Below are 56,187 nucleotides of genomic sequence, written 5' to 3'. Positions count from 1 at the left end.
ATCCATTGGGTGAAAGGAGCGGTTCATGGGGGAACCAACATGGGCGGGTGTGTGGCCGGGTCAGGCCACCGACCCGTACCCGACGCGTCAGGGAGGACCGTCGCGCGAGATCCCGCGCACGGGCCAGGTCGTCTTCGGCAAGCCCGAGGACGGTCCGCTCACCGAGGAGGAGCTCGACGCCTTCGACCGGGACGGGTTCCTCGTCCTGCCGAACGCGCTGGACCAGAACGAGGTCACGACGCTGCTCACCGAGCTGCGGCGGCTCACCAGGTCGGGCGACGACGTCGGCACGGACCGGATGATCGAGGAGCCGGACGGCCGTTCGGTCAAGTCGATCTACCAGGTCCAGGCGGTCAGCGAGATCCTGCGCGGCCTGACCGAGCACAGCACGTTCGTCGACAGGGCCCGCCAGATCCTGGGCTCGGACGTGTACCTGCACCAGACCCGTGCCAACGTGAAGCCCGGCTTCACCGGTACCGACTTCTTCTGGCACTCCGACTTCGAGACGTGGCACAGCGAAGACGGACTGCCGACCATGCGCGCGTTGAGCGTGTCGGTCTCGCTGACCGACAACTACGACTTCAACGGCCCGCTCATGGTCATGCCGGGGTCGCACAAGACGTTCGTCACCGGCATGGGGGAGACGCGACCGATCAACTGGAAGAGGTCGTTGCGAGACCAGGACGTCGGCGTGCCCGACCACGCGATCCTCACCGAACTGGCGGACCGCCACGGGATCCGGCAGTTCACGGGCAAGGCCGGGGACGCGGTGATGTTCGACTGCAACATCATGCACGGGTCGAACGCCAACATCACGCCGTTCGCCCGGTCGAACATCTTCATCGTCTACAACAGCATGGAGAACACGCTGCAGGCGCCGTTCGGCACGCAGTCGCAGCGACCGGAGTACCTGGGGTCGCGCAACTTCGCGCCGGTGGGCCGATGACGATCGGCTGAAACAGGGGAGCAGGCCGGGGTTCGCCCCGGCCTGCTCCTGCTCCAACGCGTTCAGCGCGTTTCCGGATCCGGCCTCCGCGTGCCGCGCCTGGCCGTCCACCGAGCCGGCGTCACGGCACCACCAGCACCGGCCAGTGCCCGGACCGGATCAGCCGGGTGGCCACCGACCCGGTGAACCGGTGTCCGGCCTGCTGCGAAGCCCCGACCACCACCATGTCCGCCTGGCACTGGTCGGCCGACTCCCGCAGCACCGTGTACGGATCCCCGAACGCCTTGACGAACGTCACCGGCACGTCCAGCTCGTCGGCGAAAGCACGGACCTGCTCCACCAGTTCCGCGTACAACGTGGCCGCGGCCTCGTGCTCGAACACCGAAGCCACCGCGGGACTGAGTGCGGCAAGTGAGGAGTGGCAGGCCACGAACGTGACCACCAGCCGCGCTCCCTGCCGCCGGGCGAACCCGAACGCCGACGCGGTGGCCCGCATCGCGGTGTCCGACCCGTCCAGCCCGACCAGGACGGTGCGGGCGGACGGCAGGGGAGCGGGACCGAATCGATCCACAGTGGACTCGAAGGCGTTGAAGGCGCCGGCGCTCATGGTTCCCCCTCAAGAGATCAGCGAGCGACCGCTGAGTCTGCTTCCTTCTTCTCGAGATCGATCGTGGTGCGCAACGTGATCGGCTTGAGCAGCAGTGCCGCGATGATGCCGATCACGCCGACTGCGGCGGAGATCAGGAAGATGTGCGCCGTGGCGTCGCCGTACACCGTGTGCACGACGGTCTGGACCTGCGGCGGCAACGCCGAGAGGTTCAGCGCGCTAGTGGAACCCGTCGACTGCCCGGCCGGCACGTGCAGCGCGGCCGACAGGTCGGCGGTGACCCGGTTGGCCAGCACGGCGCCCAGCACCGAGACACCGATCGTGCCGCCCAGCGAGCGGAAGAACGTCACGGTCGCCGAAGCGGCGCCGAGCTCGCTCAGCGGCACGCTGTTCTGCACGGCCAGCACGAGGTTCTGCATCGTCATGCCGACACCGATGCCCACCACGGCCATCGCGATGCCGACGATCCACAACGCCGTCGCGTGGTCGACGAAACCGAGCCCCAGGAACCCGAGCACCAGGATCACCGTGCCGGCCACGATGTACGGCTTGATCCGGCCGGTGCGGCTGATCAGGCGGCCGGAGACCGTGGACGACACCAGCACGCCCGCCATCAGCGGGATCGTCAGCAGGCCCGCCTCGGTCGGCGAGTAGCCGCGGCCGATCTGGAAGTACTGGCCGAGGAACACCGCGCCACCGAACATGGCCATGCCCACGGAGAGCGAGGCGATGATCGCCAACGCCGGGGTGCGCTGGACCACGATGTGCAGCGGCACGACGGGTTCGGCGACCCGCGTCTCCACCGCGATGGCGGCGCCCAGCAGCACGAGGCCGGCCGCGACCATGGCCCCGGTCTGCCACGAGACCCAGTCGAACGAGTTGCCGACGAACGACACCCAGATCAGCAGCACGCTCACGCCCGCGGCGATCAGGGCGGCCCCGAGGTAGTCGATCTTCACGTTCTCGCGGCGCACGGTTTCGAGCTTCAGCGTGGCCTGGAGGACGACGAACGCGATCGCGGCGATCGGCACGGCGACCCAGAAGCACCAGCGCCAGCCGAGCCACGACACGTCGACGATGAGGCCGCCGAGCAGCGGGCCGCCGACGGTCGCCACGGCCATGACCGCGCCGAGGTAGCCGTTGTAACGGCCGCGTTCGCGGGGCGGGATGATCGCGGCGATCACGACCTGGACCAGTGCCTGGAGGCCGCCGACGCCGAGGCCCTGGAACGCGCGGGCCGCGATCAGCTGGCCGGTGTCCTGGGCGAAGCCGGAGAGCAGCGAGCCGATCACGAAGATCACGATCGCGGCCTGGACCAGCGTCTTCTTGTTGAAAAGGTCGGCGAGCTTGCCCCAGATCGGGGTCGTGGCCGTCGCCGTGAGCAGGGTGGCCGTGACCACCCACGTGTACTGGGTCTGCGTGCCGTTCAGCGAGCCGATGATCCGCGGCAGCGCGGTGGACACCACCGTGGAGCTGACCATGGCCACGAACAGCGCGAGCAGCAGTCCGGACAGCGACTCCAGCACCTGCCGGTGCCCCATCGCCCGAGTCTCGATCTTCACATCCGCCCCTTCGTCGCCTTAATTCTTGCGCGTTGTGCAAATTTGCGCAATGGGCAACGTACACCCGCTAGGCTGGACGGCATGGAGACCCTCACCACTCGCCGCGAGCACAAGAAGGCGGTGACCAGGCGGTCGCTGGCCGGAGCGGCGTTGCGGCTCGCGATGGAGCACGGCCTGGACGGGGTGACGGTCGAGGACATCGCGGACGCGGCGGGCGTGTCGCGCCGGACGTTCTCCAACTACTTCACCAGCAAGGAGGACGCGGTCCTCGACGCCGACCGCCAGCGCACGCAGGCCCTGGTGTCGCTGGTCCAGGACCGGCCGGAGCACGAAACCGCCTGGCAGGCGCTGCGCGCGTCGACCGCGGAGCTCTACGAGGCGTGGCCCGTCCCCGACGTCGAGTGGATGGCCCAGCTCCGGCTGCTGCGCCGGCACCCGTCACTGCTCGCACGACAAGCAGGCGACCAGGTCGCGCTCGAACGCGACCTGACCGCCGTTCTCGTCCTCCGCGAACCGGACGAGGAGATCTCCCGCCTGATGGCCGCGACCTTCCTCGCCACGATCCGCACCGCCATCGCCCTCTGGCTCGAAGGCGCGGGCAGGCAGCACCTGCCCGCGCTGGTCGACCGCCTGCTCGGCCGCGTCGCGGTTCAGGGCACGTAGACCTGCCCGGTCTGCCGTCCCTCGATCGACCGCACGTACGCCCGCGTGACCTCGGCCAGCGGCACCGGCTTCAGGCCGGGGAAGAAGTCGCCGTACGCGTCGAGCGACTCGGTGAAGACCGTGGGGCTGATGGCGTTCACCCGCTTCGGTGCGATCTCGACGGCCGCCGTGCGCACCCACCCCTCCAGCGCGCCGTTGGCCAGCGCCGCCGCCGCGCCACCGGGCACGGCCTCCCGCGCGAGCATGCCGGTGATCAGCGTGAACGAGTCCGTGACGTGCGCGAGCCCTTCGCGCACGAGCAGGATCTGGGGGAGCACCTTGCCGGTCATCGCGGCCTGGTAGTCGTCTGTCGTCAGCTCGCTCACCGGCCCGAACGGGATGTGGCCGGCGGCCGACGCGACGGCGTCGAACGGACCCGCCGTCCGGTACATCTCGGCGACCTGGGCCGGGTCGGACACGTCGTACCGCAGGTCGCCCGACGTGCGGGAGACGGTGACGACGTCGTGCTTGCGTTCGACGAGCTCCGAGTGCAGTGCGGTGCCCAGCGTGCCTGAAGCTCCAACGAGCAAAATCCTCATGGACACGACGCTAGGCGCGTTTCCAGCGCGTGAGAAATGCCGATCGTGCAGCACTTATACTCGGCGGTTATGAATGTCGAGCTGCGTCACCTGCGGGCACTCGCCGCGATCGGCGACCACCTGTCGATCACCGCGGCGGCCGAGGCGCTGCACGTCACGCAGCCCGCCCTGTCCCGCACACTAGGACAACTCGAACGACGGGTCGGCGTCAAGCTCGTCGAGCGCACCACCCGCCACGTGGCGCTGACCGACTCCGGCCGCCGCCTCTGGGAGCACAGCCACCGCATCCTCACCTCGCTCGACACCGCCCTCGCGGAAACCGCCGCGCCGCAACCACTCCGGCTCACGTTCGCCTGGGCCGCGCTGGGCAGCCGCACCACCCCGTTCCTGCGCGAATGGCGTGCCGAACACCCCTCGGTCGACGTCCGCATCCACCAGTCCGAGGACCCCGTGGGCGCGCTGCGGCGCGGCGAGGCGGACGTGGCGATCCTGCGCACGCTGCCCGAGCAACCCGGCGTCGACCACGTCGCGGTGGCCGAGGAACCCCGCGTCGCGGCCCTCGCGAACGACCATCCACTCGCGACACGAGACGCGCTCGTGCTCGGCGACCTCGTGGGCGAGAGCGTCGCGGTGTGCGAGCTGTCGGCGACGAGCTCCGCCGAGCTCTGGCCCACCGGCGACCGGCCGCACACCATCGACGTGCCGGGCGCGGTCGAGTGGATCACCGCGATCGCGGCCGGCACCACGGTCGGCGTGACGACGGCCGGGTCGAGCCACGACTACCCGCACCCCGGCGTGACCTACCTGCCGCTCACCGACGCGGGCCTGATCACCGTCCACCTGGCGTGGCCGAAGCCGGCGGCTCACCCGGCGACGGAGGCGTTCGTCGCCCTGGCACGGCGCCACCTGGCCGCCACAGCCGCAGCTGCAGCATCGCCGCGAACCGCGCGTCCGGGTCGCTGAGGTCGATCTCCCCGACCTCGGCCAGCCGCCGCAGCCGGTAGCGGAAGGTGTTGGGGTGCACGAAGACCGCGGCCGACGCGGCGGTGACGTCCCCGAACGCGTCGAGCCACGCGGCGAGCGTCTCGACCAGGCACGCGCCGTGCCTGCGGTCGTACGCCACGAGCCGCGCGACGGGACCGGTCAGCTCGTCACCGCGTTCGGCAATGAGATCCGCCAGCTCCAGCAACAACCCCTCACCGTGCACATCGGACACCCGCGCGACCTGCAAGGCGGACCGCCCTGCTCGCAGCACGCGCAGCACCAGGTCGGCGCCCGCCCGCGACCGCGCCAACGCCAACCCGTCCGCCTCCTGGCCGACCCCGACCAGCACCTGGTGCCCGATACGAGCCCGGAAGTCGCCGGCGATGCCGAACGCCCGGTCCTCGGAAACGGGCAGGATCGCGTAGGCGACATCCCCGACCAGCGCCGCCGCCGCGCGCGGATGCACGGCCGTGAGGTGCATCGCCAGCGCATCGGCCACCTGACGGCGTTCGGCCAGCAACCGGGCGTGCGCGGCGGGATCATCGCCGTGCGAGTGGGCCAGCGCCAACGCCAGCACCACGCACGACTGGTCCGACAACCCCAGCCGCCGCACCGCCTCCGCCGCACCCTGACCACCCTCGACGGCCGTGGACACCAGGTCCGCGCGCAGCCGCCGTTCGACGTCCGCGCCTGCCCGCTGCCGCATCAGGTGCAACGCCACCAACTTGGCCGCGTCCCGGAACGTCTCGGTGCTCTCCGCCGACAACGGCTCCCGCACGGCAGCCCAGATCGACCCGAGCAACTCGTCACCCGCCCGCACCGCGACGGCGACCCGAGGCAGGCAGAACGTGCCGTCCTCCTCAGGCAGCCCCTCGACGTGCACGGGCTGGTCGCTGCGGTGCAGGTGCTGGAAGACCCCGCGCTCGGCCAGCATCCGCGAGTACCGCTCCGGCACCTGCCGCCCCAGGATCGTCCGCACCCGCGACGGGTCCGCCTCGTCCTGACGCCCGGAGAACGCGAGCACCCGCGAGCTGCGGTCCTCGATCGTCACCGGTGCGTCGATCAACGACGCCACCGCGTTGGCCAGCGCGAACAGATCCCCGGCCGGCACCCCGCCGAGCGTCTCGGACGGGTCGGGCTCCAGCAACGACCGCAGCATCGCGGCGAGCTGCGTCCACGACGCGCCGGGCGCAAGACCGAGCAGCACGACACCGGAGCGGTCGACGGCGTCCGCGAGGTCGTCGGTGAGCACGACCGGCCCGCGCACGACGAGCGCCGCCGCGCCGGCCAGCCTGCCGAGCAGCTCCGCCGGCTCGCGGACACCGACGCCGAGCACCAGGGCGGACGGCGGCACCTGGTCGTCGTCGGGGTCGTGGATGACGACGCCGCCCACGGTCCGGCCCGGATCGCCGCGCACGAGGTCGATCAGCGTGGTGCCGAGGTCGTCCAGCACGCGGGTCAGGCCTGTCATGCCCCCACCCTGCCACTCCGCAACCAGACGAACCGCGACTGCCGGCGGGCTTGTGGGCGTGTTCGAGCAACGCGGCCACCACGAGAACGCGCGAGTACGCCGCGTCATTCAGGTATTCCCCCGCCTCGAGTAACGGGCGAAATAGATGAAAGCGGGCGTTGCGCGATTGCTCCCAGATCAGCGCGCGACTGCGAGGTAGGCGTTTGTCCGGCCTCGGCAGTGGTGCCGCACATCTGTTGTTCGGTCAAGTGCGACCGGATATCGGGAATCTGCTCCTCCAGAGCGAATTGATTGAGCTTTCCGCAGGTGAAGAGTCGGTTCGCCCGAGTCGTCCCGATGTTCAACACGGTTGACAGTCCAACGCGCACCAGTATGGTCGGAAGTGAGCGCCTGTGACCGGGGGAGAACCGGTCGCAGGACCGTGCAACCTGGGGGGTGCCGCGTGAACGCGCGCTCGTTCGAATCTGTTCACTCCGTTGAATCTTCGGCAATCGGTCAGGAATCGCGCGATCCGGACACCGGATTCGTGCTGGTCACACTGCTCGTTGAGGAACTGCTGCCCGCCGACTCTCCCCGCTCCGCCGGGGAAAATGAGGAGCACGTCAGGGTTCTCGCGGAATCGGAGGACGAGCTTCCGCCGATCGTCGTACATCGGAAGACCATGAAGGTGATCGACGGAGCGCATCGCCTCCGCGCGGCCGAGATGCGCGGGGAACGCACGATTCGGGCGCGGCTGTTCGACGGCTCCGAGGTCGACGCGTTCGTATTCGCGGTCGAGGCGAACACCACGCACGGTCTGCCGTTGTCCCGCGCCGACCGCGCCGCGGCCGCCGCGCGGATCATCGGGTCGCACCCGGAGTGGTCGGACCGGGCCATCGCGCGGGTCGCCGGCATCGCCGCGCGCACGGTCGGCGTGATCCGGCGGCGAGCAACCGGCGGACATCGCCAGTTGCGCACGCGGATCGGCCAGGACGGGCGGGCGCGCCCGCTCAGCACCGCGGACGGGCGCAGGCTCGCGGCCGACCTCATCGAGTCGGACCCCGGCAGGTCGTTGCGGCAGATCGCCGCCGCCACAGGCATTTCCGCCGGAACCGTGCGCGACGTCCGCGACCGGGTCGAGCGCGGTGAAGATCCGGTGCCCGGCCGGGTGCGGCGCGGTGAGGAACTGGCGATCGGCGTCGCGCTCACCGCGGGTGACCCGAAGTCGATCGTGCGGGATCTGAAGAAGGACCCGGCGCTGCGGTTCAGCGAGACCGGCAGGTCGTTGCTGCGGCTGCTCGACGCCCACGCGCCGATGGTGGAGGACCGGGAGGGCCTCGCGACGAACGTGCCGGCGCACGCCGCGGGCATGGTCGCGGAGCTCGCCCGCGGTTACGCCGGAATTTGGCAGAAGTTCGCGCGAGAGCTCGAACAGGGCGGTAAATGATTTGGCCTGGTCGGCTGCGATAGACTGTGCACATGCCGTTCGTTCGCAGGGTTTTGTCCGTTTTGCCGGCGCCGGTGCGGGCGAATGCGCTCAAGCATCGTGAAGCGCTGAAGTTCCTCTTCGTCGGTGGTACGTGCTTCCTCGTCACGTCCGCGCTGAATTACACGCTGAAGTTCACCGTGTTGAAGGCGAAGCCCGTCACCGCGCTCGTCGTCGCCACCATCGTGGCGACGATCGTGTCGTACGTGCTCAACCGCGAGTGGTCCTTCAGTTCCCGCGGCGGCCGCGAACGGCACCACGAAGCCGCGTTGTTCTTTCTGATCAGCGGCATCGGCGTGGCTCTGAACTCGCTGCCGTACGTGATCTCGCGTTACGTCCTGCACCTGCGGGTGCCGGAGGTGAGCCTGCTCGTTCAGGAGATCGCGGACTTCGTGAGCGGAATGATCATCGGCACGCTGATCGCGATGGTGTTCCGGTTCTGGGCGTTCCGCCGCTGGGTCTTCCCGACCGAGGGCGAGCGCAAGCCGAAAGCGTCCAAAAAGCGGGACGATCCCGGTTTTGAACAGGCCGCCTGAATTGGTTCGTGCAATTTAGTTGCAATCCGTTGGCGCTCTCGAAGTCGCTTGCTAGGTTCGATTCTGCCGGGGACAACCGTTTCCCGGAATTGTCGAAGCTGGTGGGAGAAACGCCATGGAGGAGATCAAGCCGGGTGGGTACGAGCAGCCGCTGATGGTCGAGATCGGTGACTTCGCCGACCTCACCAACGGCATCGGCAGCCAGAACCCGTGGGACACCGCTTGGCTGTGGGACTGAGGATCCGTTAGTGCCTCAGCCTCACGCTGACGGCGGCGAGAGCGCGTTCGTCGTCCTTGCGGACGACGACGGCGTTCTCGCCGCTCGTACCCATCGTCCCGGGGCGGAGGTGCTGGTCACCCATCCGTCCGGTCGCCCGCTGATCGTGGGCGTCCTCCGCGACGACGACCTCCGGACGTTCCGGAGCCGGCACGGTGTCGTCGCGCTGATCGGCTTCTGCCCAATCGCCGAAGCACGGCTCGAAGCGTTGCTGCGCGACGTCACGGACGTGCGGCAGCTCGACCGCGTCGTCCCGGCGTTGCCCGGCAGTCACCACGTGGTGGCCTCGCTGGGAGCCCGGATCCGGGCGCAGGGCACGATCTCCAACACCCGGCGGATGTTCGTCGGTGGCGGTGTCGCCGCGAACCGGGCGGACCTCGTCGCCGAGATCGCCGGCGCGGAACTGGACGAGGAGTCCGCCGCCCTGCGGTTGCTGTTCCCGTCGATCCCGCATCCCCTCACCTCCTCCACGATGTGGCGCGGGGTCACCGCGGTCGCACCCGGCCACTACGCCGCGCCGGGAGCCACACCAGACGTCGTGCGCTGGTGGACGCCGCCGACCCCGAGCCTCACCCTGGCCGAGGGAGCTGACCGGTTGCGGGACGCGCTCGTCGAGGCGGTCGGCGACAGTGCCCGATCGCGGCCGACGATCAGCTGCGACCTGTCCGGGGGCATGGACTCCACGCCCGTGGGGTTCCTCGCCTGGCAGCACAACCCGGAGTTGCTCGCGGTCACCATGACGGGGCTGACGAGCGAGGACGACGACACCGCGATCGCCGTCGACGCCGCGGCACGAATGCCGCGGGCGGAACACCTGCTCATGCCCGCGAGCGACCTGCCGTTGCCGTTCGAGGGACTCTTCGACCCGGTGCAGCCGCACGACGAACCGTTCCTCGGCCTGCAGGGAGCGCGGTTCGCGGAGATCGCCCGGCGGGTGCGGGCCCGCGGCTCCACACTCCACTTCACCGGCCACGGCGGGGACGAGGTGCTGTCCGCGCCGCCGAACTACGTGCACGGCCTCGCACGGCGCGACCCGTTGCTCGCTCTCGACCACGTGCGCGGCCACCGCGGGTTGAAGCGGTGGTCGGTGAGCCAGACCTGGCAGGCGTTGCGGGACAGGCAGTCCTACCGGGACTGGCTCGCGCAGAGCGCACGGCAGGTCGCGTCGCCGTTGCCCGGTGCCCGGCTGCCCCCTGCGAGCTGGAACCACCCGCTGCGGTTGCCGCCGTGGCTCACCGAGGCGGGCGCTCACCTCGTCGTCGACGCGCTCGACAGGGCCGCCGCGGACGCCGAGCCGCTGGCGGACGACAGGAGTGAGCACCTGGCCCTGGAGCAGATCCGGGCGTCCGGGCGGATCGCGCGGCTCATCGGGCAGCTCACCGCGACTCAGGGCGTGCGGACGGCGGCACCGTTCCTGGACGACCGGGTCGTCGAGGCCTGCCTGTCCGTGCTCCCGCACGAGCGCACCACTCCCTGGGCGTTCAAACCGCTGCTGACCGCCGCGCTGCGCGACGTCGTGCCCGCCGGGATCGTGCGGCGCTCGACCAAGAACGACATGTCCGAGGACGTGCACGCGGGGCTGCGCGCGCAACGGCCGAGGCTCGCCGCGTTGTGCGACGACCTGCTGCTCGCCGACCTCGGCCTGGTCGACGCGGAGGCACTGCGCCTCGCCGTCCTCGGGCCGCCCCCGCCTGGACCGGCGCTGCCGATCATGGTGATGACGTTCAACTGCGAGACCTGGCTGCGCGGCGCGTCCGACGTCGCGATGAGGAGTGCGAGCTGATGAAAGCCAAAGCGACGGCCCTCACCCGCCCCGCGGCCGGCCCGTTCCGAGGTGTTCCCGCGTCGGCCGTGGTCCTCGTGGCACGAGTGCTCGGGACCAGGTCACCGCAGCGAATCCGCCGGGTCCTCACCGCCGTGTCCAAAGGTGCCCGGCCCGCGACGTACGAGGAGGCGGCGGCGGCCAGCCGGGCGGTCCTCGCCAGCAGCGTGATGGTCGCGGGTGACGGGTGCCTGCCGAGGTCCATTGCGGTCGCGTTGCTGTGCCGGCTGCGGGGCCGGTGGCCGACGTGGCACGTGGGCGCGCAGATCCACCCGTTCCGCGCGCACGCCTGGGTGGAGGCCGAGGGCAGGGCGGTGGGGGAGACCGGCGACATGAGCCGGTGGAGGTCTTTGATCACGGTTGGACCAAGGGGAGGTTCGCGATGACGTTGCGCCCACGCACACAGGTGTCGATGACGCGCGCGGAGGACGGCATGGTCGTGCTGGACGAACGGACCGGCCGCTACTGGCAGCTCAACCCGACCGCCGCGTACGTCCTGGAACGACTGGCGGCCGGGGACACCGCGGACCAGGTGGCGGAACGCATCGCGGCGAGCGCGGGCGTCGACGTCGCCGACGTGCGGTCCGACGTCGACGTGTTCGTCGGCCGCCTGCGTTCCGCTGATCTCATTTCCGGCTGACGAGGTTCTGGGGGAACCACTCATGAAGATGAACGCTGGACGGCCATCGGCACTCGACGAGCTGGTGCGGACCTTCTCCGACACCGAGTCGGCGGCGGTGCGCGAGTGGCTCGGCGGCGCCGCCGACGCGCCGCGGTTGCCGGGAATCTCCTTGCGCAGCAACCACGAACCGCTGGTGGAGATGCTGCCGCGGCCCGCGGCGGACGACCGGCAGGCGATCCGCAGGGTCGCCGTCGTCGGCGGCGGCACAGCCGGGTACCTGACGGCCATCGCGTTGCGCACCAAGAGGCCGTGGCTCGAGGTGTCGCTGATCGAGTCCCCGTCGATCCCGATCATCGGTGTCGGCGAGGCCACCGTTCCCGGCATCGTGATCTTCCTGCACCACTACCTCGGCATCGACGTCGAGGACTTCTACCGGCAGGTGCGACCGACCTGGAAGCAGGGCATCCGCTTCGAGTGGGGCCCGCGGCCGGACGGGTTCATGGCGCCGTTCGACTGGGACAGCAACTCGATCGGCACGGCGGGCGCGGTCGACGCCGGCGGGGGCATCGACGGGTACACGCTGCAGTCGTTGCTGATGAGCGCGGAGCGCGCACCGGTGTTCGACGCGGGCGACCGGCACCTGTCGCTGATGAAGTACCTGCCGTTCGCCTACCACCTCGACAACGCCCGATTCGTGAGCTACCTCGCCGACATCGCCAAGCAGCGCGGCGTCCAGCACGTCGAGGCGAAGATCGAGGACGTGGCGCTCAGCCAGGACGACTGGGTGGACCACCTGCAGACCACCGACGGTCGCAAGCTCTCCTACGACTTCTACGCCGACTGCTCGGGATTCCGGTCGATGCTGCTGGGCAAGGCGTTCCGCACGCCGTTCCACAGCTACGCGAGCAGCCTCTTCACCGACTCCGCCGTGACGGGCAACGTCGGCCACGGAGGGAACCTGAAGCCGTACACCAGCGCCATCACGATGAACTCCGGCTGGTGCTGGGACATCCCCACGCCGCAGGACGACCACCTCGGCTACGTCTACTCGTCGAACGCGATCTCCGACGACCAGGCAGCCGCAGAGCTCGCCGCGCGCTTCCCCGGTGTCAGCGAACCGCGGTTCGTCCGGTTCCGCGTCGGCCGGCACGAGAAAGCGTGGCGGGGCAACGTGATGGCGATCGGCAACTCCTACGCGTTCGTCGAACCGCTGGAGTCGACCGGCATCCTGATGATCACGTCGAGCGTCCAGGCGCTGGTGGCCTCGCTGCCCGGCTCGTGGGCGGACCCGCAGTGCCGCGACATGGTCAACGTGGGCCTCGCGAACAGGTGGGACGCGTTGCGGTGGTTCCTGTCCATCCACTACCGGTTCAACACCAGGCGCGACACGCCGTTCTGGCGGGAGGCGCGCGCGAACACCGACATCTCCGGCGCACAGCCGATGCTGGACATGTACGCGACCGGCGCGCCGCTGCGCTACCGCAACCCGCTGCTGCGGACTTTCGTGCAGGGCAACGCGCCCACGTTCTACGGGCTCGCCGGAGTGGAGACGATCCTGCTGGGACAGCAGGTTCCGACGAGGCTGCTGCACCGGGCCGAGCCTCCGGCGCGGTGGCAGGCCCGCCGGAACGCGGCCGACGCGTTCGTCCGGCGCGCGCTGCCACAGCACGAGGCGCTCGCGCGGTTCCACGACGACCCGGCGCTGAACCAGCAACTGCTCTTCGACGACGACAGCTGGGCGAGCCCGCTGCGCGCCGAGCCGATCGGGATGCTGTGACGACCGACGCGCTCCGGTCGGGATTCCGGTCGTTCATGGCCGGCTTCCCGACCGGGGTCGCGATCATCACCGCCGTCGACGCCGACGGCACGCCGCGCGGGATGACGTGCTCGTCGCTGTGCAGCGTCACGCTCGCCCCACCGACGCTGCTGGCCTGCCTGCGCACCGGCAGCCCGACGCTGGCGGCGGTCCTGCGCCGAGGCGTCTTCGCCGTCAACCTGGTGCACGGCGAGGCGAGGGCCACCGCGGAACTGTTCGCGTCCGGTGCGCAGGACCGCTTCGACCGCGTGCGCTGGCGGGCAGGAACGGGCGGCCCGCACCTGCCGGACGACGCGCACGCGGTCGCGGACTGCGCGGTGCGCCGAGCCGAACCCGTGGGGGACCACCACGTCGTGTTCGGCGAGGTGCTGCGGATCGCGGAGGGCGACGCGACCGACCCGTTGCTCTACGGGATGCGCCGGTACGCCAGACTGCCGACCGAGGTCGCCTCGTGACAGCGGCACAGCTCACCGTCCTGCTGGCCGACCTGGCCCTGATCGTCGTGCTGGCACGGCTCTTCGGCCGCCTGGCCCGGTGCTGCGGCCAGCCACCGGTGATCGGCGAGATGGTCGCGGGCGTGCTGCTGGGCCCCTCGTTGTTCGGCGGCGCCATCTCGGACACCGTGTTCCCCGCCGACGTGCGCCCTTCCCTGAGCGCGCTCGCGAACGTCGGTCTCGCCGTGTTCATGTTCGTCGTGGGCCTGGAGCTCCCGCGAAACCTGCTGCGCGGCAGAGGATCCCTGGCGGTCACGGTCTCCTTCTCCTCGATCGCACTGCCGTTCGGCCTCGGCACGGTGCTCGCGCTGCACCTCCTGACCACCCACCCCACCGAGAACCGGCTGGGGTTCGTGCTGTTCCTGGGCGCGGCGATGGCGGTGACCGCGTTCCCGGTGCTGGCGCGGCTGCTCGCCGACCTCCGCCTGACCGGCACACCGCTGGGAGGGCTGGTGCTCACGTGCGCCGCGGTGGACGACGTGGCGGCGTGGTCGCTGCTGGCCGTGGTCGCCGCCGTGAGCGACGCGGGCGGCCCGGACCAGTGGCGCCTGCTCTTCGTGCTGCCCTACCTGGCGGTGATGCGGTGGATCGTCACCCCGGTGCTGCGCCGCCTCACCGGCGACCTGACCGTGCCGGGCCTGGCCGGCCTGCTGATGTCCGCCGCGGCGACCGAGTGGATGGGCCTGCACTTCTTCTTCGGCGCGTTCCTGTTCGGCGTGGTGATGCCCAGGGAGGGCACGGCCGCGCTGCTGAACCGCCTGGGAGGACTGGGCTCTGTCCTGCTGCTCCCGGTGTTCTTCGTGGTAGCGGGCCTGCAGGTGAACCTGACGTCCATCGGGTGGTCCGGCTTCGGCGAGCTGGGCCTGGTCCTGGTGGTGGCCATCGGCGGCAAGTTCGCGGGCGGCTACCTCGCTGCCCGCGCCGGAGGCGTGCCTCCCAGGTCGTCGGCCGCGCTGGGACTGCTGCTCAACACCCGAGGGCTCACCGAGCTCGTCATCCTCTCCGTCGGCCTGAGCCTCGGGGTGCTCGACCAGAGCCTGTACTCGTCGATGGTGGTGATGGCGCTGGTGACGACGGCGATGGCCGGTCCACTGCTGAGGCTGCTGGTGCGTGGCGACACCGCGGAGCTGCCGGAGGTCCGGCGCGCCGCGGTGTAGGACCACGCGGTGAACGCGGGTCAGCGCACCGGGATCCACTCCGTCTTCACCGTGACCGAGTCGAGCGCGTCCGGCAGCGGCGTCACGCCCAGTCCCGGCCCCGTCGGCACGGTCAGGTGGCCGTCTTCCAGCACGAACGGCTCGGTGACGTCCATCCGGTAGTAGCGGTCGGACGCCGAGGTGTCGCCGGGCAGCGTGCAGCCGGGCAACGCCGCGAGGGCCACGTTCGCCGCGCGGCCGATGCCCGTTTCGAGCATGCCGCCGCACCACACCGGGACGTTGTGCGCCGCGCACACGTCGTGGATGCGGCGGGCCTCCAGGTAGCCGCCGACGCGGCCCGGTTTGATGTTGACGATCTGGCAGGCGCCGAGCTTGATCGCGTCCGCCGCCGACGACGCAGAGGTGATGGACTCGTCCAGGCAGATCGGGGTCTGCACGACCTTGGCCAGTTCGGCGTGGGCGAGGAGTTCTTCCTCGTCCAGCGGCTGTTCGATGAGCAGCAGGTCGAACGGGTCGAGCCTCGCGAGGTGCCGGGCGTCGCCGAGGGTGTAGGCGGTGTTGGCGTCCACCTGGAGCTGGATGTCGCCGAACCGTTCGCGGACGGCGCGGACCGGGTCGACGTCCCAGCCCGGTTCGATCTTCAGCTTGATGCGCTGGTAGCCCTCGGCGAGGTAGCCGTCGACGGCGTCGAGGAGTTCGGGGATCGAGTTCATGATCCCTACGGAGACTCCGCACGGCACGCGGTCGCGGACGGCGCCCAGCTCACGGCCGAACGACACGCCACGCGCGCGCAGTTCGGCGTCCAGGACGGCCATCTCCAGTGCTGCCTTGGCCATGCGGTGGCCGCGGAACCTCCGCAGCGCCGGTGCCACCGAGATGCCGTCGATCGGGCCGGTCAAAGCCGGGACCAGGAAGCGGCGCAGTACGTCGGCGCTGCCTTCCAGGTACTCCGACGAGTACACCGGGTCGGCCATCGTGACGCACTCGCCCCAGCCCTCGCCCTCGTCCGTGACGGCGCGCAGCAGCAGTAGCTGGCGCACGGTCTGCGTGCCGAACGAGGTGCGGAACGGCGACCTCAGCGGCATCTCGACCCAGCGGATCTCCACCCCGGACAGCTTCACCACGTGCTCCTCTCCACGACGTACCAGCCGGTCTTGTCGAACCCGGTGACGCGGGCGCCCTCGGCCAGCAGGCCGCCCAGCACCTCGCGGACGGCGTGCCGCCACTCGCGCGCCGCAGCCGGGTTCGTGGCCCGCAGCGTCTCGATGTCTGGTGGCACGGCGACCAGAACCGTTGGGCCGGACGCATTTCCTCGCACGGGCAGGTCGTCGTTGATGCCCAGGGCCGCGGAACCGCCCGCGGTGACGACCCGAGGCACGACCGGGTCGGTGATGCGCCAGCTGACGAGCAGGCGGTCGGACTCGGCGCCCGCGTTGATGCCGTCGTGCATGTCGCCGTAGAAGTCCGGCAGGTACTCGGTCGCGTCGGCGCCCAGCTTGCTCAGGTTGAAATGCGCGTTGCGGCGCACCAGCGGGTCGAACGTCCAGGTGATCTCGGTCAGGCCGCGGTCCAGGGACCACTGGCGCTGGTCGAGCTTCAGCGCGAGGCCGACCGCACGGCCGCGCATGCCCGCGGCGACTCCGGCGATGTGGCTGTGCAACGAACGCGCGGCGGGCGGCGAGCAGAAGCCCGCGCACGCGCCGACCAGGACGTCGCCGTCGAACGCGCCCGCGACGTAGTTGCCCGCCTTGGTCATCGCGCGCAGCAGCTCGGCGGTGACCGGGGGAGTGCCTCCCTGCCAGATCGACTCGAACAACCGTTGCGCGGCAACGAGGTCCGCGTGCGCGGTGAGTTGCCGTACGACGAGCTCCTGAGCCACCAGCGTCATGTCAGCTCCTTCACGAGCGCGGCCAGCAGGTCGGTGCGCGGGCCGATCTCCGGCACCAGCACGTGTTCGTGCTCGGCGTGGGCGCCGCCGCCGACCGCGCCGAGCCCGTCGAGCGTCGGAATCCCCAGTCCCGCGGTGAAGTTGCCGTCCGACGCGCCGCCGACCGCCGCCTGCGTGACGCCGGGGAGCAGTCGTTGCGCCCGCCGGAACAGCTCGGCGGACGCGGACGGCTCCATCGGCGGGCGGTTCGGGCCGCCCGACACCTCGACCTCCGACCCGTCCAGCACCGGCCGCAACGTCCTCATGTCGTCGTCGACCCGCTGCTGCTCCGCGAGGGTTCGCACGCGCACGTCGATCATGAACTTGCCCTGTGCGGGAACGGTGTTGGTGGTCGTGCCGGACGACAGCACCGTGGGTACGACGGTGGTGCCCAGCGCCGGGTCGGCCAGCCGCGCCACGGCGAGGATCTGGTGCGCGGCCTCGACGGTGGCGTTGACGCCGCGTTCGGGTTCGAGACCGGCGTGCGCGGCGCGGCCGTGCAGCGTGACCTCGTACATCGACGTGCCCTTGCGCTCGGTCTTCAACGCGCCGCCGTCGGCCGAGCCCTCGGTGACCAGCACCGCCCGATGCGCCACGGCCTCGGCCTCGATCAGTCCGCGCGACGACGGCGAGCCGATCTCCTCGTCGCCGGTGACGAGGACGGTCGTGCCGTCGGGGCAGCCGGCCGCCGCGACGGCGTGGAAGATCATCGCGAGGCCCGTCTTCATGTCGAAGCAGCCGGGGCCGCGCAGCACACCGTCCGTGACGCCGAACGGGATGCGCGCCAGCGAGCCGATCGGCCACACCGTGTCGTGGTGGCCGAGCAGCAACACCTTGCGCGGTCCCGAACCCAGCCGCCACCGCAGGTGCGTGCGGCCGTCGAGCACGATCCGTTCCGGCTCGGCGCCCAGCAACGCGGCGCCGACCGCGGCGGTGACCTCGGCGCTGCGGGCGACCGCCGCCAGGTCGTCGGACGGCGACTCGCAGGACACGAGCCGCTCGATGTCGTTCAGCAGGTCCATGTCAGGACACCTTCGGTGTGGAGCGGAAACCCGAGTAGAGGTACGGCTCACCGCTGGGCAGCGAGTAGAAGACGACGGTGGTCCAGGCCTTGTCCCGGGGCCACCGGTAGAGGAACACGTCGTCGGCGAACGGGACGAGGTCGACGACCTCCGGCTTCGGGACGACGCCCGCGAACGTGCCGGTAGGGGTCGCGTCGAGCCGGAGTCCGTTGTCCCCCAGCGTGATGTCGAAGCGCAGTGACGCCCGCTCGTACCGGCCCACGTGCTTCGCCAGCTCGACCGAGGGCGGCTCGGCCGCGGGCTTGCGCGCCTGCGGAACGTCGATGCCCGCCAAGTCGGCGAAGATCTCCCGGAACAGCTCCACGTACAGCTCGCGCGAAGTGTCCACATTGGTCAGCAACGTGACCGCCAGGTCGTGCTCCGGCGCGATGAGCAGGTACGCGGACTGGCCGACGGTGTTGCCGTCGTGACCGATCAGCCGGTCGCCGTCCCAGCCGAACCGGATCCAGCCGAGCCCCCACGAGTCGGGCAGCCCACCGGTGTCGGGCAACGCCATCTGCTCCGACGTCATCGCGGCCACGGACTCCTCCGACAGCACCCGCGTGCCGTCGTGGGCCAGGCCGCCGTCGAGGTGCATCCGCGCGAACCTCAGCACGTCGCCGGTGGACGCGAAGATCGTGCCGGCCGGTCCCATGGCCCTGGGCAACGGCATCCAGAGCTTCGCCACCTCCTGCTCGCCGTCGTGCGTCACGTGGCTGTTCGCGGCGCGGTGCAGCAGCGCCTCCTCGGGCAGCGTGCCGGTGCGCGTGAGACCCAGGGGCACGAAGAGCCGCTCGCGGATCGCCTCGTCCCACGTTTTGCCGGTGACCCTCTCGACCACCCGGCCCGCCAGCGCGAAACCGGCGTTGCAGTAGGAGAACGTGGCACCGAGCGGGTGGTTCCGGACGGCGTCGCCGAGGACGTCGGCGTAGCGCTCCAGGCAGTCGTCGCCACGGCCGGTGTCGGTGAAGTTGTCGCCGTCGATGCCGCTGGTGTGCGTGAGCAGGTGCCGCATCGTCACCGGCTCGGCGAGCCCGAGCTCGGGCAGCACGTCCTTGACCGGCGCGTCGAGGTCGAGCAGCCCTTCCTCCACGAGTTGCAGGACAACCGTCGCCGTGAACACCTTGGTCATCGACCCGATCTGGAACACCGCGTCGTCGGTGACCTCGACGCCGGTCGTGCGGTTCAGCACGCCGTGGTGCGCCTGGGCGATCTCGCCGCCGTGGTCGATGCCGAGCACCGCGCCGGGCACGTCGTGCTTCTTGGCCAACGCCGAAAGCCTGCGCTGCCAATGCTTCGCGTCGAGCGGCTTGCGCTTCTCGACGTGCTCGCGCACCCAGCCGGCCACGCGGCGGTTGAAGTCCTCGCGGTGCGACGGCTTGCCGCTCATGACGAACAGGTGTGACTCGCCGGGGTAGAGGACGAGCTTCGCGGGAACGTCGTTGCGCCGCAACGCGGTGAACCACTGCTCGGCCTGGCCGACGGGACAGCGCGCGTCGTCGGCGCCGTGGTAGATCAGCGTGGGAGTGCGGACGTCGTCCACGCGGGAAAGCGGTGACTGGCCCGCGAACCGTTCGGTGCCACCGAGTTCGACCTCGGTCAGGTAGTGGCCGCCGTCGGACGTGCCGGCCATGCTGGTCAGGTCGCTGACGGCACCGCCCGCGACGGCCGCGGCGAACCTGGTGTCCCGGCTGGTCAGGTAGCACGTCATGAAGCCGCCGTAGCTGTAGCCGGTGACGGCGAGCCTCGCCGGGTCGGCGAGGCCTTCGGCGACGAGTCGGTCGACCGGTTCGAGGAGGTCCTTCGCGTCGGACTCGCCCCAGGAGCCGACGGCGGCCTGGTAGAACGCCTCGCCGTAGCCGTCGCTGCCGCGCGGGTTGACCATCAGGACCGCCCAGCCGCGCTGGACCAGTTCCTGCTGGTAGAGGCGGACGGAGTCGGCGGCGCCGTTCCACGCGTTGTGCGGGCCGCCGTGGACGTCGAGCAGCAACGGCAGCGGGCCGGTCCGCTCAGGATCGCGGACGATCCAGCCGTGCACGACCGTGCCGTCCGAGATCGTGAACTCGCGTTCCTCGCGGACGAACCCGCCGGGGCTGTTGTGTCCGGTGTGGACGGTCGCCTCGCCCGTCGTCAGGTCGATCGTGGCGATCTCGCCGAACGAGGTGGGCGTGCTCAGCACGGTCGCGGCCTTGTCGCCGGCGACCGACAACCCCGACACGACGCGGTCGCCGCCGCCCAGGACCAGGCGCGGGCCGTCGTCGTCCACGGCGTACAGCTGGGAGCAGCCGCGGTCGCGGGCGCAGAAGTACGTGGTGCCGCCGACCTGGGCGGGCCGCCCGCCGGGGTAGGCGGGGGCGCCGGGCAGGACGTTGCGGTCGAGCGGCGCGGACAGGTTCTCGACCTCGCCGTCGATGCTCAGGCGCAGCAGGTGGAGGTGACCGGCCTCGACGTTCTCGCGGCCCACCACGAGCAGGCCGCCGCCGGTCCACGTGACCGACTCCGAGTACCCCTCGGCGAGCCCGACGAGCCGCGGTTCCGCCGTGCCGTCGACGTCGACGACGTGCACCGGCCAGCGGTAGGTGAGGTCGGCGTTCTCGTCGAGCGCCGCCGAGAACGCGATCCTCGTGCCGTCCGGGGACCAGGTGGGGGTGCCCGCGTTCCAGTCGCCGGTGGTCAGCTGCCGCACCTCGCGCGTCTCCAGGTCGAGGACGTGCAGGTGGGACCGCACGCCGCGCAGGTAGCCCGCCCCGTCGGCCTTGAAGGCGAGCCGGGACGTGACGATCGGCTCCCCGGCGTCCGCGAGGTCGGCCGGTGCCGCGAAGGCGATCTTCGTGCCGTCCGGGCTCCACACCGGAGCGCCCGCGCCGAGCGGCAGGGTGGTGAGCTGGTCGGGTTCGCCGTCGAGCAGCCACACCTGGGCAGGGCCGTCCTGGGCGCGCAGGAACGCGAGCCTGCCGTCCGCAGACCACGCCGGCGCGGTGTCCGACTTCCCCCTGGTCAGCTGCTTCGGCTTGCCGTTCTCGAGCCGCCAGAGCGCGTGCTCGTCGCGGTCGGCCTCGCGGTTCGTGGTGCGCAGGACGTAGACGACCTCGGTGCCGTCGGGCGAGAGGACGGGCTGTTCCGGCAGCGCGTGACCGTGCAGGTCCTCGATCTTCGTCATGGTGTTCGTGATCCCCCTAATCCACCAGTCCGGTCCTTCCCACCCTGCCAGGAACGCTAGGCCCGGTGTCGGCGTCCGGGTTCGTCGTGGCCGACGAACCCGGCCGGTCGAATCTGTCCGCGCCGACGAGGTGGAGCAGGCTCTACCTCGGTCTCGGCAGCCTGCGTGATCGTGTCCTGGGTGCTCCCGAAACTACGTTCTTGGCGAGCAAGTCGTTGCGAGCCAAGGAGAACGTGATGAGGGCAGACGCGCTGTCGCTGCAGGCGGTGCGGAAGGTGTACGGCTCTGGCGGCGGAGCCGTCACCGCGCTGGACGGGATCACCGTGAACGTCCGGCGGGGCACGTTCACCGCCGTGATGGGACCGTCCGGTTCGGGCAAGAGCACCTTCCTGCACTGCGCGTCGGGCATGGACCGGCCGACGTCCGGCCGCGTGCTGCTCGGCGACACCGACCTCGGCGGCCTGAAGGAGACGGCGCTGACGCAGGTGCGCCGCGACCGGATCGGGTTCGTGTTCCAGGCCTACAACCTGCTGCCGTCGCTGACCGTCGAGCAGAACATCACGCTGCCGTTGCGGCTCGCGGGACGGTCGGCTGACCGCGGCTGGCTGCACGAGATCGTTCGCAGGGTCGGTCTCGACGGACGGCTCGACCGGCTGCCCACCGAGTTGTCGGGCGGGCAGCAGCAACGCGTCGCGATCGCCCGCGCGCTGGTCGCCCGGCCCGAGGTGGTGCTGGCCGACGAACCGACCGGCGCGCTGGACTCCCGGACCGCGCAGCAGGTGCTGGGACTGCTGCGGTCCATCGTGGACGAGATGGGGCAGACCGTGCTGATGGTGACGCACGACCCGGTGGCCGCTTCGGCCGCGCACAGCGTGTTGTTCCTGGCGGACGGACGGCTGGCCGGCGAGCTCGTCGGGCCGACGCCGGAGAAGGTCGCCGAGCGCATGACGCACCTCGGGGAGTGGTGAGCGGTGCTGACTCTCGCCTGGCAGACCGTCAAGGCCCGGACCAGCGGGTTCGTCGGCGCTTTCGTCGCCGTGCTGTGCGGGACCGCGCTGGTCGCGGCCTGCGGGATCCTGCTGGAGTCGGGGCTGCGCGGGGGAGTGCCGACCCAGCGCTACGCGGCCGCCGACGTGGTCGTCACCGGCGACCGGACCGTGCGGCCGCCCGGTGGTGACGTCCTCGCGTTCGAGCACGCCGCCGAGCAGCCGTCCATTCCGGCCGCGCTGGTCGCGAAGATCGCGGCAGTGCCGGGGGCGAAGGCGGTGGCGGAGCGGACGTTCCCGGCCGTCGTGACCGGGCCGTCGGGACGGCCGGTCGCGTCCAAGCCGGTGTTCGGCCACAACTGGGACTCCGCCGTGCTGGCGCCGTTCACGCTGAAGGACGGCGTGGCGCCGCGTGGGAACGAGGTCGTGCTCGATTCGGCGCTCGCTGGCGAGGCCGGGGTGCGGGTGGGCGACGAGGTGAGGGTGATGACCCGCTCGGTGCCCGTCGCGTACCGCGTGGCCGGTGTCGCCGAGTCCGCCGGGGTGGCGCGGCAGGCGTCGGTGTTCTTCAGCGCCGACAAGGCGATCGAGCTGGCCGGTGGACCGGACCGGGTGAGCGCGATCGGCGTGCTCGGGGCGGACGCGCAGCGCGTCGAGGAGGTGCTGGCCGGGGACCACGTCACGGTGTCGGCCGGGGTCGACCGCAGTGCTGCCGAGTTCGACGACGTCAGCCGCACGAAGTCGATCCTCGCGATCCTGGCCGGGTCGTTCGGCGGGTACGCGATCCTGGTGGCGATCTTCGTGGTCGCGAGCACGCTGGCACTGACAGTCGAGCAACGCCGCCGTGAGTTCGCGTTGCTGCGCGCTGTCGGCGCCACGCCACGGCAGGTGCGCAAGCTGATCGGAGTCGAGACGACGGTCGTGTCCGTCGTGGCCGGTCTGCTGGGCAGCCTGCTGGGCATCGGGGTCGGTCACGGGCTCCGCGACGCGTTCGCGCGGATCGGCGTGGTGCCCGCGGACTTCGAGCTGTCGATCAGCCCGATTCCGCTGGTGGCCGCGTTGCTGATCGGGGTGGGCGCGGCCCGGCTCGCGGCCTTTAGCGCGTCGCGGCGGCCGTCGTCGATCAACCCCGTCGAGGCGCTGGGGGAGGCCGCCGTGCAACGCAAGGACGTCGGCCGGGTGCGGCTCGCCATCGGGTGGGTGCTGGTCGCGTTGGGGCTCGGCGCCTGTGCCGTGCCGTTGTTCATCGGTGGGCAGATCGGTGCGGCGATGTCGGTGATGGCCGCGTTGGTGCTGATCATCGGGCTGACACTGACCGGGCCTCGGGTGGTCGGGGCGGCGGTGCGGTGGATCGTGCCGGTGCTCGCCAGGTTCGGCGTGAGCGGGTACCTGGCGTCGGCGAACGTGTCGCGGAACTCGCGCCGGCTCGCGGCCGCGGTGACGCCGTTGATGCTCGCGGTCGGGTTCCTGGTGGTGAACTTCTACAGCCAGACGACGCTGACGGCGGCCGTCGCGCAGCAGACCGATCGGTCGATCACCGCCGAGCGGGTGATCACCGGGGTGACCGGGGTGCCGGCCGAGGTCGCGCGGCAGGTCGGGGGCACGTCGCTGGTGCGGACGCAGGTGATCACGTCGTCCACGACCGGGGACAGCGTCGAGGTGCAGAGCCGTCCGGCCACCGGGCTCGGCGCGGCGGACGGGGTCGACCTCGGGGTCGTGTCCGGCAGCCTCGGCGATCTGAGGGAGGGCACGGTGGCGTTGAGCGCCGGGCACGCGTCGTGGGAGGACAAGAGGGTCGGGGACGACGTCGAGTTCTGGTTCGCGGACGGACTGCAGGCTCGGTTGAAGGTCATCGCGACGTACGACCACGATCTGGCGTTCGGTGACTACGTGCTGTCTGCCACTGACGCCCGTGCGCACACCACGTCCGGGTTGGACAGTGCTGTGCTGGTCGGTTCTGCCGACGTCGGCGAGGTCGTGAGCCGGTATCCGGGGTTGCAGGTGACGGAACGGGTGGCGGCGCGGGAACGCGGCGAGGAGCGGACCCAGTTCCTGCTGAACCTCGTCGCGGTGGGCGTGATCCTCGGGTACGTGGCGATCTCGGTGTCGAACACGCTGGTGATGTCCACGGCCGCGCGGCGGCGGGAGTTCGCACTGCTGCGGCTCGTCGGCACCGGACGGCGGCAGATCGTGCGGATGATGCGGACCGAGGCGTTGCTCACCGCGGGGCTCGCGATGGTGCTCGGGTCGTTGGTGGCGGCCGTGCCGCTGGTGCTGCTGTCGCTCGGGCTGACCGGGAGCGTGGTGCCGTCCGGTCCGGCGCGCGTGTGGCTGGGCGCGCTCTGCGGGGCCGTGCTTCTCGGGGTCGTGTCGGTGGCGGTGTCGACGCGGTTGTCGTTGCGCGGCAAGCCGATCGACACCATCGGCACGCGGGAGTGACGAAGAAGGCCACCCGGATCGGGTGGCCTTCTTCGGTTCACAGCACCTGTTGGATCGGGCTGGGCTGCGCGCCGAGGTGGATCGGCAGCGAGTGCAGGCCGTAGACGATCGAGAGCTTGCGGAACTGGAGCGCGGCCGGGTCGGCCGCGAGCTGCATCTCCGGGAACCGCTTCACCAGCGCCGGGTAGGCGATCCGCAGCTCCATCTTGGCCAGTTCGGCGCCGATGCAGCGGTGCGCGCCGTAGCCGAACGCGAGGTGCTGGCTCGCGGGACGGTCCGCGAGGACGACGTCCGGGGTGGGGTAGACGCTCGGGTCGCGGTTCGCCTGGGACAGCGAGCACGCCACGATGTCGCCCGCCTTGATCTTGGTGCCGGCGATCTCGAGGTCGTGCCGCGCGACCCGCAGGAACGCGACCGACACGACGCTGAGGTGCCGCAGCAGCTCGTCGACCAGCCCGTTGACGGCCTTGTCGTCCCCGAGCGCCTTCTCCCGCAGGCCGGGGTCGCGCAGCATCGCGAGCGTGCCGAGCGAGATCATGCTGGCCGTCGTCTCGAACCCGCCGGTGAGCAGCCCGTCCGCGAGCCCGGCCAGCTCGTCGTCGTCCAGCTCGTCACCGTGCTTGCGCACCAGCTCGCCGAGCAGCCCGTCGGTGGGCGCCAGCCGTTGCGACCGCACCAGCTCCCGGAAGTACACGATCGACTCGGACACCGCCGACAACGACGTGGTCGCCGCGCCGCCGAGGTCGAACCGCGAGACGCTGCGCCGCTGGAACTCCTCGCGTTCGCTCGCGGGTACGCCCAGCAGCTCGCAGATCGTGAGCGCGGGCACCGTCATCGCGAAGTGCTCGACGAGGTCGACGGGACCGTCCTGCATGGACATCAGGTCGAGCTGGTCCTTGACGATCTCCTCGATCCGCGGCACCAGCCGCGACAGCCGCCGCATGGTGAACTCCGGTGTCAGCACCTTGCGCAGCCGCGTGTGCTCCGGCGGGTCGCTGAACCCCAGCCCGCCCGGCGCCTCGTCGGAGAACAACCCGAGCTCGCGCAGGTGCCCGAAGTCGTTGCTGAACGCCTCCGAGTCCACCAGCACCTGCTTGGACGCCTCGTACCCGGTCACCAGCCACACCGTGACCGGCAACGGCAACCGCGTCACCGGCCCGTGCGCCTGCATCCGCGCCAGCTCCGGCACGGGGTCGACCCCGTTGCGCCGCAGCGGGGCGAGCACGCGCGAGGGCACGAACCAGGACGACTCGAGGTCGAACCCGGTCTTGCTGAGGTGCGCGAGGAACCGTTTCCCCATCCACTCGGTCACGCGCGACCGGACGTCGGTCGCTGACTGAAGAACTTCCCACATGACGCGGCTGTCCCTTCGGCGGAAAGGGGGTTACGAGCTGATGATGTCCATCGGAACGGACAATAACGACGTGGCCGCGTTCACGTCGTCATACCTGGGCCTAACGCGCCGTCATACTTTGGTCCAGACATAGATCAAAACCAGGACACACGCCTGGCCGGCCGTTCAGAAACTCTCAGCAGGCAGGGTCGGCAGGTGACCTCCGCCGCTGGTTTCGACCGCCGGTACGCCGACCGGACCAGCGGTCGCCGACGACCTGGTGCGCCGCGCGCGAGTCGGTGGCCGACCGGCCTGAGTGGAGGGTGGCGGAGCGTCGCATGGGGGAGGAGGCGCGGCGCGGGCCGGCGGTGTTCGAGCGGAAGCGGCGGGTGCCGGCCACCGCTTCCGCGTCGCGCTAGTGGCAGTGGCCCTGCCTGCCGAGCGTCGTCACCGGGCCCGCGCCCGGACGGGTCCACTGCGGCACCGGCCGGCCGTCCTCGCCCCAGCTCGACTCGCCGTCCGCGTTCGTCCGCCAGAACCAGCCCGCGTGCTGCCGCTCCGGCCAGCCGTCGGGGGCGTCCTCCCAGGTCTCGCCGCGCCCGCGCACCGTCAGGTCCAGCAGGCCGAGCGAGGTGGACGCCACCTCGAAGCCGCGGGCCGTCGTGGAGTAGGAGAGGAACGTGCGGTCACCGTCGCGCACGTAGGTCGTCAGGTAACCCATGTCGCCGCCGGCCGGGCCGTCGACGCCGCGCACCGAGTACCACGGCTGCGGGTAGCCCATGAACTCCACGTACGGCGCCACCTCGTCCCACGCGCCCGTGGTCACGATGGCGAAGGAGACGCCGCGCGCGTTGAGGTAGCTCGCGTCGCGGAAGTGCCACGGCACGTGGGTGCAGCCCTCGCACTGGCCCTGGTGCGGGGCGCCGTCCCACCACATGTGCTTGTAGACGAGCAGTTCGTCGCGGCCGTCGAACAGCGTGCGGAACGGCACGGGGCCGGCCGGGCCCACGACGGGGACGTCGCCGTCGAACTCGACCATCGGCAGGCGGCGGCGTTCGGCGGCGATGGCGTCGCCCTCGCGGGTGTGCGCCTTCTCGCGGACCAGGAGCTCGTCGCGGGCCTTCTGCCAGGTGGCGAGGTCGGTGACGGGCGGTAGTCCGGTCATGATCGGTCCTCCTGTGGTCGTGCGGACTCGCTGTCACAACCACGTCGAAGCCGTCGTCGCCGTTTCGACATCCGCGGACCGCTCGCCCCTAACGGGTGACGACATCCCCCTAACGGGTGAGTCCGGCCCCTAAGGAGTTCGGCCGTCCGAAATCTAGGGATCGCACCCGATGCCGGGGGGATGTTGATCTCAATACGGTTCCTGCCACCATCCCCCGCACGTCCCCCGAGGGAGCTCCACTTCCATGATGCAGCAGGACACCCAGCAGGCCGCCCCGCAGCAGGCCGTCCCGCAGGCCGCGCCTGAGGTCACCGCCCCCGTGGCCGTGCCGCAGGAGGCCCAGCCGGCCACGCTGCAGGAGTTCGCCCTGAACCTCCTGAACGACCCGAGCGCCATGTCGGCGTTCGACCTCGACCCCGAGGGCGTGCTCGGCGCCTGCGGCCTGAGCGACATCACCCCAGGCGACGTCCACGAGATCCTGCCGCTGGTGCTCGACGCCGTCTCGGTCGCGGACCTCAACGGCCTCTCCTCGTTCGGTGCTGTGACCGGCCTCGCGAACGTCGGCGCCGCCACCGGCCTCGTCGGCGACGTGGCCGGCCACTGCGACGTGTCGGACACCCTCGACGGCGTCACCGGCATCGGCAACGTGGCGAACCTGGGCGGCGGCATCACCGACCTGGGCAACGTCACGGACCTGGGCAACATCACCGACCTCGGCAACGTGACCGACCTCGGCGGCGTCACGGGCCTCGTCGGCTCCGGCGACCTGCTCGGCACCGCGACCGGCCTGACCGACGTGGCGGACGTCAACGGCGTCCTCGGCACCGTCACCGGCGCCACCGAGATCATCTCCGTCGACGGCGTGCCCGGCGTGGTCGGCGCGGCCACCACCGACGTCACGCACGTCACCGAGATCGTCCACGACGTCGTCCCGGACGTCGCGCCCGTCAACGGCGTGCACGACACCGTCCACAGCGTCGTCGACGGCACCGTCGGCAACGTGCTCGGCGGCAACGTCCTGGGTGGCGACGTGCTCGGTGACACCGACCTGCTCGACGGCGTCGGCGGCCTCACCGAGGGCCTCGGCCTGGGTCTCTGATCCCATCCCCCGCGAAGCAGCCCCGGACCGCACAAGGTCCGGGGCTGCTTTGGCATCCGCTCAGGAACCGAGCAGGTCGTCAAGCCGGTCGGCGCCGGTGCTCCACGGCCGCGCGGGCAGCACCGCGACGCCGTGCAGCCCGGCCTGCTCCACGAGCCACCGTCCGTGCTGGACGCTCACCGCGGCGCGGTGAGCCTGCGGGCCCGACTCCGGTTCCCGCGCCAGGTAGTTGGCCAGCACCCGCGCCTCGTCCGGTTCGTGGACGATCACGCCTGCGACCTCACCGGTACCGGCCCACCGCGCGCAGAACGACGGCAGCACGTAGTCGCCCTCGATGACGACGCGGTCGCCGGCTTCGAGGTGGTTCCGGACGACGGCGTCGAGCGCGGGGACGAGGGCCTCGGCCAGCGCGATCTGCCGTTCGACGACGAACGTGGCCGACTGTCCGGAGTGGTACGGGTGCGTGAGCCAGTGGTGCAGGTCGGGATGCTGCTCCGGCGTGGTCATGCTCTGCACCGCGACGACGAGGTCGTCCACCTCGACGAGCGCGGCGCCGTGCCGGTGCGCCAGCGGATAGCTCAGCCGGCTCTTCCCCACGCCTGACGGACCGCCGATCAGCGCGATCCGCCAGTTCTTCCCGGTGTCCACCGGGTGATCTTGTCAGCCGCGCCGGATGAGACCGAGGTCCGTGGCGGTCGCGACGGCGGCGGTGCGCGAGTCGACCCCCAGCTTCGGGTAGCACCGGGCCAGGTGCGACTTCACCGTGCCCTCGGTGAGGTGCAGCCGCGCCGCGATCGCCCGGTTCGAGAGACCGGCGGCGACCAGCGACAACACCTCGATCTCCCGCCGGGTCAGCGCCGCGTCGGGCAGGCGCATCCTGCTCATCAGCCTGTCGGCGACGGTCGGCGCGAGGGTCGAGCGCCCGGCCGCGGCGGTGCGCACGGCCGCCGCCAGGTCCTCGGGCAGCGCGTCCTTGAGCAGGTATCCGGTGGCGCCCGCCTCGATCGCGGGCAACGTGTCCGCGTCCGTGTCGTAGGTGGTGACGACCAGCACGCGGGGCGCCCCAGGGCGTGCGGTGATCGCCGCCGTGGCCTCGGCCCCGGACATGCCCGCACCGAACCGCAGGTCCATCAGCACGACGTCGACGTCGCCCTGACCGGCCCGCACCACGGCGGCCTCGGCGGTGGCGGCCTCGGCGACCACGACGAGTCCGGGTTCGGTCTCCAGCACGGCGCGCAGGCCGGCCCGCACCACCGGGTGGTCGTCGGCCAGGAGCAGCCTGATCGGGTCTTCGGTCATGGGCGGCCCACGGGAAGCCGGGCGATCAGGGTGGTGCCCTCGCCGGGCGCCGACCGGACGGTGAAGGAGCCACCCAGCGCGCGGACGCGGGTGCGCATGCCCGTCAGGCCGAACCCGCCCGCACCGGGAGCGACCGCGTCGGGGTCGAAGCCTGCGCCGTCGTCGGAGATCTCGAGCGTGATCTCGTCGCCGGCCTGGGTCAGGGTGACGTCGGCGGTGGTGGCGGCGGAGTGGCGGACCGTGTTGGCGAGCGCCGCCTGGGCGATGCGCAGCAGGGCGACCTCGTGGGCGATCGGCAGCGGAAGCGGGGCGCCGACGAGGTGGAACCGCGTGGTGACCTGGGTGGCCGAGCACAGGCGTTCCAGCGCGCCCGCCAGCGTCGTGCCGTCGAGCGCGGGCGGGGCGTGCGCGGCGACGAACCGGCGGGCCTCGGCGAGGTTGTCCACGGCGGCCTGACGAGCCTGTTCGACGTACCCGGCCGCCTTGCCGGCGGGGTCCGGCAGGGAACGTCCGGCGGCGCGCAGCAACAACTGGATGCTGGACAGCCCCTGGGCGAGGGTGTCGTGGATCTCGCGGGCCAGCCGTTCGCGTTCGGCCAGCACCCCGGCGTCGTGCTGGGCGGCGGCCAGGTCGGCGCGGGTCGTGGTGAGCTCCTCGATCAGCCGCTTGCGCTGCTCGTTCTCCCGGTACAACGCCTGGTAGCCCCACACGACGGCGACCGCGACGGCCGCACCGAGCGCCGGGCCGATCGCGGCGGCCGGGCTGAACGTCCCCTGGTGCGCGGCGAACGCGGCGATCGCGGCCAGCGCCGTGATCGACACCGCGACCAGGCCCGCCCGCCGCGGCAGCAGGTGGAGCTGGAGGAAGTACAGCGGGAACGCGACCCACACGCCGTCGGGGGTCAGGAGCACCAGCACGACCCACGCGACGGTGACGGCACCGAGCCACCGCGCGGCGACCACCCTGGACGTGCGGACCCGGGGTGACAGAGGGCCGACCACGTACACCGCCGCGCAGAGCACGGCGACCACGATGACGGCCCCCGCCTGGGGCTGCCCGGCCGTCACGGACCGGGTCGCCGCCAGTGCGAGCAGCGCGAAGAGCAGCAGGTGCAGGCATCGGGTCAGCACCTGGTTGATCGGGGCGACGGCGGGGGTGGCGTTCACAGTGCGTCCCAGGCTACGCAGCACCGGCCGTGACCACCTCTGTCGAAAGGTACAACCGGCGCGCCGCCTTCCGGCCCGGCAAGTGCCATCCCCGGCCAGATCCGCGACCGGGGTGCCGGAGGAGATCGTGGACACGTCCCACTCGACCACCGGAAAGGACCAGGCCGTTGTTCGTCGGCTGGAGAGACCTGAAGTTCGCCAAGGGGCGCTTCGCCCTGATGGGCTCGGTCATCGTGCTGATCACCCTGCTGGTCGGCCTGCTGTCCGGGCTGACCGCCGGGCTCGGCCGGCAGAACGTCTCCGCCGTCACCGGCCTGCCCGCCGACCACATCGCCTTCGCCCCAGGCCTGTCGTACGCCGACTCGGCCGTCACCGAGGAGCAGTGGCGGCGGTGGGCGGCCACGCCAGGGGTGAGCAGCGCCGAACCGCTGGGCATCATCACCACGAAGGCGAGGGCGGGCGACCAGAGCGCGGGTGTATCGGTGTTCGGCGTGCGATCCGGCTCCGCCCTCGCCCCTGCCGAACCGACGGGGAACTCCGTCGTGCTGTCCACCGCGGCCGCTGAGGACCTCGGCCTCCGGCCAGGAGACCGCCTCGTGCTGGCGGGGCGGGAGCTGACGGTCGCCGCCGTGTCCGGCGACGCCTCGTTCAGCCACACCCCGGTCGTCTGGGCCACGCTCGACGACTGGCGCGCCATCGCTCCTCCCGGCACCGACACGGTGGCGACCGTGCTCGCCCTGACCACGTCCGGCGCGGACATCGGCGCCGCCGATCAGGCCGCCGGGACCAGGACCGTCACCAAGGACGAGTCGTTGTCCGCGATCGGCTCCTACACCTCGGAGAACGGCTCCCTGCAACTGATGCGCGGCCTGCTGTTCGTCATCTCCGCTCTGGTCATCGGCGCGTTCTTCACCGTCTGGACCGTGCAGCGCAGCGCCGACATCGCGGTCCTCAAAGCCTTAGGCGCCACCACGGCCGCGCTGCTCGGGGACGCCCTGGGACAGGCCGTCGTGCTGCTCACCGGCGGCACGCTGCTCGGAACAGGACTCGCCGCGGCACTCGGCGCCGCGCTCACCGGCTCAGCCATCCCGTTCGCGCTCACCCCGGGCACGGTGCTCGTCCCGGCCGCCGTGACGATCCTGCTCGGCCTCCTGGGCGCCGCGCTCGCCGTCCGCCGCATCACGGCCGTCGATCCCCTGACCGCGCTGGGAAGTGCCCGATGAGTCTCACCCTGACCGACGTCACGCTCACCTACCCGGACGGCGACTCCCGCCTCACCGCACTCGACCACGTCACCCTGGACGTGCCCCGAGGAAGCCTGACCGCCGTGGTCGGCCCCTCCGGCTCCGGCAAGTCCAGCCTGCTCGCCGTCGCCGCCACCCTGATCACGCCCGACACCGGCACGGTCGTCGTCGACGGCACCGCCACCGCGGGCCTGAGCCGCGCCGAGCTCACCGACCTGCGCCGCCACAAGATCGGCATCGTCTTCCAGCAGCCCAACCTGCTACCCGCCCTCACCGCCGCCGAGCAACTCCAGGTGATGAGCCATATCCCGGCCGAGGCCCGCACCCGTGCCCTGGACCTGCTCGACGCGGTGGGCCTAGCGGCCCAGGCACACCGCCGCCCGCACCAGCTCTCCGGCGGGCAACGCCAGCGGGTCAACATCGCCCGCGCGCTGATGAACGACCCGGTGGTCCTGCTGGTGGACGAACCCACCAGCGCCCTGGACCACGAACGCGGGGCCGCCGTCCTCGACCTGCTCACCCGCCTCACCCACCGGCAGGCCACCGCCACAGTCCTGGTCACGCACGACCGCACCCACCTGACCGCGGTGGACCGGATCGCCGAGGTCCACGACGGCCGGCTCACCTCAGCTCAGGCGCGCAGCGTCTCCAATTCCCGCGAGGTCGCCCAGTGAGCGGGGACGGTGTCGCGCGGGTGGGGTGGCAGGGCGGCGTCGCGGAGGCTGTCCGGCCACTGACCGGCGGTTCTCGGCTGCACGGTGCGCGTGTCGTGGACGAGCAGCCGCCACCGTGCGGCGCTCACCGTGTCGAGGGCGACGAGGATCCGCTCGCCCACCGCGTGAGCGCGATCGTCGTTGCGGAGGTTGTCCGGCCACTGGCCGGCGGTTCTCGGCTGCACGGTGCGCGCGTTGTGGACGAGCAGGCGCCACAGTTCGGCGCTCGCCGCGTTGAGGACGGCGAGGTGCCGCTCGCTCACTGCGTGTGCGCGATCGTCGTCGCAGCAGGTGTCGCCGCCGGCACCGGTTGGTCGCCAGCTCGGGCGCGCAGTCGCTCCAGTTCGTGCGAGGTTGCCCAGTGAGCCGGGACGACATCTCGCGGGTGGGGTGGCAGGGCGGCGTCGCTGAGGCTGTCCGACCATTGGCCGCCGGTCCTCGGCAGCACGGTGCGCGTGTCGTGGACGAGCAGCCGCCACCGTGCGGCGCTCACTGTGTCGAGGACGGCGAGGTCCCGCTTGCTCTCCGCGTGAGCGCGATCGTCGCACCAGGTGTCGTCGCCAGCACCGGTTGGTCGCCGTCTCAGGCGCGCAGTCGCTCCAGTTCCTGCGAGGTCGCCCAATGAGCCGGGACAACATCGCGCGGGCGGGGTGGCAGGGCGGCGTCGCAGAGACTGTCCGACCACTGGCCGCCGGTTCTCGGCAACACGGTGCGCACGTCGTGGACGAGCAGGCGCCACAGCTCGGCGCTCACCGCCACCGCACCACCGGGCCACGCCTCGCCGGTCTGCGGATGCCGTGGCACCAGCAGCAGATCCGCCTCTCCCGGCACACCCGGCCCGGCCAGGGCGAGCGACCGGGGCGGGCCGGCGGACGGTTGCCGCACGTCGAGGGCGGGGCCGAGCACCACGGCCAACGGTCCCTCCGGAACGGTCACGCGCGCGCCCTCCGCCGCGACCAGCACGCGTGCGACGGCCACACCCGCGGCGATCGCCACGCGTCGTTGCCACCACAGGTCGCCGTCTGTCGGCGACGGGCCCTTCCAGTCGAAGTCCTCCCAGGGCCGTACCGGGTCGGGCGCGCCCACGAGACGTACGGCGTCCGGTGCGAACCGGACCAGCTGCCAGCGCGAGCAGTCGTCGAGGCGTGTGGCGGCCGGTCGGCCGCAGGCGCACGCCAGGTTCGGGATCGACCCGTTGTCCACGCCGCAGCAGCCTGCCCCGGGGTCGCCCTCGATCCAGGACAGGCCGCGGACGTCACCGGGGGCGACGAGGAAGTCGCGCCGCACGGTGTAGGTGCCTTCGGCCAGCAGTGGTGGGGTGAAGTCCGTGCTGCCGCCCCAGGCGATGCCCTCGTGGTCGGGGCAGTCCACCTGGGACAGCGGCATGGTCAGCGCGGCATCGCACGCCACGCACTCGAACACGACCATCGGTCCATCATGCGGTGGCCGTCCAGCGATTTAGGCCGATCTCCTTGCCACGCCAGCGCTTGCGCAGCCACCGGTCGTGGCTCGCGACCACGATCGCCCCCGGACCTCGTTGCCCGAGCGCGTCCTCCAGCTCGTCGCACAACGTCGGAGAGAGGTGGTTCGTCGGTTCGTCGAGGAGCAGTAGCTGGGGTGGGTCGGCCACCAGCAACGCGAGTGCCAGCCGGCGTCGTTGGCCCACGGACAACGCGCCGACCGGCTTGCCGAGGTCCCACTTGTGCAGCAGTCCCAACGAGTCCAGCGGTACCGCGGCCACCCGTTCGGCGCCGAGCGCGCGGCCGTAGGTGGCGCGGGCGGTGAGGCGTGGGTTGGCGAACGACGTGTCCTGGTCCAGCGAACCCACGCGCACGCCGGGGGTTCGTCGCACGCCGTCCGCCGGCAGGCGTCCGGACAGCACGTGCAGGAGCGTCGACTTGCCCGCGCCGTTCGGGCCGGTGACCAGCAGGCGGTCGTCGTCGCGGACGTCCAGGGCGTCGAGCGCGAGCCGTCCGGGGATTCGGAGGTGCCGCAGCGACACCAGGTCCTCGGCCTCGACGGCGAGCAGGTCCGGCGTGAAGCGCAGCGGGCGCGGGGGAGCGGGGACGGCGGCGCGTTCCAGGTCCTCCAGGCGGCGGGTGGCGTTGCGGACGCGGCGGGAGATCTGGCTCTGCACCCGGTTCGCGCGGACGCCGTAGCCCATCTTGTCGCCGTCGCGCATGGGGCGGCCAGGGGCCACCCTGCCCGCGATCAGGTCGAGCGACGAGCGGACCTCGGCGATCTCCTCCTGCTCCTCGGCGAAGCGGCGTTCCCAGCGGTCGCGGTCGGCCCGTTTCTGGTGCAGGTACTCGGAGTACGTGCCGCCGAAGCGGACCGGGCCGTCCGGTGTGGGGTCGAGGTCGAGCAGGTCGGTGCAGACCGCGTCCAGGAACGCGCGGTCGTGGCTCGCCAGCACGACCGTGCCCGGCAACGCGCGGAGCTGCTCCTCCAGGAACGCCGCCGCGTCGTCGTCCAGGTGGTTCGTCGGCTCGTCCAGCAGCAGGGCGGTGGGGCGGCGGATCACCAGTGCCGCCAGGTCCAGCCGTCGGCGCTGGCCACCCGACAACGAGCCGAGCGCGCGGTCTCGAACGACGTCGCCGAGCCCCAGTCCGGTGAGGACGATGTCGGCACGCCGGTCGGCGTCCCAGGCCTCGTGCAGCTGCGCGAGCTCGAGTCGTTCGGAGTACTCGGCGAGCATCGCCGGGTCGTCCAGCAGCGCGCTCAGCCGGTCGAGCTCGGCCAGGTCGGTGCGGGCCTGGGCCAGGGCGTCGTCCAGGACCTCTGCCACCGTCGCCGAGTCCGGGAACGGCATCTCCTGGCGCAGGAAGCCCAGGTCGGAGGGCCGCCGCACGGTGCCGCCCTCCGGCTGGTCCACGCCCGCGAGCAGGCGCAGCAACGTCGACTTGCCCGCGCCGTTCTCGCCGATCAGGCCGATGCGGCGGCCAGGTGCCGCGGTCAGCGACACGCCGTCCAGCACCCTCCTGCCGGCGAAGCCGCGCACGAGTTCGGTGGCCACCAGGGCTGCCTCAGCCATGTGCGGCCTCCAGCAGCTTGCCGTTGTCCAGGCGCAGCCAGCGGTCGATCTTCACCTCTTTCAGGAACCGTTCGTCGTGGCTCACGACCACGAACGCGCCGCGGTAGGCGTTCAGCGCGCTCTCCAGCTGGCCGGCGCTGACCAGGTCGAGGTTGTTCGTGGGCTCGTCGAGCAGCAGGAGCTGCGGCGCGGGCTCGGCGAACAGAATGCACGCGAGGGTCGCGCGGAGTCGTTCGCCGCCGGACAGCACGCCCACCGGCAGGTGTGCGCGGGCGCCGCGGAACAGGAAGCGCGCCAACAGGTTCATCCGGTCGGCCGGGGGCATGGCCGGGGCGAACGCGGCCAGGTTCTCCGCCACCGTGCGGCCGTCGTCGAGCAGGTCGAGCCGCTGGGACAGGTACGCGACCCTGCCGTCGGCCCGTTTCACCTCACCGCTGTCCGGGGTCAGCGAGCCGTGCAGCACCCGCAGCAGCGTCGACTTGCCGGCGCCGTTCGGGGCGGCCAGCGCGATGCGTTCGGGGCCGCGGATCGCGAAGTCCAAGCCGGAGAACAACTCCCGCACCCTGATGCCAGAGCCGTCGAACAGGGTCCGTCCGGCGGGGACGACGGTCTGCGGCAGGTCCAGGCTGATCTTCTGCTCGTCCTTCACGGCCCGTTCGGCCTGGTCGAGCTTCGAGCGGGCGGCCCCCAGCCGGGCGGCGTGCGTGCCGTCCGCCTTGGCCGCCGACACCTCCGCGTTGCGCTTCATGTTGCCCGCGAAGATCCGCGGCAGGCCCGCGTTGGAGAGGTTCTTCTGGGCGTTGGAGGCGCGCCGCGCGGCCCGTTCGCGCGCCTGCTGCATCTCCCGCTTCTCGCGCTTGACCTCCTGCTCGGCGCTGCGGACGTTCTTCTCCGCCACCTCGCGCTCGGCCGCGACGGACTCCTCGTACGCGCTGAAGTTGCCGCCGTAGAAGCGGATCTCGCCGCCGTCGAGCTCGGCGATCCGGTCCATCCGGTCCAGCAACGCCCGGTCGTGGCTCACCACGAGCAGGCAGCCGCGCCAGTCGTCGAGCACGGCGTAGAGGCGGTGCCGGGCGTCGAGGTCGAGGTTGTTGGTGGGCTCGTCGAGCAGCAGCACGTCCGGCTGCTTCAACAACTGCGCGGCGAGGCCGAGCGAGATGATCTGGCCGCCGCTCAGCGTGTCGAGGCCGCGGTCGAGCGCCAGGTCGCCCAGGCCGAGGCGGTCGAGCTGGGCGCGGGTGCGTTCCTCCAGGTCCCAGTCGTTGCCGATGGTGGTGAAGTGCGCCTCGTCGACGTCACCGGACTCGACGGCGCGGATGGCGGCGAGGACGTCGGCCACGCCCAGCACCTCGGCCACGGTCAGCCCGGCGGTGAGCGGCAGGTCCTGGGGCAGGTAGCCGAGCACGCCCTCGACGGCCACGCTGCCGCCGGACGGCTCGAGCGCGCCCGCGACGAGCTTGAGCAACGTCGACTTGCCGGCGCCGTTGGGGGCGACGAGACCGGTGCGCCCGCCGGGCACCGAGACGGACAGGCCGTCGAACACGGGGGTGTCGTCCGGCCAGGAGAAGGACAGGGACGACACGACGATGAATGCGTCGGACATGGGTGTGAGACCTCAGGATGTGCCGCGCGCGAACCGCTGCCGCGCGAGTGAGAAAAGGGGACGACTCAGACGGCCACCACGAAGCGATGGCCTGTCACATCCAGGGCTCACCCTGAGATGTCGTCTTCACCCACCAGCACGTCGAACTCCTCGGTTGATCTCCCTTTCACCGTAGCAGCGCACCCAGGACTCCGCCGACGGGGTTTCGCCGCCGGGTGGCACTGTGGAGTGGTGACAGTTCTCCAGTTGCTGCGCGAACGCGGGCTGCAGCGAAGCGTGCCGGGTCAACGGACCGACGGCGCGCGCCTGGCGTTGCTGATCGAGGGCGGCAGCTCGCGGGCCGTCTACTCGAGCGGCATGACGGTGACGATCGAACGCCTCGGCCTGCTGCCGCTGTTCGACGCCGTGTACGGCAGTTCGGCCGGATCGCTCAACGCGGCATGGTTGCTGTGCGGCCGTGCGGACCGCAGCAAGCACGCGTGGTGGGACCCGGCCGTCATGCGCACGACGATCGACCCGCGCAGGGTGTTCGGCAAACGGCCCGTGGTCGACACACGGCACCTGATCCACACGATCTACACGCAGGTCCATCCGATGGGGTTCCAGGAGATCCTCGACAACCCGGTCGAGTTCCACCCGATGGCCACGGACGGACTGACCGGCGAGGCCGCCGACCTGCACCCGCACGTCCGCGACCAGCTGGGCATCCAGACCGCGCTGAGGGCCTCGTCCGCGATGCCCGTGCTGGCCGGCCCGCCGGTGGTGATCGACGGACGCCCGTACGTCGACGCGGGCCTGAGCGAGACGATCCCGGTCCGGACGGCGCTGGCCCAGGGCGCGACGCACGTGGTGGCGCTGCGGACGCGGCGGGCCGACGAGGTGGGGTCACCGCCGTCGCGGCTGGAGCGGATGGTGCTGGGGCGGTGGTTCGCCCGGCACGCACCGGGGGTCGCGGCGGCGTGGCTGCGGAGGGAGGAGATCCGGGCCGAGGACGAGAACCTGCTCGCGACGCACCCGGACTGCCTGCAGATCCGGCCTCCGCTGGGGAGCGCGGTGATCGGGCGGACCGAGCGGCGGCCTCGGGTGATGCAGGACGCGCTGGACGTGGGGATCGCGGCGGCGCTGCACGACCTGGGCGACAGCGTGGTCGAGGCCCGCTGACCGCCGGCCCTTGTGGACTCCCGCCGGCCGCTCTACGGTAACGCAACAACCTGTTGCGAATTGGAGGGCTGCCGGTGGCGGGGCGTCCGCGGGATCCCGAGCTCGAACAGCGGCTGCTGGCGACGGCGTGGTCGTTGCTCACCGCGCACGGCTACGACGCGCTGGCGTTGACGCGGGTCGCGGCCCAGGCCGGCGCGCACCGGACCGACGTCTACCGGCGGTGGCGCAGCAAGGTGCGGCTGGTGGCGGACGTGCTCGACGCGTACCTGCCGCCGGTGCCCGACCCCGACACCGGCACGTTGCGCGGGGACCTCAGGGCGTTCGCTGAGGACCTGGCCGCGGCCTGGAACGAGCCGTGGAACGACGGGCTCGTCGGGTTCCTCGCCGACCTGCGCGGTGACGGGGAGGCGGAGCGGACGTTCCGGGCGCTGGTCGCACGCCGGTCGCAGCCGCTGGTGGACGCCATCGCGCGGGCGGTGCGGCGCGGGGAGATCGCCGAGGTGCCGGAGCTGCCGTTCGTCGGCAACCTGCTCGAAGGGCCGGTGATGCACCGGCGGATGTTCGGGGGCGGGCCGCTGACGGCGCAGGAGCTCGACGTGGTGACGGACTCGGTGCACCGGCTGCTCACCGGGACGTCGGTGGCGCCGTGAACCTGCACGACCTCACGGCGGCGCGGCAGCTGGAAGGGTTGCGCGCCAAGGAGTTCAGCTCGCGCGAACTGACCGAGCACTACCTGGACCGCATCGGGCGGCACGCGGACCTCGGCGCGTTCGTGACGATCAACGACCAGGCGCTCGCCGAGGCGGAGGAAGCGGACGCACGGCTGGCGAACGGCGACCGGGCGGCGTTGCTCGGGCTGCCGATCGGCATCAAGGACCTCGCGGCGACGGCGGGGCTGCGCACGACGTTCGGTTCGGCGGCGCTGAAAGACTTCTTGCCACCGCAGGACTCCTGGACGGCCGGGCTGATCCGGCAGGCCGGGGCGGTGCTGGTGGGCAAGACGAACACGTCGGAGTTCGGCGCCACCTGCTACACCGAGAACGACGTCGCGACCACGGCCGTCACCCCGTACGCGCCGGGGAGGTACTCCAGCGGGTCGAGCGGCGGCGCGGCCACGGCGGTCGCGGCCGGGTTGCTGCCGGTGGCGCACGCCAGCGACGGCGCCGGGTCGATCCGCACGCCCGCGGCGACGTGCCACCTCGTCGGGATGAAACCGAGCAGGGGACTGGTGAGCCCGGCGCCCGCCGTGGCGTTCCTCAGCGCTGGCACCGAGGGGCCGATCGCGCGCACGGTCGAGGACGCGGCACTGCTGCTGGACGTCATGGCGTCGCCCGCGCCCGGCGACCTGTACGGGTGGCGCGACGAGGGCGGGTTCGCCCAGGAGCTCCGCCGCCCGCTCAAGATCGCGACGTGGACCGACACCGGCACCGGGGAAGCACCCGACCGCGAAGCCGCGAGAGCAGTGCGACGCACGGCGGAGATGCTGACCGGACTCGGCCACGACGTCCGGGAGATCCCGCTGCCCGCCCGCTGGGACGAACCGGTGACGCGCGCGATCCTGACGTGGTTCGCCTACCAGGTCGGCACCATCACGCAGCAGATCGTCCCGCCGGACAGGACGAACCTGCTGCGGCCGTACACCCGGCACCTGCTCGCCATCAACGAGACGTTGTCCGCCAACGACATCGTCACCGCGCAGGCGCTGCTCGCCCGGTACGCCAGCGCGTTCCTGGCCGCGACCGACGACTACGACGTCGTCCTCACGCCCACGACGAACGGCGCGCCGGTGCCGATCGGCTACTACGGCGCGCACGAGGCCGACCTGATGCTGAAGTGGTCGTGCCCCACGCCGTGGGCCAACCTCGCCGGGGTGCCGGCGATCTCGCTCCCGTCGCACGTGGACGACGAGGGGCTGCCGCACGGCGTGCACCTCGTTGCCCGCGCCCGCCGGGACGCCGAACTGCTCGCCCTCGCCGCCCAGCTCGAAAGCGCGCGGCTGTGGGAAGACCGCCACCCGCCCGCCTGGCACGACTGAAAGGCACCCCAGATGCCCGACCCCGGACTCGGCCTGACCGAGCAGCACGTCACGTTGCCCGACGGCCGCGCGATCCGCACCGTCCGAGCCGGACAGGCGCCAGGCCCGTTGATCGTCTTCGAGGCGGGGATGAGCGCCCCGGCCTCGTCGTGGATCCACACGCAACGCGAGGTGAGCGCGCGCTACCGCACGTTGTCCTACGACCGCGCGGGGTACGTCGGCAGCGATCCCGACCCGCACGACCGCACGCTCGACCGGATCGTGGACGACCTCCAGGCCACACTGGACGCACTCGGCGAGACCGAACCCGTGGTGCTCGTCGGGCACAGCTGGGGCGGCCCGATCATCCGCGTCTTCGCCGACCGGTACCCGGACCGCGTCGCCGCGATGGTGTTCGTGGACGCGACCCTCGCCGAGATCATGGCCACCCGCAACGCCAAGGTGGCGGCCCGGTTCCTCGCGCTGATGGGCTTGGTCGCCCGGTTCGGCGGCAAGGGGCTGATCAGGAAGCAGACGTTCCGCAACGGCGTCGCACCCGAGATCTCCGCGGCGGACGTGGAGATCATGACCCGCGACTACGCGAACCAGCGGGCCATGAGGGCGGGCAGCAGGGAGGCCGCGCAGATCGCCTCGGCGCTGCCGGTGATGCGGCGCGTGCAGGCGAAGGGCACGCCGGACGTTCCGGTCGTCTGCCTCCAGGCCGGGCTGGTCGAGCGCGGCATGGCGAAGTGGCGGCCGCGGTTCAACCAGTACACCCAGGACCTGATGGACGCCGCGCCGCGCGGCAGGATGGTCGTGGCCGAAGGCGCGGGACACCTCGTTCCGCAGGAATCGCCGGAGATCGTCCGGGAAACCATTTTCGGGGTGGCCGAACAGCTACCTTGAGCGCGTGGACTTCGACGAGTACCGCAAGTACGACGCCACCGGGCTCGCCCGGCTCGTCGCCGAGAAGCAGGTGTCCGCGGCGGAGCTCCTCGCCGTGGCACGGGAGCGCGCCGCCGCGGTGAACCCGCGCCTCAACGCGATCGTCAGGGACGTGCCCGCCGACCCGCGCGACGACCTCACCGGTCCGTTCGCGGGCGTGCCGTTCCTGATCAAGGACCTGGGCCAGGACTACGCGGGCCTGCCGACCTCGAACGGGTCGCGCTCGCTCAGGTCCCACAACGTCGCCGCGCACTCCACTGTGGTCCAGCGCTGGATCGACGCCGGCCTGGTGATCTTCGGCAAGACGAACCTGCCGGAGTTCGGCGCGAAGGCGATCAGCGAGTCCACCACGTGGGGCCCCGCGCGCAACCCGTGGGACCTGGACCGCACGCCCGGTGGCTCGTCGGGTGGTTCGGCGGCCGCGGTCGCCGCCGGGATCGTGCCGTGCGCCGGCGCGAACGACGGCGGTGGCTCGACCCGGATTCCCGCCGCCTGCTGCGGTCTCGTGGGCTTGAAGCCGGGCCGCGGCCTGACGCCGTTCGGCCCGGAGACCGCCGAGATGATGCACGGCGCGGCGGTGCAGGGCGTCGTCTCGCGCACGGTCCGCGACACGGCCGCGATGCTGGACGTCATCTGCGGCGGCGAACCGGCCGGGCCGTACTCGCCCGCGCTGCCACCGGAGTCGTTCGCCTCGTACGTCGGCCAGGAGCCCGGCAAGCTGCGGATCGGCGTGCGGGTGCCGTCGGCGATCAACCCCGACCCGCACCCCGAGGCTGTCGCCGCGGTCGCGTCGGCCGTGAAGACGCTCACCGACCTCGGCCACCACGTCGAGGAACTGCCGGAGGCGCCGTTCGACGACGCGGCCCTGGCCAAGGACTTCCTGCTGACCTGGTTCGTGAACCTCGCCTGGAAGGTCGCCGACGCGAAGCGGCTGACCGGGGCGCCGGACCTCGCGTTCGAACGCGACACGCTGCTCATGGCCGCGCTGGGACGGGCCACGAGCAGCGTCGACTACGTGGACGCGGTGCAACGCAGGCACGAGCACACGCGCCGCCTCAGCACCTACTTCGAGTCGTTCGACCTGCTGCTGACGCCGACGCTCGCGACCCCGCCGCCCAAGGTCGGCCAGTTCGACCTGCCGGTGTCGCTGCAACGCGCGACGGACGTGCTGCTCAAGACCGGCACCGCCCGGTTCCTCAAGCACACCCCGGTCGTCGAGGACATGATCAAGGAGAACCTCGGCTGGGTGCCCTACACGCAGCTCGCGAACATCACCGGCCGTCCCGCGCTGTCGTTGCCGCTGCACTGGACGGCGGACGGGCTGCCGCTCGGCGTCCAGTTCGTGGCGCCGCTGGCGGGGGAGGCCTTGCTGATCAAGCTCGCGGCGCAGCTGGAGGAGGCCGCGCCGTGGTCCGATCGGCTGCCGGTCATGAGCTGAGGAACCGCAGCAGTTCGGCGGTCACGAACTCCGGGTTCTCCTCGACGAGCCAATGTCCCGCCTTCGGGACGTCGACTGCGCCCACGATGTTCGGCACGCGCGGTGCGACCGTTCCCTTGATCGCCTCGGCCTGACCTTCGGCCGCCATCACCAGGGTCGGGTCCTGCACCGGTCGTGCCGCCTCGGTGTCGCGGACGTCCTGGTCGAGCGAGCGGTACAGCTCGAAGCCGTTCGAGAGCGACCGGTCGTACGTGCGCGCGTACTCGTCGATCTCCTGTTCGCTGAACGGGGACTTCGTCGACGTGCCCCCGAAAGCGCTGCCCTGGTAGGACACCTGCGGGTAGAAGAGCTTCAGGTAGTCGCGGACGTCGTTCTGCACGACCGCCTCCGGGACCTGGGGCTGCGAGTGGAACGCGATGTGCCAGCTCAGGCTCCGGTACGTGCGCGCGTCGATCGCCGGGCCGGGCAACGGCAGGTCGAGGTAGCCCAGGCGGGCGGTGTCCTCGGGGAACTGGCTCGCGTACTGGAACGCGACGGCGGCGCCGAGGTCGTGACCGGCGATCGAGACGTCCTCCAGGCCGAGCTCGCTGGTCAGCCCGTGCACGTACCGCGCGAGCGTGGCCTTGTCGTAGCCCTTGGGCTTGCCGGTGCTGTCGCCGAGTCCCGGCAGGTCGAGGGCGTACACGGTGTGGCGTTCGGCGAGCGCGGGCATGATCGGCCACCAGCCGTACCAGGTCTGCGGCCAGCCGTGCAGCAGCACGACGGGGCTGCCGCTGCCGCCGGTGACGTAGTGCATCTTCACGCCGTCGACGTCGGCGAACTCGTGCCGGAACGCCTTCTGGAAGGCCGGGTCGTTCTGGGTGATGGCCGCATGTGCCGGGGTCTCGGCGGCTGGGGTGGCACAGGCGGTGATCAGGAGCAACAGTGCGACTACGAGGCGTTTCATGCCTCGATCTTGAGCGCCGGTTGCCAGATGTGGCACGAAAACTTGCCGTCATGGCAAGATGGGCGTTCGTGAACCGCGAAACCGAAGACGTTCTCGACGGGGTGGGCGCGCGGCTGCGGACGTTGCGGCGGCACCGCGGCATCACCCTCGCCGACCTCGCGACGACCACCGGGATCTCGGAGAGCACGCTGTCGCGGCTGGAGAGCGGGCAGCGGCGGGCGACGTTGGAGCTGCTGCTGCCGTTGTCGCGGGTGTACGACGTACCGCTGGACGACCTCGTCGGCGCGCCGCGGACCGGTGATCCGCGCATCCACCTGAAGCCGATCCACAAGTACGGCATGACGTTCGTGCCGTTGTCGCGCCGGCCGGGCGGGGTGCAGTCGTTCAAGATGCTCATCCCCGCCGTGTCCGAGCCGCTGGAGCCGGCGTTGAAGACGCACGACGGGTTCGAGTGGCTCTACGTCCTCAACGGACGGCTGCGGCTGGTGCTCGACGACCTCGACCTGACGTTGCCGCCGGGCGAGGCCGCCGAGTTCGACACCGGGAAACCGCACTGGCTCGGCAGCGCGGACGGCGGCGCGGTCGAGCTGCTGATCCTGTTCGATCCGCAGGGGGTGCGCACGCACGTCCAGGCCGACAAGATCACGCCCGGCTGAACCGCGTGGCGGCCAGGCCCGCCAGCGTGATCACGGCGAGGACCACGCCGTACCCGATGGCCATCGAGGCCGCGCCGACGACGCCGACGAACAGGCCCGCGACGATCGCCGCGCTGCCCATCGCGAGGTAGCCGACGAAGAAGATCGCGGTGAACAGCCCCGCGCGTTCGTGCGGCGCGACCTCGGGCACGAGCCCGCGCGTGGTGCCGGCGAACGACGCGCCGATGCCCGCGCCACCGACGATCGCCGCGGCCCACAGCAACGGCAGCGAGGTCGCGCCGATGCTGCCGATGAACAGCACCGCGCCCACGACCATCGCGCCGGTGCCGGCGGTGCGCAGCGTCGGCGGCCGGTAGCGGCTGGTGAACGCGGAGGCCACGGTGGACGCTCCGAGCGCCACGAACGCCAGCAGCGACCCGACGATCGGGCTCTTCACCGCGAACACCGCGACCAGCAGTGCGGGCACGAGACCCATGAACGCGGTCATCGTCATGAACCCGCCGACGATGCTCGGCACAGTCGTCCAGTAGAGCCTGCGCACCTGGACCGGCAGCTTCAGCCGCGGGTTCAGCGACGCGATCGCGCCCGGCTTGCGCGTGGCGGTCTCGGGCGTGAAGGTCGCGAAGAGCGTCCCGGCCGCCATGACCACGGCGAGCACGAGCCACACGTCGAAGGCGGCGTTGGAGGAGAACTCGGCCAGCACGCCCGAGAACAGCGCGCCGATCGCGAGCCCGCCGAGCGGCGCCATGCTGGTCATCTGCGCGCCGAGCTTCTTGAACCTCTCCGGCGCGAGCTCGACCACGGCGGCGCTGAGCGCGCTGGACGCGGCACCGGTCGCCACGCCCTGCACGATCCGCGCGGCGATGACCCAGCCGATCGACGGCGCGAACAGGAACATCAGCATCGCCACGAGGTCGATCCCGAGCGCCGCGATCATCAGCGGCCGCCGTCCCACGTGGTCCGACAGCGACCCGATCACCAGGATCGACACGAGCAGCGAGAACGCGTAGATGCCGAACGCGAGCGTCAGCACCCAGGGTGCGAAGCCCCATTCGTGCTGGTAGACGGGCAGCAACGGGGTCGGCGCCCCGGCCGCGACGAGGATCGCCACCATCGCCGCCGAGATGCCCGCGAAGCCGACGCCGCGGGACAGGAGAGGCCGCCGCGCGGTCGTGGCGGGACGGTCGAGCAGTGCGGTCATCGCACTTCCTCCTCTGGGGAGCGGGCAGTGCGACGACGGTAAGCCCGTTCACTTCGTTTTTGCAAGTGTGCTCTGCGTCGCGCAGCTAGATACGTTAACGCAAGCTTGCTACTCTTCGACTGTGAAGCGACGCGACTTCGGTCAGTACTGCGGCCTCGCCCGCGCCCTGGAACTGGTGGGCGAGCGGTGGGCGATGCTGATCGTGCGCAACCTGCTCGTGCGCCCGCACCGCTACACCGAACTGCAGACGGGCCTGGCGGGCATCCCGACGAACGTGCTGGCCACGAGGCTGAAGGAGCTGGAACAGGCGGGCATCGTCGAACGCCAGGTGGCGCCCGCGCCGGCCAGGGGAGTCGTCTACGCGCTCACCGAGGTCGGCCGGTCCCTGGAACCCGCGCTGCTGTCGCTCGCCCGCTGGGGCGCGACGCAGCTCGGCGAACCGCAGCCGGGCGACCGCGTGACCCCGGAGGGCATGGCGCTGAACATGCGCGCGGCGTTCCGCGCGGAGCACGCGGCCGGGCTGACCGCGGCCTGGGAGATCCACGTGCGCGACGCCGTCGTCCACGTCGTGGTCACCGACGGCGTGCTGACGACCGGCCTCGGGCCGTCCCCGGTCAAGGCGGACCTGGTGATCACGCCTCAGCTCGACGAGGACGCGCTGCCGTCGTTCCGCGCGGTGGTGCACGCGATCCGCGAGGGGGCGGTCGAACTGGCCGGCCGCCGCAAGCTGCTCGACACGTTCCTGCGCGTCTTCACCGCTCCGCGCGCGGCCTGAGGGCCACCGAGCCCGCCAGGATCAGCCCGGCGGCGACGAGCAGGGCGTGCGGGAGGAGCAGGCCTGCCGCGACCAGCGCGAACGCGATCGCGTGGAACGGCCAGGTGCGGGACTTCGTGGTGTTCATCGGGCGCCTCCGAGGGGCTTGAGGGCGTCACGACCAGGGTGCATCCGATATGTCCGGTTTGGCGATCGGTCGTGGCACCCAACCCGGAGTGGGGGAGACGCTCACCCACCGCACCGTCGTGAGTGTCGCCACCCCCGTCCTCCGCGCGATCCGCCGACCGGCGCGCTTGCCGCTGCCCCGCGAACATGGGTGTTGCCACGGATGGACAGGTGGCATCCCCGCCCGTCAGCCTCGCAGGCGTGGCGGGAAGTGATCACGGAGAGGCGGCTCGTGTGTCGTTGTTCGGGCGGATCTTCCTGCTCAACGCCCTGGTTCTGGCGGTAGCGGCCGCTCTGCTGGTGTTCGGGCCGGCCACGGTGTCCACGCCCGCGTTGTCGCGCGAGGTGCTGGTGCTGGCGGCAGGGCTGGTGGTGATGCTGATCGCCAACGCCGCGCTGATCAGGGTCGGGCTCGCGCCGCTGGGCAGGCTCACGCGGGCGATGACCACGATCGACCTGCTCAAGCCAGGACCGCGGTTGCAGGCGACGGGGCACGGGGAGATCGCCGAGCTGATCACCACGTTCAACAGCATGATCGACCGGCTGGAGGCCGAGCGCGGGTACAGCTCGGCCATCGCGTTGTCCGCGCAGGAGTCGGAACGGCGGCGGGTGGCGCAGGAGCTGCACGACGAGGTGGGGCAGTCGCTCACGGCGGTGTTGCTGAGCCTGAAGCGGGTGGCCGACCAGTCGCCGCAGGAGACGCAGGAAGAGCTCCACCAGGTGCAGGAGATCACGCGCAGCACGCTGGACGAGATCCGGCGGATCGCGCGACGACTGCGCCCCGGCGTGCTGGAGGAACTGGGACTGGTCAGCGCGTTGAAGGCCCTCACCAACGAGATCTCCGAACCGACCGGGCTCACGATCAGGCGGTCGTTCGACAAGAACCTGCCCGCGCTCGACGCCGAGACCGAGCTCGTGGTCTACCGGGTCGCGCAGGAGGGGCTCACGAACACCGTGCGGCACACGGACGCGGACTCGGCGGAGCTGAGCCTGCGGGCCGGACCGTCCCGGGTGGAGCTGAGGTTGCGCGACAACGGCCAGGGGATAGGCACCAGCCAGGAAGGGGCCGGCATCAGGGGAATGCGCGAACGGGCGTTGCTGATCAGCGCCGACCTCTCGGTGGGACCCGCGCCGAACGGCGGCACCGAGGTCAGGCTCGTCGTCAAGGCGAAGGGGGAGAACGGATGACCGTGCGGATCCTGCTCGCGGACGACCACGCGCTCGTCCGGCGCGGCGTGCGGATGATCCTCGACAACGAACCCGACCTCGAGGTGATCGGGGAGGCGGGGGACGGGGCCGAGGCGATCACCAAGGCGCGCAAGGACCTGCCGGACCTAGCGATCCTCGACATCGCCATGCCGCGCCTCACCGGGCTGCAGGCCGCGCGCGAGCTGTCGAGGCTGCTGCCGGACCTGCGCATCCTCATCCTCACGATGTACGACAACGAGCAGTACTTCTTCGAGGCGCTCAAGGCGGGCGCGTCGGGGTACGTGCTCAAGTCGGTCGCGGACCGGGACCTGGTGGAGGCGTGCCGGAGCGCCATGCGCGGTGAGCCGTTCCTCTACCCCGGCGCGGTGAACTCGCTGATCCGCAACTACCTGGACCGCGCCAAGGAGGGCAACGGGTTTCCGGCCAAGGCGATCACCGATCGCGAGGAGGAGATCCTCAAGCTGGTCGCGGAGGGGCACTCCTCCAAGGAGATCGCGGACATGCTCGTGATCAGCGTCAAGACCGTCGAGCGGCACCGGGCCAACCTGCTGCAGAAACTCGGGCTCAAGGACCGCCTCGAACTCACCCGGTACGCGATCCGCGCCGGGCTCATCGAACCCTAGGACCACGAGTGAACGTCGAAGTGACGCCCCTGCCCGGCATAGGGGTCCGGCAGGACTTCTCCATCCGTTCCGGCCGCCGGATCGGCGTGATCTCCTACCGCGACGGCAAGTTCGAGCTGATCCTGTCCAAACAGGACGACCCGGACGCCACCGCCGCGTCGATCCCGCTCGCGCCGGAGGAGGCGGGCACGCTCGCCGGGCTGCTCGGGGCGCCGCAGCTCGTGTCGCAGCTCGACCGGCAGCACCGCGACATCGCCGGGATCACGACGAGGCAGCTGCCCGTCACGGCGTTCGCGCTGCGCACCCTCGGCGACACCGCGCTGCGCACGCGCACCGGCGCGTCGATCGTCGCGGTCGTGCGGGCGGGCACCGCGCACCCCTCGCCGGGCCCCGACTTCCAGTTCGAGAACGGCGATCTCGCGGTCGTCGTCGGCACCGCGGACGGTCTCGACACCGCCGCGGACATCCTGACGGGCGGCTGAGAACAGTGCACGACACAACGATCGCGCTGATCCAACTCGGTGCGGTCTTCTTCGGACTTGGCCTGCTCGGCCGCGTGGCCTGGAGATTCGGCATCTCGCCGATCCCGCTCTACCTCGTCGGCGGCCTGGCGTTCGGCTCCGGCGGGCTGATCCCGTTGCACGGCATCGAGGAGTTCACCCACCTCGCCAGCGAGATCGGCGTGGTGCTGCTGCTGTTGTTGCTGGGTCTGGAGTACTCGGCGTCCGAACTCACGACCGGCCTGAAGAAGTCGTGGATGGCCGGTCTGCTCGACATCGTGCTCAACGCGGCACCCGGCGCCATCGTCGCGTTGATGCTCGGCTGGGGACCCGTCGGCGCGCTGGCGATGGCGGGCGTCACGTACATCTCGTCGTCCGGCATCATCGCGAAGGTCCTCGGCGACCTCGGCAGGCTCGGCAACCGCGAGACGCCGGTGATCCTCTCGGTGCTGGTGTTCGAGGACCTGGCGATGGCCGTCTACCTGCCGGTGCTCACCGCCGTGCTGGCGGGCGTCAGCTTCTGGGGCGGGCTCACCAGCGTCGGCATCTCGTTGCTCGCGATCACCATCGTCCTGGTGGTGGCGCTGAAGTACGGCCGGGTCATCTCGGCCATCGTGGACAGTCCCGACCACGAGGTGTTCCTGCTCAAGCTCCTCGGTTCGGCGTTGCTGGTCGCCGGCATCGCGTCGGAGCTGCAGGTGTCCGCCGCGGTCGGCGCGTTCCTGCTCGGCATCGCGATCTCCGGTTCCACCGCCGAGAACGCCACCCGTCTGCTGGAACCGTTGCGCGACCTGTTCGCCGCGATGTTCTTCGTCGTGTTCGGCCTGAACACCGACCCGCGCACGATCCCGCCGGTGCTGTTCATGGCGGTCGTGCTCGCGGTCATCACCACGCTGACGAAGGTCGGCACGGGCTGGTGGGCCGCGCGCAGACAGGGCATCGGTCCGATGGGTCGCGCTCGCACCGGCGCCGCTCTGGTGGCGCGAGGGGAGTTCTCGATCGTCATCGCCGGCCTTGCGGTCGCGTCCGGGCACGTCAACGAACAACTGGCCGCGTTGGCGACCGCGTACGTGCTGCTGATGGCGATCATCGGCCCGATCGCGGCGCGCTACGTGGAACCCGTCGGCGAGTTCTTCCTCCGGCGCAGGCGGGCAGCGACTGGATGAGGTGGCCGGCACTTCTGCTGGCCCTGCTGCTGGCGTTCGTCGGAACGAGCGCCCGCGACACGGCGGCCGACCAACCGGGATCGGGGCTCAACGCCCCGGTCTCGGCCGTGCACGTGCACGCGACGGGCTCCCCGGACGCGTGCTGGGCACTGGCCGGCTCCGCGACGGGCCCGCGCCCGCCCGCCGCACGGACCACCGCCGAGGTGGCGTGCGCGGACGGCGAGGAAGGGACGTCCGCAGGTCACAGGTCGAGCCGGGCACCGCCGTTCGCGGCGGCTTCCCGACTCCACGTTCCCCTGACCTGAGGACTGTCCATGTCGTACGTCGTTTTGCTGCTGCTCGTCGCGTCCGTGATCGCCGGTGTCGGCTCGTTGGTCGCGATGGTGCAGAAGAAGGAGCCGTTCTACGGCGTCATCGGGCTCGTCACGATCTGCGTCCCGAGTTCGCTGCTGGCGTTCCTCTACATCGCTGTGGCCTGATCGACGGTCTGGTCGGGCTGGGAGATCCCCCGCGCCACGCCCAGCTCGACCAGGTCCTGCGGCCGCAGCCGCAACTGGTCCGCCGTCCGCCGGGCCTGCGCCGGATCCCGTTTCAGGATTGCGGTCGCGAGCTCGGGGGAGATCACCGCGAAGTAGCTGTCCGGCGTCACCCACATGCGGTCCGGCGCGGCGAACGCCAGCGCGCCACCGGATCCGCCCTCGCCGATCACCAGCGTCGTCACGGGCACGGACGCCGCCGCGATCGCGGTGAACAGCTCCGCGATCGCCGCCCCCACCCCGGCCTTCTCGGCCGCCGCCTCGTTGGCCGCACCCGGTGTGTCCACGAGCGTGAGGACGGGAACGCCCAGCCGGTCCGCCAGCCGCACGAGCCGCGCGGCCGTGCGGAATCCGGCCGGTCGCGTGGCCGTGCCGCACTGCGCGGCGTAGGCGAACGTCCTGCCGTCGCGGTGTCCGAACCCGCACAGGACACCGGGATCGACACCGCCGGCCCGGTCGCCGTTGATCGGCTCGTGCCAGTCGAAGTAGGCGGCGAGGTACTGCTTGGCGCGGGGTCGGCCCAGCGTTCGGGCGTTCAGCACCGCATCCCAGCCCGTCGCCGGCAACGCGGCCTGCCCCAGCGCTCGCGGCACCGGGGCCTCGTCGCCGGGGGTGGTGAGCAGGTGGAGCCAGCGGGCCAGCCTGGCGGGCAGTTCTTCCGACGTCAGCAGCTGGTCGACCAGTCCGGCCGCGAACTGCTGGGTCACCGAGTAGCCCGGTGGCCGCACCCGTGACCCCGCGAACCCGACCTGGGCGCCTCTCAGGCCCAGGACAACGTCGGCACCGGCGCCCAAGGTCGCCCAGCCGCCACCGGTCGTCGGGTCTCGCAGGACCGCGATGTGCGGCAGGCCGGCCGCGCGGGTCAGGGTGATCTGGCGGGCGATGCGGGGGAGCTGGAGGAGGGCGGGGGTGCCCTCCTGCATGCGGCTGCCGCCGGTCGCCACCAGGGACACGACCGGCAGGCGGTGCTCGCGGGCGTGCGTGAAGGCCTGCTCGATGCGGGCACCGGTGCGGGTGCCCAGGGAGCCGCCGAGGAAGCCGAACTCGAACGCGACGACCGCGGTGCGGACGCCGCCGATGTCGGCGACGCCGCAGACGACGGACTCGTGTTCCCCGGTGACGGCGGTGGCTCTGGCGAGCTGGTCGCCGTAGCCCGGCCAGTCGAGCGGTCCGTTCACGCCCAGGTCGCCTGACCGCTCCTCCGGCAGCTCGGCGAACGACGCCGCCACCCGTCCGATCAGCTCGCGTGCCGGCTCACGTCCGCAGGGCACGTTTCATCACCTTGCCCATGTCGTTGCGCGGCAACGACTCCACGAACCGCACCAGCCGCGGCCGCTTGTGCGGGGTGAGCAGCCTGGCCACGTGGTCGGCGAGGTCGTCGGGTGACGGCTCGGCGCCTGCGGGCACCACCCAGGCGACGATCCGCTCGCCCAGGTCGTCGTCGGGCTCGCCGGTCACCGCCACCTCCTTGACGGCAGGGTGTTCCAGCAGGGCGTTCTCGATCTCGCCCGCGCCGATCTTGTAGCCGCCGCTCTTGATGATGTCCGTGGCCTTGCGGCCGACGATCCGGTAATAGCCGTCGTCGTCGCGCGTGCCCACGTCGCCGGTGCGGAACCAGCCGTCCGCGAACGCCTCCGCGGTCGCGTCGGGGCGGTTCAGGTACTCGGTGAACAGGTTCGGGCCGCGCACCTGGATCTCCCCGATCGCACCGGTCTCGTCCAGCGTCGTGCCCGCGTCGTCGACCAGCCGCACCTCGACGCCTGGCAGGGGCTCGCCCACCGTTCCAGGCCTGCGGTCGCCGTCGAAGCGGACGCTGGTGTTCATCAGCGTCTCGGTCATGCCGTACCGCTCCACCACGCGCTGGCCGGTCGCGGCCGCGATCCGTTCGTGGTCGCGGACGGGCAACGCCGCCGAGCCCGACACCAGCAGCCGTGCCCGACCGAGTGCCTGCCCCAGTTCCGGGTCGGCCCCGACCTCCTCGGCGATGCGGTGGTACATCGTCGGCACGCCGAACATCATCGTGCCGTCTCCGTTCAACGCCTCCACGACGGCGCCGGTGGAGAACCTGCCCAGGTGGTGCAGAGTGCCGCCCTGGCGCAACGGCCCGAGCACGCCGAGGATCAGCCCGTGCACGTGGAACAACGGCAACGCGTGCACCAGCACGTCCGCCGAAGTCCACTGCCACGCCTGCGCGACAGCGTCCAAAGTGGACACGATGGCCCGGCGTGGCAGCACGACCCCCTTGGGCGCGCCGGTCGTGCCCGAGGTGTAGACGATCAACGCCGGCGCCTCGGGGCCGGGATCCGCGAACGGCTCGGCATCAGCACCGTCGAGCGCGACCTCTCCGCGCGGCACCGAATCCAGGCCGGCGGGCAGCGGCACGCCCGGCGCGGCCAGCACCAGGGCGGGCGCGCTGTCGGCGACGATGTGCGCGAGTTCGCGTTCGCCCACCTTCGGGTTGAGCGGCACGGCGGGCACCCCGGCGAGCAACGCGGCCACGACGGCCACGCACGTCTCGATCGTCGGGGTCGCCCACACGGCCACCCGCGGCAGCCCGTCCAGCGAGCGGGCCAGCGCTCCGGCGCACAAGCGGAGTTCGGCGTGGGTCAGGGTTCGGTCGCCGAAGCGGAGGGCGACGCGGTCGGACTGCAAGGCGAACATCGACTCACCAGATTCCCGGGACGACGAGGGCGAGCCAGACCAGCGGCGGCGCTGCCGCGACCATGATCCCGCCGTAGACCATCAACTGCTTGAAGAACTTGTCGCGATCCACGTCCTGTGCGCCCGCCAGCACGAGCGCGCCGTTGGTGGAGAACGGACTCACGTCGACCACCGTCGCCGACACCGCCAGAGCGGCGATCAGGCCGACCACGCTCACCTCGCCCTGCAACAGGAACGGCACGGCCAGCGGGATCAGCGCGCCCATGATGCCGACCGACGAGGCGAACGCCGACACGATCGCGCCGATGTAGCAGATCAGCAGCGCCGCGAGGAGCGGAGCGCCGACACCGGCCACCGAGTCACCGGCCCACTTGATCGTGCCCATCGTCTGCAGGACCGCGACGTAGGTGAGGATGCCGCAGATCAGCAGGACGGTCGGCCAGGTGATCTGGGTGATGGCCTGCTTGGAGGTCTCCGGCCACACGACGCTGAGCAGCACGGCGACGGTGATGGCGGCGAGGCCGACGTCGAGGTCGAAGACGAGGGCGGCGACGACCAGGGCGGCGAGGCCGAGCAGGGTGGCCAGGCGAGGAGCGGTGAGGGGAACGCGCTCGTCAGCCTCGGCGGAAGTGGCGGAGGAGGGGTCGCTGCCGCCAGCCGCATCGCCGCCTGCGCCGCCACCGGCACCGCCACCCGTGCTGCCTTCTCCTGCTCCGTCACCAGCCCCCACCAGCGCGGGCGTGCCGAGCGGCTGCCTCGCGAGCTTCATCCCGCCCAGCACCACGAACACCACGGCCGCGATCAGCAGGTTCACCACGAGGCTGGCCAGGAACAGCACGATCTCGTTGCCCGGCAGGCCTTCCTTGGCCACGATGCCGTTGACGATCGTCCCGTAGATGCTGATCGGCGAGAACCCGCCCGCCTGCGCGCCGTGCACCACCATCACACCCATCAGCAGCGGGTTGATCCGGTACTTGGCCGCGAACCCCATCGCGATCGGCGCCACGATGGCGACGGCCGCCGGGCTCACCGCGCCGATCGCCGTCAGCACGCCGGTGATCGCGAACATCACCCACGGCATCAGCGCGATCCGCCCGCCCACGGCCCGGATCGCCATGTGCACCAGCCAGTCCGTGGTGCCGTTGGCGCGGGCGATGGCGAACAGGAACGTGACCCCGACCAGCACGACGAAGAGCGAGCCGGGGAAGCCTTTGAAGATGTCGTCGGTCTTCATGTCCGCGACCAGCGTGCCGACCCCGAAGGCGGCGGCGAAGGCGAGCGCACCCATGTTGATCGACCTGGTCGTGGCGATGACGAACACCACGACCAGCACGAGTATCGAGATCAGTTCGGCGGACATGCAGGGCTCCCGTCGTTGGGGCTGTCCGGTGGCGGCCAGAGCAACAGTGGCCGAGTGGCTCAGCCACTTTCCGCCCACTGTCGAGCAGCTGTCAAGAGGTGGCCTAGTGGCTGAGCCACTTGACCGGTTATTCTGGCGGTTATGTCCGAGGCGCTGAGGCCGATGGTGAAGTCCCGCCTGTACGAGCAGGTGCTCGAACGGCTGCGCGCGCACGTCACCGAGGCCGGGCTCCAGGCGGGGGACAGGCTGCCGGCCGAACGCGACCTGGCCGCGAGTCTCGGCGTCAGCCGCGCGTCGGTCAAGCAGGCGATCGTGGTCCTGGAGGTCCAGGGCCTGGTCGAGGCACGCCACGGCGGCGGCACCTACCTGGTGCGCGACACCCTCGACGTCGAACCGGTCGAGCAGCTCGTCGAACGCCGCAAGCGCCTCCCGGAGGTGCTGGAGGCCCGCGAGGCGCTGGAGACCAAGCTCGCCGAGCTCGCCGCCGAACGCCGCACCGAGGACGAGCTGGAAACGATCAGGGCATCGCTCGACTTCATGCGCGACGAGATCGCCAACGGCGACAACGGCGTGGAAGGGGATCGCCGCTTCCACGCCGCCGTCACCGCCGCGGCGCACAGCTCCCTGCTGGCCGACTTCATGAAGACCATCGCCCAGCAGATCACCGAGAGCCGCACCGAGTCGCTGCGCCAGCCGGGGCGTCCCTCCCGGTCACTGGCGCAGCACACGGCGATCTACGAGGCCATCGCGGCGGGCGACGCGAAGAAGGCCGCCGCCGCGATGCGCAAGCACGTCCGGACCGTCGCCAAGGTCCGCCTGCTCACCTGGGTGCCCGAAGACTGATCACCGCGCCCGACCCCTGCACCGTGCGGGTCGAACCGCCGTCGTGCACCACGACCTTCCAGTCCCGTTTGGACGCCGGCAGCACGAGCAGGTGGTCGCGCGCCTGCACGATCCGCGTGCGCTTCCCGTTCTCCTCGTACAACGTGAACTCACCGGTCGCGCCCGCCGTCACATGCACGGTCAACGGCCCGCCCGCGACGTCGTGCGCCACGTCCGCCGAACGCTCGACCAGCACCCCGCCCGAACGCAGGAACACCGGCATGGTGTCGAGCCCCGCGCTGACCGTCGCCCAGGTGTTGCCCTGGTACACCTGGCCGGTGAAGTAGTCGGTCCACTGGCCGGGCGGGAACCACACGCGCGTCGAACCGACGTCACCGGGCGTCGTGATCGGCGCGACCAGCAGGTCGGACCCAAGCAGGAACTGGCTGTCCACAGTGGAGTAGGCCTCCGGTGAGCCCGGATACTCGATGTAAGCCGGACGCACCATGGGCACACCGGTCCGCTGAGCCTGCTCCGCCACCGAGTAGAGGTACGGCACCAGCCGTTCGCGCAGGTTCAGGAACTTCGTCGCGGACGCCTGCGCGGCCGGTCCGTACTGCCACGGCAGACGATCGCTGTGGTTGCTGTGCAGGCGGGTGATCGGCTGGAACGCGCCGAGCTGCACCCACCGCGCGTACAGGTCGTCCGGCAGCTTGGTGGTCCAGCGGAGCTGCCCGTTGTCGAGGTACTGCTCCGACCCGCGCAGCCCGGTCGTGTCGT

54 protein-coding genes and 1 pseudogene (1 of these 55 running past the window's edge) are annotated in these 56,187 nt (G+C 71.4%); 31 read left to right on the top strand and 24 right to left on the bottom strand.

Annotated elements, in window-relative coordinates:
* Positions 1–25 precede the first annotated feature (25 nt).
* Positions 26–946, top strand: coding sequence for an ectoine hydroxylase (gene thpD / locus ACQEU1_RS08940; RefSeq protein WP_433198191.1), 921 nt, complete (start codon positions 26–28; stop codon positions 944–946).
* A gap of 121 nt (positions 947–1,067) precedes the next feature.
* On the opposite strand, the gene ACQEU1_RS08935 is transcribed toward thpD, so the two are convergent.
* Entirely contained in the window at positions 1,068–1,553 is a 486-nt protein-coding gene (locus ACQEU1_RS08935) for a universal stress protein (protein ID WP_433198189.1), read from the bottom strand.
* A gap of 17 nt (positions 1,554–1,570) precedes the next feature.
* A complete protein-coding gene (locus ACQEU1_RS08930; protein WP_433211404.1) occupies positions 1,571–3,094 on the bottom strand; it encodes an MDR family MFS transporter in 1,524 nt (507 codons plus the stop codon).
* 102 nt (positions 3,095–3,196) lie between these two features.
* Here ACQEU1_RS08930 and ACQEU1_RS08925 point away from each other — a divergent pair, with 102 nt between their 5' ends.
* Positions 3,197–3,778 (top strand): TetR/AcrR family transcriptional regulator, encoded by a 582-nt coding sequence (locus ACQEU1_RS08925; RefSeq protein ID WP_433198187.1) that lies wholly within the window; start codon positions 3,197–3,199, stop codon positions 3,776–3,778.
* On the opposite strand, the gene ACQEU1_RS08920 is transcribed toward ACQEU1_RS08925, so the two are convergent.
* Entirely contained in the window at positions 3,766–4,356 is a 591-nt protein-coding gene (locus ACQEU1_RS08920; RefSeq protein ID WP_433198185.1) for a short chain dehydrogenase, read from the bottom strand. The genes ACQEU1_RS08925 and ACQEU1_RS08920 overlap by 13 nt on opposite strands.
* Positions 4,357–4,392: 36 nt before the next feature.
* Between ACQEU1_RS08920 and ACQEU1_RS08915 the strand changes: the two are divergent.
* Positions 4,393–5,205, top strand: a pseudogene (locus ACQEU1_RS08915) (LysR family transcriptional regulator); the annotation flags it as partial.
* Here ACQEU1_RS08915 and ACQEU1_RS08910 read toward each other — a convergent pair.
* Entirely contained in the window at positions 5,186–6,811 is a 1,626-nt protein-coding gene (locus tag ACQEU1_RS08910; protein ID WP_433198183.1) for a PucR family transcriptional regulator, read from the bottom strand. The pseudogene ACQEU1_RS08915 and the gene ACQEU1_RS08910 overlap by 20 nt on opposite strands.
* Before the next feature lie 526 nt (positions 6,812–7,337).
* Between ACQEU1_RS08910 and ACQEU1_RS08905 the strand changes: the two genes are divergently transcribed.
* The 9 genes from ACQEU1_RS08905 (at position 7,338) to ACQEU1_RS08865 (ending at position 15,000) form a co-directional block, all read left to right on the top strand.
* A complete protein-coding gene (locus ACQEU1_RS08905; protein ID WP_433198181.1) occupies positions 7,338–8,237 on the top strand; it encodes a ParB N-terminal domain-containing protein in 900 nt (299 codons plus the stop codon).
* A 32-nt stretch (positions 8,238–8,269) separates the two neighbouring features.
* Positions 8,270–8,812 (top strand): GtrA family protein, encoded by a 543-nt coding sequence (locus tag ACQEU1_RS08900; RefSeq protein ID WP_433198179.1) that lies wholly within the window; start codon positions 8,270–8,272, stop codon positions 8,810–8,812.
* Between the two features lie 115 nt (positions 8,813–8,927).
* Positions 8,928–9,050, top strand: coding sequence for a lasso RiPP family leader peptide-containing protein (locus ACQEU1_RS08895; protein ID WP_143022795.1), 123 nt, complete (start codon positions 8,928–8,930; stop codon positions 9,048–9,050).
* Between the two features lie 10 nt (positions 9,051–9,060).
* Positions 9,061–10,872, top strand: coding sequence for an asparagine synthase-related protein (locus tag ACQEU1_RS08890; RefSeq protein WP_433198177.1), 1,812 nt, complete (start codon positions 9,061–9,063; stop codon positions 10,870–10,872).
* The gene (locus ACQEU1_RS08885) at positions 10,872–11,297 is read left to right on the top strand and encodes a lasso peptide biosynthesis B2 protein (RefSeq protein ID WP_433198175.1); all 426 of its coding nucleotides are present in this window, start codon (positions 10,872–10,874) and stop codon (positions 11,295–11,297) included. The genes ACQEU1_RS08890 and ACQEU1_RS08885 overlap by 1 nt, the downstream gene beginning before the upstream one ends.
* Positions 11,294–11,551 (top strand): lasso peptide biosynthesis PqqD family chaperone, encoded by a 258-nt coding sequence (locus ACQEU1_RS08880; RefSeq protein ID WP_433198173.1) that lies wholly within the window; start codon positions 11,294–11,296, stop codon positions 11,549–11,551. Before ACQEU1_RS08885 ends, ACQEU1_RS08880 begins: the two co-directional genes overlap by 4 nt.
* A gap of 22 nt (positions 11,552–11,573) precedes the next feature.
* On the top strand, positions 11,574–13,310 hold the full coding sequence (locus tag ACQEU1_RS08875; protein WP_433198171.1) for a tryptophan halogenase family protein: 1,737 nt from the start codon (positions 11,574–11,576) through the stop codon (positions 13,308–13,310).
* Positions 13,307–13,804, top strand: coding sequence for a flavin reductase family protein (locus tag ACQEU1_RS08870; RefSeq protein WP_433198169.1), 498 nt, complete (start codon positions 13,307–13,309; stop codon positions 13,802–13,804). Before ACQEU1_RS08875 ends, ACQEU1_RS08870 begins: the two co-directional genes overlap by 4 nt.
* Positions 13,801–15,000: a cation:proton antiporter domain-containing protein gene (locus ACQEU1_RS08865; RefSeq protein WP_433198167.1), complete on the top strand. Its 1,200-nt coding sequence runs from the start codon at positions 13,801–13,803 to the stop codon at positions 14,998–15,000. Before ACQEU1_RS08870 ends, ACQEU1_RS08865 begins: the two co-directional genes overlap by 4 nt.
* Before the next feature lie 20 nt (positions 15,001–15,020).
* Here the strand turns inward: ACQEU1_RS08865 and menC are convergent, their stop codons facing one another.
* The 4 genes from menC to ACQEU1_RS08845 are packed head-to-tail and all read right to left on the bottom strand — an operon-like array spanning position 15,021 to position 21,148.
* Positions 15,021–16,121, bottom strand: coding sequence for an o-succinylbenzoate synthase (menC, locus tag ACQEU1_RS08860; protein ID WP_433198165.1), 1,101 nt, complete (start codon positions 16,119–16,121; stop codon positions 15,021–15,023).
* On the bottom strand, positions 16,118–16,888 hold the full coding sequence (locus ACQEU1_RS08855; protein ID WP_433198163.1) for a GNAT family N-acetyltransferase: 771 nt from the start codon (positions 16,886–16,888) through the stop codon (positions 16,118–16,120). Before ACQEU1_RS08855 ends, menC begins: the two co-directional genes overlap by 4 nt.
* Positions 16,885–17,949: a M20 family metallopeptidase gene (locus tag ACQEU1_RS08850; protein WP_433198161.1), complete on the bottom strand. Its 1,065-nt coding sequence runs from the start codon at positions 17,947–17,949 to the stop codon at positions 16,885–16,887. Before ACQEU1_RS08850 ends, ACQEU1_RS08855 begins: the two co-directional genes overlap by 4 nt.
* A gap of 1 nt (position 17,950) precedes the next feature.
* Entirely contained in the window at positions 17,951–21,148 is a 3,198-nt protein-coding gene (locus ACQEU1_RS08845; RefSeq protein WP_433198159.1) for a serine hydrolase, read from the bottom strand.
* 236 nt (positions 21,149–21,384) lie between these two features.
* Here ACQEU1_RS08845 and ACQEU1_RS08840 point away from each other — a divergent pair, with 236 nt between their 5' ends.
* Both ACQEU1_RS08840 and ACQEU1_RS08835 read left to right on the top strand, forming a co-directional pair.
* Entirely contained in the window at positions 21,385–22,116 is a 732-nt protein-coding gene (locus ACQEU1_RS08840; protein WP_433211401.1) for an ABC transporter ATP-binding protein, read from the top strand.
* 3 nt (positions 22,117–22,119) lie between these two features.
* Complete coding sequence (locus ACQEU1_RS08835) at positions 22,120–24,573, top strand: FtsX-like permease family protein (RefSeq protein WP_433198157.1); 2,454 nt, start codon at positions 22,120–22,122, stop codon at positions 24,571–24,573.
* Positions 24,574–24,610: 37 nt separating this feature from the next.
* On the opposite strand, the gene ACQEU1_RS08830 is transcribed toward ACQEU1_RS08835, so the two are convergent.
* The gene (locus tag ACQEU1_RS08830; RefSeq protein WP_433198155.1) at positions 24,611–25,927 is read right to left on the bottom strand and encodes a cytochrome P450; all 1,317 of its coding nucleotides are present in this window, start codon (positions 25,925–25,927) and stop codon (positions 24,611–24,613) included.
* A gap of 394 nt (positions 25,928–26,321) precedes the next feature.
* Positions 26,322–27,071, bottom strand: coding sequence for a DUF899 family protein (locus ACQEU1_RS08825; RefSeq protein ID WP_433198153.1), 750 nt, complete (start codon positions 27,069–27,071; stop codon positions 26,322–26,324).
* 244 nt (positions 27,072–27,315) lie between these two features.
* Here ACQEU1_RS08825 and ACQEU1_RS08820 point away from each other — a divergent pair, with 244 nt between their 5' ends.
* Positions 27,316–28,170, top strand: coding sequence for an IniB N-terminal domain-containing protein (locus tag ACQEU1_RS08820; protein WP_433198151.1), 855 nt, complete (start codon positions 27,316–27,318; stop codon positions 28,168–28,170).
* Positions 28,171–28,230: 60 nt separating this feature from the next.
* Here ACQEU1_RS08820 and ACQEU1_RS08815 read toward each other — a convergent pair whose 3' ends face one another.
* Genes ACQEU1_RS08815 through ACQEU1_RS08805 form a run of 3 tightly spaced genes read right to left on the bottom strand, consistent with a single transcriptional unit; the run spans position 28,231 to position 30,635 of the window.
* Positions 28,231–28,818, bottom strand: coding sequence for a hypothetical protein (locus ACQEU1_RS08815; RefSeq protein ID WP_433198149.1), 588 nt, complete (start codon positions 28,816–28,818; stop codon positions 28,231–28,233).
* A 12-nt stretch (positions 28,819–28,830) separates the two neighbouring features.
* On the bottom strand, positions 28,831–29,469 hold the full coding sequence (locus tag ACQEU1_RS08810; RefSeq protein WP_433198147.1) for a response regulator: 639 nt from the start codon (positions 29,467–29,469) through the stop codon (positions 28,831–28,833).
* Entirely contained in the window at positions 29,466–30,635 is a 1,170-nt protein-coding gene (locus ACQEU1_RS08805; protein ID WP_433211398.1) for a sensor histidine kinase, read from the bottom strand. Before ACQEU1_RS08805 ends, ACQEU1_RS08810 begins: the two co-directional genes overlap by 4 nt.
* 167 nt (positions 30,636–30,802) lie before the next feature.
* On the opposite strand from ACQEU1_RS08805, the gene ACQEU1_RS08800 reads away from it, so the two are divergent.
* Positions 30,803–31,858 carry an ABC transporter permease gene (locus ACQEU1_RS08800; RefSeq protein ID WP_433198145.1) on the top strand — a complete coding sequence of 352 codons (1,056 nt, stop codon included), beginning with the start codon at positions 30,803–30,805 and terminating at the stop codon, positions 31,856–31,858.
* Positions 31,855–32,553 carry an ABC transporter ATP-binding protein gene (locus ACQEU1_RS08795; RefSeq protein WP_433198143.1) on the top strand — a complete coding sequence of 233 codons (699 nt, stop codon included), beginning with the start codon at positions 31,855–31,857 and terminating at the stop codon, positions 32,551–32,553. The genes ACQEU1_RS08800 and ACQEU1_RS08795 overlap by 4 nt, the downstream gene beginning before the upstream one ends.
* Here ACQEU1_RS08795 and ACQEU1_RS08790 read toward each other — a convergent pair.
* From ACQEU1_RS08790 to ACQEU1_RS08775, 4 genes are all read right to left on the bottom strand, one after another.
* A complete protein-coding gene (locus ACQEU1_RS08790) occupies positions 32,511–32,855 on the bottom strand; it encodes a hypothetical protein (RefSeq protein ID WP_433198141.1) in 345 nt (114 codons plus the stop codon). The genes ACQEU1_RS08795 and ACQEU1_RS08790 overlap by 43 nt on opposite strands.
* A gap of 319 nt (positions 32,856–33,174) precedes the next feature.
* Positions 33,175–34,020 carry a hypothetical protein gene (locus ACQEU1_RS08785; protein ID WP_433198139.1) on the bottom strand — a complete coding sequence of 282 codons (846 nt, stop codon included), beginning with the start codon at positions 34,018–34,020 and terminating at the stop codon, positions 33,175–33,177.
* A gap of 7 nt (positions 34,021–34,027) precedes the next feature.
* Positions 34,028–35,626 (bottom strand): ABC-F family ATP-binding cassette domain-containing protein, encoded by a 1,599-nt coding sequence (locus tag ACQEU1_RS08780; protein ID WP_433198137.1) that lies wholly within the window; start codon positions 35,624–35,626, stop codon positions 34,028–34,030.
* Entirely contained in the window at positions 35,619–37,229 is a 1,611-nt protein-coding gene (locus ACQEU1_RS08775) for an ABC-F family ATP-binding cassette domain-containing protein (RefSeq protein ID WP_433198135.1), read from the bottom strand. The genes ACQEU1_RS08780 and ACQEU1_RS08775 overlap by 8 nt, the downstream gene beginning before the upstream one ends.
* Before the next feature lie 231 nt (positions 37,230–37,460).
* Between ACQEU1_RS08775 and ACQEU1_RS08770 the strand changes: the two genes are divergently transcribed.
* From ACQEU1_RS08770 to ACQEU1_RS08750, 5 genes are all read left to right on the top strand, one after another.
* On the top strand, positions 37,461–38,390 hold the full coding sequence (locus ACQEU1_RS08770) for a patatin-like phospholipase family protein (protein WP_433198133.1): 930 nt from the start codon (positions 37,461–37,463) through the stop codon (positions 38,388–38,390).
* Between the two features lie 74 nt (positions 38,391–38,464).
* Positions 38,465–39,040 carry a TetR/AcrR family transcriptional regulator gene (locus ACQEU1_RS08765; protein ID WP_433198131.1) on the top strand — a complete coding sequence of 192 codons (576 nt, stop codon included), beginning with the start codon at positions 38,465–38,467 and terminating at the stop codon, positions 39,038–39,040.
* Positions 39,037–40,425 (top strand): amidase, encoded by a 1,389-nt coding sequence (locus ACQEU1_RS08760; RefSeq protein WP_433198129.1) that lies wholly within the window; start codon positions 39,037–39,039, stop codon positions 40,423–40,425. Before ACQEU1_RS08765 ends, ACQEU1_RS08760 begins: the two co-directional genes overlap by 4 nt.
* A 12-nt stretch (positions 40,426–40,437) precedes the next feature.
* Positions 40,438–41,310, top strand: coding sequence for an alpha/beta fold hydrolase (locus tag ACQEU1_RS08755; RefSeq protein ID WP_433198127.1), 873 nt, complete (start codon positions 40,438–40,440; stop codon positions 41,308–41,310).
* A 4-nt stretch (positions 41,311–41,314) separates the two neighbouring features.
* The gene (locus ACQEU1_RS08750) at positions 41,315–42,787 is read left to right on the top strand and encodes an amidase (RefSeq protein WP_433198125.1); all 1,473 of its coding nucleotides are present in this window, start codon (positions 41,315–41,317) and stop codon (positions 42,785–42,787) included.
* On the opposite strand, the gene ACQEU1_RS08745 is transcribed toward ACQEU1_RS08750, so the two are convergent.
* Positions 42,777–43,733 (bottom strand): alpha/beta fold hydrolase, encoded by a 957-nt coding sequence (locus ACQEU1_RS08745; RefSeq protein WP_433198123.1) that lies wholly within the window; start codon positions 43,731–43,733, stop codon positions 42,777–42,779. The two genes, ACQEU1_RS08750 and ACQEU1_RS08745, sit on opposite strands and share 11 nt — an antisense overlap.
* A 50-nt stretch (positions 43,734–43,783) precedes the next feature.
* Here ACQEU1_RS08745 and ACQEU1_RS08740 point away from each other — a divergent pair, with 50 nt between their 5' ends.
* On the top strand, positions 43,784–44,389 hold the full coding sequence (locus ACQEU1_RS08740; protein WP_433198121.1) for a helix-turn-helix domain-containing protein: 606 nt from the start codon (positions 43,784–43,786) through the stop codon (positions 44,387–44,389).
* Here ACQEU1_RS08740 and ACQEU1_RS08735 read toward each other — a convergent pair.
* On the bottom strand, positions 44,376–45,590 hold the full coding sequence (locus ACQEU1_RS08735) for an MFS transporter (RefSeq protein WP_433198119.1): 1,215 nt from the start codon (positions 45,588–45,590) through the stop codon (positions 44,376–44,378). The genes ACQEU1_RS08740 and ACQEU1_RS08735 overlap by 14 nt on opposite strands.
* 121 nt (positions 45,591–45,711) lie before the next feature.
* On the opposite strand from ACQEU1_RS08735, the gene ACQEU1_RS08730 reads away from it, so the two are divergent.
* Positions 45,712–46,365, top strand: coding sequence for a winged helix-turn-helix transcriptional regulator (locus ACQEU1_RS08730; protein ID WP_433198117.1), 654 nt, complete (start codon positions 45,712–45,714; stop codon positions 46,363–46,365).
* Here ACQEU1_RS08730 and ACQEU1_RS08725 read toward each other — a convergent pair.
* Entirely contained in the window at positions 46,343–46,492 is a 150-nt protein-coding gene (locus tag ACQEU1_RS08725; RefSeq protein WP_433198115.1) for a hypothetical protein, read from the bottom strand. The genes ACQEU1_RS08730 and ACQEU1_RS08725 overlap by 23 nt on opposite strands.
* A 239-nt stretch (positions 46,493–46,731) precedes the next feature.
* Here ACQEU1_RS08725 and ACQEU1_RS08720 point away from each other — a divergent pair, with 239 nt between their 5' ends.
* Genes ACQEU1_RS08720 through ACQEU1_RS08695 form a run of 6 tightly spaced genes read left to right on the top strand, consistent with a single transcriptional unit; the run spans position 46,732 to position 50,507 of the window.
* On the top strand, positions 46,732–47,718 hold the full coding sequence (locus ACQEU1_RS08720) for a HAMP domain-containing sensor histidine kinase (protein WP_433198113.1): 987 nt from the start codon (positions 46,732–46,734) through the stop codon (positions 47,716–47,718).
* On the top strand, positions 47,715–48,362 hold the full coding sequence (locus tag ACQEU1_RS08715) for a response regulator (RefSeq protein WP_433198111.1): 648 nt from the start codon (positions 47,715–47,717) through the stop codon (positions 48,360–48,362). The genes ACQEU1_RS08720 and ACQEU1_RS08715 overlap by 4 nt, the downstream gene beginning before the upstream one ends.
* An 8-nt stretch (positions 48,363–48,370) precedes the next feature.
* On the top strand, positions 48,371–48,844 hold the full coding sequence (locus tag ACQEU1_RS08710; protein WP_433198109.1) for a cation:proton antiporter regulatory subunit: 474 nt from the start codon (positions 48,371–48,373) through the stop codon (positions 48,842–48,844).
* Positions 48,845–48,849: 5 nt separating this feature from the next.
* Positions 48,850–50,028: a cation:proton antiporter gene (locus ACQEU1_RS08705; protein ID WP_433198107.1), complete on the top strand. Its 1,179-nt coding sequence runs from the start codon at positions 48,850–48,852 to the stop codon at positions 50,026–50,028.
* Positions 50,025–50,333 carry a hypothetical protein gene (locus ACQEU1_RS08700; RefSeq protein WP_433198105.1) on the top strand — a complete coding sequence of 103 codons (309 nt, stop codon included), beginning with the start codon at positions 50,025–50,027 and terminating at the stop codon, positions 50,331–50,333. The genes ACQEU1_RS08705 and ACQEU1_RS08700 overlap by 4 nt, the downstream gene beginning before the upstream one ends.
* 9 nt (positions 50,334–50,342) lie before the next feature.
* Positions 50,343–50,507, top strand: coding sequence for a hypothetical protein (locus ACQEU1_RS08695; protein ID WP_433198103.1), 165 nt, complete (start codon positions 50,343–50,345; stop codon positions 50,505–50,507).
* Here the strand turns inward: ACQEU1_RS08695 and ACQEU1_RS08690 are convergent.
* The 3 genes from ACQEU1_RS08690 to ACQEU1_RS08680 are packed head-to-tail and all read right to left on the bottom strand — an operon-like array spanning position 50,489 to position 54,585.
* Positions 50,489–51,835 carry a carboxyl transferase domain-containing protein gene (locus ACQEU1_RS08690; protein WP_433198101.1) on the bottom strand — a complete coding sequence of 449 codons (1,347 nt, stop codon included), beginning with the start codon at positions 51,833–51,835 and terminating at the stop codon, positions 50,489–50,491. The two genes, ACQEU1_RS08695 and ACQEU1_RS08690, sit on opposite strands and share 19 nt — an antisense overlap.
* Positions 51,819–53,225 carry an acyl-CoA synthetase gene (locus ACQEU1_RS08685; RefSeq protein WP_433198099.1) on the bottom strand — a complete coding sequence of 469 codons (1,407 nt, stop codon included), beginning with the start codon at positions 53,223–53,225 and terminating at the stop codon, positions 51,819–51,821. The genes ACQEU1_RS08690 and ACQEU1_RS08685 overlap by 17 nt, the downstream gene beginning before the upstream one ends.
* 4 nt (positions 53,226–53,229) lie before the next feature.
* Positions 53,230–54,585: an SLC13 family permease gene (locus ACQEU1_RS08680; protein ID WP_433198097.1), complete on the bottom strand. Its 1,356-nt coding sequence runs from the start codon at positions 54,583–54,585 to the stop codon at positions 53,230–53,232.
* A 141-nt stretch (positions 54,586–54,726) separates the two neighbouring features.
* Between ACQEU1_RS08680 and ACQEU1_RS08675 the strand changes: the two genes are divergently transcribed.
* Positions 54,727–55,428 (top strand): FadR/GntR family transcriptional regulator, encoded by a 702-nt coding sequence (locus ACQEU1_RS08675; protein WP_433198095.1) that lies wholly within the window; start codon positions 54,727–54,729, stop codon positions 55,426–55,428.
* Here the strand turns inward: ACQEU1_RS08675 and ACQEU1_RS08670 are convergent.
* Positions 55,406–56,187, bottom strand: the 3' portion of a protein-coding gene (locus ACQEU1_RS08670; RefSeq protein ID WP_433198093.1) for a TIM-barrel domain-containing protein. The gene runs 2,179 nt beyond the window's last position; only the last 782 of its 2,961 coding nucleotides appear in the window; its start codon lies off the right edge, out of view — the gene reads right to left on this strand; the stop codon is at positions 55,406–55,408. The two genes, ACQEU1_RS08675 and ACQEU1_RS08670, sit on opposite strands and share 23 nt — an antisense overlap.

It is taken from the genome of Lentzea sp. CA-135723 (genome assembly GCF_050936595.1).
Lineage (GTDB): Bacteria > Actinomycetota > Actinomycetes > Mycobacteriales > Pseudonocardiaceae > Lentzea.
This window is presented reverse-complemented; position numbering and strand designations above follow the sequence as displayed.

Bases quoted from the DNA above. Each gene is read 5' to 3' on its own strand.
- thpD (WP_433198191.1), top strand. From the start codon at position 26: ATGGGGGAACCAACATGGGCGGGTGTGTGGCCGGGTCAGGCCACCGAC.
- ACQEU1_RS08935 (WP_433198189.1), bottom strand. From the start codon at position 1,553: ATGAGCGCCGGCGCCTTCAACGCCTTCGAGTCCACTGTGGATCGATTC.
- ACQEU1_RS08930 (WP_433211404.1), bottom strand. From the start codon at position 3,094: ATGGGGCACCGGCAGGTGCTGGAGTCGCTGTCCGGACTGCTGCTCGCG.
- ACQEU1_RS08925 (WP_433198187.1), top strand. From the start codon at position 3,197: ATGGAGACCCTCACCACTCGCCGCGAGCACAAGAAGGCGGTGACCAGG.
- ACQEU1_RS08920 (WP_433198185.1), bottom strand. From the start codon at position 4,356: ATGAGGATTTTGCTCGTTGGAGCTTCAGGCACGCTGGGCACCGCACTG.
- ACQEU1_RS08910 (WP_433198183.1), bottom strand. From the start codon at position 6,811: ATGACAGGCCTGACCCGCGTGCTGGACGACCTCGGCACCACGCTGATC.
- ACQEU1_RS08900 (WP_433198179.1), top strand. From the start codon at position 8,270: ATGCCGTTCGTTCGCAGGGTTTTGTCCGTTTTGCCGGCGCCGGTGCGG.
- ACQEU1_RS08895 (WP_143022795.1), top strand. From the start codon at position 8,928: ATGGAGGAGATCAAGCCGGGTGGGTACGAGCAGCCGCTGATGGTCGAG.
- ACQEU1_RS08885 (WP_433198175.1), top strand. From the start codon at position 10,872: ATGAAAGCCAAAGCGACGGCCCTCACCCGCCCCGCGGCCGGCCCGTTC.
- ACQEU1_RS08880 (WP_433198173.1), top strand. From the start codon at position 11,294: ATGACGTTGCGCCCACGCACACAGGTGTCGATGACGCGCGCGGAGGAC.
- ACQEU1_RS08875 (WP_433198171.1), top strand. From the start codon at position 11,574: ATGAAGATGAACGCTGGACGGCCATCGGCACTCGACGAGCTGGTGCGG.
- ACQEU1_RS08855 (WP_433198163.1), bottom strand. From the start codon at position 16,888: ATGACGCTGGTGGCTCAGGAGCTCGTCGTACGGCAACTCACCGCGCAC.
- ACQEU1_RS08850 (WP_433198161.1), bottom strand. From the start codon at position 17,949: ATGGACCTGCTGAACGACATCGAGCGGCTCGTGTCCTGCGAGTCGCCG.
- ACQEU1_RS08845 (WP_433198159.1), bottom strand. From the start codon at position 21,148: ATGACGAAGATCGAGGACCTGCACGGTCACGCGCTGCCGGAACAGCCC.
- ACQEU1_RS08840 (WP_433211401.1), top strand. From the start codon at position 21,385: ATGAGGGCAGACGCGCTGTCGCTGCAGGCGGTGCGGAAGGTGTACGGC.
- ACQEU1_RS08830 (WP_433198155.1), bottom strand. From the start codon at position 25,927: ATGTGGGAAGTTCTTCAGTCAGCGACCGACGTCCGGTCGCGCGTGACC.
- ACQEU1_RS08825 (WP_433198153.1), bottom strand. From the start codon at position 27,071: ATGACCGGACTACCGCCCGTCACCGACCTCGCCACCTGGCAGAAGGCC.
- ACQEU1_RS08820 (WP_433198151.1), top strand. From the start codon at position 27,316: ATGATGCAGCAGGACACCCAGCAGGCCGCCCCGCAGCAGGCCGTCCCG.
- ACQEU1_RS08810 (WP_433198147.1), bottom strand. From the start codon at position 29,469: ATGACCGAAGACCCGATCAGGCTGCTCCTGGCCGACGACCACCCGGTG.
- ACQEU1_RS08795 (WP_433198143.1), top strand. From the start codon at position 31,855: ATGAGTCTCACCCTGACCGACGTCACGCTCACCTACCCGGACGGCGAC.
- ACQEU1_RS08785 (WP_433198139.1), bottom strand. From the start codon at position 34,020: ATGGTCGTGTTCGAGTGCGTGGCGTGCGATGCCGCGCTGACCATGCCG.
- ACQEU1_RS08780 (WP_433198137.1), bottom strand. From the start codon at position 35,626: ATGGCTGAGGCAGCCCTGGTGGCCACCGAACTCGTGCGCGGCTTCGCC.
- ACQEU1_RS08775 (WP_433198135.1), bottom strand. From the start codon at position 37,229: ATGTCCGACGCATTCATCGTCGTGTCGTCCCTGTCCTTCTCCTGGCCG.
- ACQEU1_RS08755 (WP_433198127.1), top strand. From the start codon at position 40,438: ATGCCCGACCCCGGACTCGGCCTGACCGAGCAGCACGTCACGTTGCCC.
- ACQEU1_RS08745 (WP_433198123.1), bottom strand. From the start codon at position 43,733: ATGAAACGCCTCGTAGTCGCACTGTTGCTCCTGATCACCGCCTGTGCC.
- ACQEU1_RS08740 (WP_433198121.1), top strand. From the start codon at position 43,784: ATGGCAAGATGGGCGTTCGTGAACCGCGAAACCGAAGACGTTCTCGAC.
- ACQEU1_RS08735 (WP_433198119.1), bottom strand. From the start codon at position 45,590: ATGACCGCACTGCTCGACCGTCCCGCCACGACCGCGCGGCGGCCTCTC.
- ACQEU1_RS08725 (WP_433198115.1), bottom strand. From the start codon at position 46,492: ATGAACACCACGAAGTCCCGCACCTGGCCGTTCCACGCGATCGCGTTC.
- ACQEU1_RS08715 (WP_433198111.1), top strand. From the start codon at position 47,715: ATGACCGTGCGGATCCTGCTCGCGGACGACCACGCGCTCGTCCGGCGC.
- ACQEU1_RS08700 (WP_433198105.1), top strand. From the start codon at position 50,025: ATGAGGTGGCCGGCACTTCTGCTGGCCCTGCTGCTGGCGTTCGTCGGA.
- ACQEU1_RS08695 (WP_433198103.1), top strand. From the start codon at position 50,343: ATGTCGTACGTCGTTTTGCTGCTGCTCGTCGCGTCCGTGATCGCCGGT.
- ACQEU1_RS08685 (WP_433198099.1), bottom strand. From the start codon at position 53,225: ATGTTCGCCTTGCAGTCCGACCGCGTCGCCCTCCGCTTCGGCGACCGA.
- ACQEU1_RS08680 (WP_433198097.1), bottom strand. From the start codon at position 54,585: ATGTCCGCCGAACTGATCTCGATACTCGTGCTGGTCGTGGTGTTCGTC.
- ACQEU1_RS08675 (WP_433198095.1), top strand. From the start codon at position 54,727: ATGTCCGAGGCGCTGAGGCCGATGGTGAAGTCCCGCCTGTACGAGCAG.